The sequence below is a fragment of the Brotocaccenecus cirricatena genome, from assembly GCF_020687045.1.
In the GTDB taxonomy this organism is placed as follows: Bacteria; Bacillota; Clostridia; order Oscillospirales; family Oscillospiraceae; genus Vescimonas; species Vescimonas cirricatena.
This window is the reverse complement of record NZ_JAJEPW010000017.1, coordinates 1-55,528: the sequence shown is the minus strand read 5'-3', so window position 1 is coordinate 55,528 and position 55,528 is coordinate 1. Positions and strand designations below refer to the sequence as shown.

Below are 55,528 nucleotides of genomic sequence, written 5' to 3'. Positions count from 1 at the left end.
CATAAAACCCGGGCGGGCCGCGCAGGGGCACGCCCGGTTTTTGCAGATTCCGGTCAGATTTTGATCAGCTCATACTCCCGGCTGCCCATGCCCAGCTTTTCGGCGTGCTCCAGGCAGCTCATCCAGTCCGTCTCCGGATGGAGATGGTGGAAGTGGTCATGGCCGCAGTCCCCGGCGGCAGCGGCCCCCGGCAGGGGCGGCTGGGCGTTTACCGCGTCGGCGCAGGCCATGTCCAGGGCCACCGGGTCAAAGCTGGCGAACATGCCCACGTTGGGGATGATGGCCGCGTCGTTCTCCGGATGGCAGTCGCAGTTGGGGGACACGTCGATGACCAGGCTGATGTGGAAGCAGGGCCGCCCGTCCACCACCGCCTGGGCATATTCGGCGATCTTGCGGTTCAGATTGGTGACCGTCTCGTCCCAGTTCACCCGGATGGCGTCCCGGGGACAGACGGCGATGCACCGGCCGCAGCCCACGCACCTGCTGTGGTCGATGGTGGCCTTGCGGTCCGTAACGGTGACGCCGCTGTGGGCGCAGATCCGGGTGCAGGCGCCGCAGCCCACGCAGTGGTCCTGGGCCACATGGGGCTTCCCGGCGTTGTGCTGCTCCATCTTACCGGCCCGGCTGCCGCAGCCCATGCCGATGTTCTTCAGCGCGCCGCCGAAGCTCGCCTCCTCGTGGCCCTTGAAATGGGTCAGGGAGATGAACACGTCCGCGTCCATCACCGCCCGGCCGATCTTGGCCTTCTGCACATACTCGCCGCCGCGCACCGGCACCTCCACCTCGTCGTTGCCCTTGAGGCCGTCGGCGATGATGATCTGGCAGCCGGTGGACAGGGGGGAGAACCCGTTGAGCATGGCGGCGTCCATGTGGTCCAGGGCGTTTTTCCGCCCGCCTACATACAGGGTGTTGCAGTCGGTCAGGAAGGGCTTGCCGCCCCGCTCCTTCACGAAGTCCGCCACGGCCTTGGCCCAGTTGGGCCGCAGAAAGGCCAGGTTGCCGGGCTCGCCGAAGTGCAGCTTGATGGCCGCGAACTTGTCCTCAAAGTCGATCTGGCCCATACCGGCGGTTTTCATCAGCCGGGTCAGCTTCTGGGGCAGATTTTCCCGATAGTCGGCCCGCAGGTCGGCCCAATAAACTTTCGATGCCACTTGGAGATCCTCCTTGAATCTGAGATGGTCATAGTGTATCATATTCCCACGGAATTTGTCACGCTTTTTTGAAGGGAGGCGGTATGTATGCGCCTGCTGACTCATATCGTATCCCCGGAGCAGGAGGGCTGGCCCCTGCGGCGGCTTCTGCGGCAGGAGCTGCGCATTTCCGGCAGCTTCCTGTCCCGGCTGAAATGGCGGCCCGGGGCCATCCTGGTCAACGGACGGCCTGCCACCGTGGCGGCGGTGCTCCACACCGGGGACGCCGTCACCGCCGACGTGTCGGACCTGCCCGGGGACAATCCCCATATCCGGCCGGTGGCCTGGCCCCTGGACATCCTGTGGGAGGATGAGGACCTGCTGGTGCTGAACAAGCCTGCGGGCATTGCCATCCACCCGGCGGCCCTGACGGAGGAGACCGTCACCGTGGCCGGCGCCGTGTGCCACTATCTGGGCCAGGGGAGCTTCCACTGCGTCAACCGCCTGGACCGGGGCACCACCGGGGTCATGGTGGTGGCCAAAACCGGATATGTCCACCGGCTGTGCATGGAGCAGCTCCACTCCGGCGACTTCCGCCGGACCTATCTGGCGGTGTGCAGCGGCGTGCCCAGCCCGGCGGCGGGGTCCATCGACCTGCCCATCGGCCGGGAGCCGGACTCCCTGCTGCGGCGGCGGGTGGACCCGGCGGGTCTGGCGGCCCACACGGACTATGAGACCCTGTGGCAGGGGCCGGACCGGGCCCTGCTGCGGCTGACCCCCGGCACCGGCCGCACCCACCAGCTGCGGCTGCACCTGTCCGCCATTGGCCACCCCCTGCTGGGGGACTGGCTCTACGGCCAGGAGGACCGGGACCTGATCCCCCGCCCGGCTCTGCACTCCCACCGGCTGGAGCTGACCCACCCCGTCACCCGCCGCCGCCTGACGGTAACAGCCCCGCTGCCGGAGGATATGGCCCGGCTCCTGCCGGAAGATATGAACAAATCTTGAAAAATGCAAAAAAAGGGTGGAAATTTTGACAGTGTATAGTATAATAGTCTATACACTGTCAAAACGCCGCGCCCCGGCGCGGAATCTGTTTTCGGAAGCGGGAGGAACGTATGCGGAACATCTGGCGCATCATCAAGGCGGACGCCCGTTCGCTGTTTACGCATTTCTTTGCCCTGGCGGTGGCCCTGGCCATCGCGGTGCTGCCCAGCCTGTACGCCTGGCTGAACATCTATTCCAACTGGGACCCCTACGGCAACACCGGCAACATCAGCATCGCCGTGGCGTCCCTGGATAAGGGCTGGACCGAGGAGGACGGCACCCAGGTCAACAAGGGCCGGGAGGTGGTGGAGGACCTGCGCAGCAGCACCAGCATCAACTGGGTCATTGTGGACACCAAGGAGGAGGCCCAGCAGGGCGTCTATGCCGGGGATTACTACGCCGCCGTGGTCATTGACGAGGACTTCTCCTATAACATGTACCACATGCTGACGGAGTGGACCGGCAAGCCCACCATTACTTATTACGAAAACTATAAAAAGAACGCCGTGGCCACCAAGATCACCGACACGGCGGTGTCGTCCCTGAAAACCACCATCAGCAAGAGCTATCTGGACGTGGTGGTGGACGCCATCTTCCGGGGGGCCAACGACCTGTCCCAGCAGCTGAGCCAGGAGGACCCGGTGGGCTCCGTCCAGGGCCTGCTGGGCCAGACCCGCAGCCTGCTGCGCTCCTGTGCCAAGACCATCGACGCCTTCCAGGCCGCAGGCCAGGACAACAGCAGCTATCGCCAGGACCTGTCGGACCTGGTGGCGAATATCAACCAGAACCGGCCCGACGGCCAGGAGATTCTGGACACTGTGGCCCAGCTGAACCGGAAGGTCCACGCCGCCCTGGACAAGGCTCAGACCGCCCTGGACAAGGCCTTTGACGCGGCGGAGAAGTTCCTCAACGGCATCGACGTGGACGCCCAGCTGCCGGAGATTCAGGAGAACCTCCGGGATGCCGCCCAGACCATGGACGACATGGGCGACAGGCTCATGGCCTGGGCCAAGTCCGTGGCGGTGGAGGCCGGGCCCGTGGGGGCCGAGGCGGCGGCTGCCGCCCAGCGCCTGGCGGACAGCTGCTATCAGCTGCGGGACCGGCTGAACACCCTGGCCGACGGGCTGAAGGAGAATTCCGCCCTGCTGCAGGATACCATTGCCCTGGCGGCCCAGCTGGAGAAGCTGGCGGACACCCTGCTGACCCCGGTGTTTGACGACGTGGTCAACGACGTGAAGAACGTGCTGGATCAGTCCGAGGACCTGCTTCAGGGCTTCCACGGCACCGCGGCGGACACCCGGGACCTGCTGGCGGCGGCCTCCGCGGCGGCAGGGACCTTAGACGGGCTCATGTCCCAGGGGCGCACCGCCATGGGCCAGGCCATCGACAAGCTGGGGAGTCTGTTAGGCGGCCTGGAGGACAGCGACAGCCCCGATTATCTGGATACCCTGCTGGACATTCTGGGGGGCAATCCGGAGGATTACGGCGCCTATTTCTCCCAGATGGTGCAGACCTCCGTGGAGCCGGTGTATCCCATTGATAACTACGGCAGCGCCATGGCCCCCTTCTATTCCGTGCTGGCCATCTGGGTGGGCGGCGTCATGCTGGTGGCCATTCTCAAGCCCCACGCCCGGCGGGAGGGCCTGGTGGCTCCCAAGCCCTATCAGCTGTTTTTCGGCCGGTATTTCCTGTTCTTTGTCCTCAGCCAGATCCAGGCCGCCGTCATCGTGGCCGGTGACCTGCTGGTGCTGAAAATTCAGTGCGTGGAGCCTGCCCTGCTGTTTGCCACCGGAGCCATCACCTCCCTGGTGTTCAGCCTGCTGATCTATTCCCTGACGGTTTCCTTCGGCGACGTGGGCAAGGCCATCGTGGTGGTGGTCATGGTGCTCCAGATCGCCGGGTCCAGCGGCACCTTCCCCATCGAGCTGCTGCCGGACGTGTATCAGAAGATCTATCACATCTTCCCCTTCCCCTATGCCATCGACGCCATGCGGGAGTGCATCTGCGGCCTGTATGGGCTGACCTGGCTGAAGAACATCGGCTGCCTGCTGATTTTCGGCGCGGCGGCCCTGCTCATCGGCCTGTGGGTGCGCAAGCCCTTCATGGGCCTGAACCACTTCATGGAGGAGAAGCTGGAAGAAACCGAAATGCTGTAAGAAAGGAGGACTTCCCATGGACGAAAAGAAATACAGCCAATTGTATCAGGCCCTTTTGCAGGAGGTCCTTCAGTTCCACAACGGCAACCAGCGCCGCATCCGCAAGGGCATGCTGAGCCTGCTGCTGGTGCCGCTGGTGTTCCTGGTGCTGCTGTTCCTGTCGGAGGGCTCCCGGGTGATTTTCCTGCTGCTGTGGATCGTGTCCATGTTCGGCATCGCGGCGTATCTCATCGCCGTGGAATACATCGACTATGAAATGCAGAACAAGGTCAAGAAGATCACCAAAAAAGAGGTGGAGCTGGACCAGCTGACGCCGCTGCCCAGCGCCATGCCCCAGCTGCTGCCCCTGCTGCGGGGCCGGGGCCAGGAGCCGGAGAACGCCTCCGACCCGCCCCAGGAGGAGCAGGAGAGCTTTGCCCAGTCCGCCGCCCAGGCGGAGGAGGATCTGGACCAGCTGCTCCAGGGTCTGCGGGGCGCCGAGGCCGCGCCTGCCGCACCGGAGCCGCAGCCCCGCCCCGGCGAAGCTGCGCAGCAGGAGGACGGCGGCGCCTTCGCCCGCCTGTTCGACGACCAGGCCTGGGACCGGTATTACGGTTCCCCCGAGGCGGAGACGCCTGCGGCGGAGCCGGAATCCGTGACGGAATCCGCGGCGGAGCCCGCCCCCGTTTCCGAGCCTGTTTTTGTCCCGGAGAATCCCACCCCTGTCCCGCCGGTGTCTCAGTCCGCCCCGCAGCCTGCCGCCCCTGACCTGAATCAGACGCTGGCCGGGCTTCAGACGGACGTGCAGCAGCTGGCCCGGGGGCTGGAGTCGCTGTCCCACGAGCTGGGACGCATCTTCCAATATATGGAGCAGCAGGGGAACGGCTCAAAGGAGGAACGGAAATGAAAAATATCTGGAGAATCTTCCGGTCCGACTGGCAGCGCCTTACCGCCAGTGTGGTGGCCGTGGTGGTGGTCATGGGCCTGTGCCTGATTCCGTGCCTGTACGCCTGGTTCAACATTTTCTCCAACTGGGACCCCTATGGCCCGGACTCCACCTCCAACATCCGGGTGGCCGTTACCAGCGAGGACGAGGGCTATGAGCTGCTGGGTCTGAAGCTGAACATCGGCTCCATGGTGCTGGACGGTCTGAAAAGCAACCACCAGATGGGCTGGGACTTTGTGGATTCCCGGGAGGAGGCCCTGGAGGGCGTCCGCTCCGGCAAATACTACGCCGCCCTGATCGTTCCCTCGGACTTCACCGGGGACTTTGTCAGCATTCTGGACACGGACCTGCGGCATCCCCAGATCCAGTATTATGAGAATCAGAAGAAGAACGCCATTGCCCCCAAAATCACCAACAAGGCCAAAACCGCCGTGCAGGACGAGATCAACGCCACGGTGGTGGAAACCGTGACCGACGCCGTTACCACCGTCAGCTCCGTGTGCAAGGCCCTGGGCCTGGACGCCGACGACGTGTCCCAGGGCATCATCGAGAAGCTGGGCAGCGCCCAGCAGAGTCTCCTGGCCCTGGAGAACACCCTGACGGCCATGCAGACCCTGGTGGACCAGACGGACAGCATCCTGGCCTGTGCCGGGGTGGTGTCTGACGACCTGAACAACATCGTCAAAAGCGGCGACCTGTCCGGCGTGCAGGACGCCCTGAACCGGGGCGTGGGCCGCCTGAACGAGGCCGAGGCCGAGATCGCCCGGCAGCTGGAGGACATCGACAACCAGCTGGACGTCATCGCCGCCGACCTGGCCGCCGCCATGGGAACGGCGGAGGACGTGGCGGACTTTCTGGCAGGCCCCGCCCAGCGGCTGGATGAGCGGCTGGCGGAGCAGCAGCAGCGGCTGGAGAAGCTGCGGGACTATGCCGACAACTATCCCGCCATCCAGGAGCGGCTGGGCAACGCCATTTACCACATTGGCGAGCTTCGGGACCTGCTGAAAAAGTTGGAGGACCCCAGCCAGCTGGAGTCCTGGAACCAGGAGGTTCAGGCCAAGCTGGATCAGGTCCGCCAGGACCTGCGGGAGGCGGCTCTGCGCATCAGCGAAAGCGTCAACCAGCGGGTGGAGGAGCTGAACCGGGACGTGCAGGAGAAGCTCCAAGCCGTGCAGAACGTGTTCGACAACGTGTCCGGCGGGCTGACGGCCCTGGGGGATAAGCTGGGCCGGTATCAGGACGCCATCCAGTCCACGGGCACCACCCTGGGCGGGGCCATCCAGCTGTCGGCCACCCTGCGGGGGGACCTGGGGAAGCTGTCGGACGATGTGGAGCGCATTGTCACCAGCGACGGCTTCCGCCGCTTTCTGGACGTGCTGGAAAACAACCCCGAGGAGCTGGCCGGATACCTGTCCGACCCCATCGCCATGGAGACGGTGCCCGTGTATGAAATCACCACCTACGGCAGCGCCATGGCCCCGTATTACATCATGCTGGCCCTGTTTGTGGGCTCCCTGCTGACGGCCACCATGATCCATGTGAACGCCCCCATTCCGCCGCTGCCTCTGCTGCGGCCCTGGCAGCGGTTCTTCGGACGGTATCAGCTGTTCTTCCTGGTGGGCATGGTCCAGGCGCTGGTAACGGGGCTTGGCTGCGTGTACTATATCGGGATGCAGTGCCTGCACCCGGGATTATTCCTGCTGGCCTGCTGCGTGTGCAGCCTGAACTTCACCATGATGAACTTCGCCTTGGTGTACGCCCTGGACAACATCGGCATGGCCCTGTCCGTGATCATCATGGTCATCCAGGTGGCGGGTTCCGGCGGCTCCTATCCCATCGACGTGCTGCCGGAGGTGTTCCAGAAGCTGTATGTTCTGATGCCGTTCCATTACGGCATGGATATGCTCCGGGAGACCATCGCCGGACGGTATGAAAACGTATATTGGACGAATCTGGCTGTGATGGCGGGCATGTGCGTGCTGTTTGCGGCGCTGGGTATGCTGCTGTACTACCCGGCCAGGCCCCTGAACCGCTTGATCGCCCGCAGCAAGGAAAAATCCGGCATCATGTAAAGGAGGACTGCTGCCGATGAACGCAAAGCACGACCTGGCAGAGGCCCTGTGCCAGCTGCTGGAAACCAAAACGTTGGAAAAAATCACCGTCAAGGACATTGTGGCCCGGTGCGGTGTGAACCGCCAGACGTTTTACTATCACTTCCACGACGTATACGACCTGATGCGCTGGATCTTTGAACGGGAGGCCGCCAACCTGGCCCAGACCGTCCGGGAGGCCGGAGGCGACTGGCGGCAGGAGCTGCACACCATCACCGATGTTCTGCGCAGCAAGCGCCACCTGGTGATGAACGCCTACCGCTCCGTGAACCGCCGGGACCTGGAGCGCTATCTGATGCAGGGCTATGGCCCGGTGATCCGCCGGATCGTGGATCAGGCGGCGGTGGGCCTGGACGTGGGGCAGGAGGACCTGGAGTTCGTGTCCCGGTTCTATGCCCGGGGCCTGCTGAGCGGCGTGTTCGACTGGATCGAGTCCGGCATGCCGGAGAACATCGGCGACGATCTGCGCCGGTGCATCCTGCTGCTGGACGGCAGCCTGCCCACCGCTCTGTTGAGCGTCAGCGGAAAGTGAAAAAATATCGTCAAAAGGTCCCCGGCGCACTGCGCCGGGGACCTTTTTGGGACAGTTCCTATTCCTTACTGCCGGACCTCCTCGGGGGGCGGCTCCACCGGGAGCTCTACCCGTCCGCCGTCGCCGGGGTCGGTGATGATGTCGCCGATGCCCGGGGCGGGGTTGATTTTGATGGGGTCCGTGGGGTTGTCAACGGTGCCGGTACCGCTGCTGCCGGACACCCAAGTGACGGAGGTGGCCTCCAGAATGGAGGCGTCCTCCTGGGGCCGGTAGGTGATGGTCACCCGGTCGCCGGTGTTCAGGGTTACCACCTGGGGCGCGTCGGCGGCGGAGAGCACATAGTACACACTCTCGCCCTGGAGCCGCAGATAGTACCGGCTGTTGCCGTCGATGACGGCGGTGCGGATATCCGTCAGCACGCCGGTGGCCTCCTGGGTATCGGCGGGGATGTTGGCGTCGGAGTTGTCAATGAGGTTGTTGCGGGCCAGCATCTGGCGATAGTTGCCCTCGCACTCGGCCACGTCGCTGCCGGTGGCCACGATCTGATACTGGCTGACGTTGACCATGGCGTACATCTTCACCAGCCCCGCCGCGTCCTTCAGGGCCATAAAATAGGTGGGCTGGTCGGCGATGTTCAGCAGCAGCGGGAAGGTGGCGGTGTAGTTCATCTGCTGCACCTGGCCCCGGGCGGAATCCATGGCGGAGAACTCCTCCGCCCCGGCCACGGTATAGAACCGGGTCTCCTTGGTGCGCTGGTTGGACAGGATAAAGCCGATGTTGGACTCGTCGGACACCACGGAGGTGATGCCGGTGTACATATACACGTCGTCGCCGATGGCCAGGTAGTTATACCCGTCGGTGGTGACGGTGACGTCCCGCTGGCCGAACAGGGAGTTGATGAAGCCGTTGATATAGGCGCCGTGGTAGTTATACTGCTGCTCGATGAGCTCCGCCGGGTACACATGGTCCACCCAGGCGGGCACGTCCGCCGCTTCGTAATAGGTGCACTCGCCGGTGACGGCGTTCACCAGCACCGCACCGGCAATGTCCGTGCCGCCGAACAGGCCGATGGTCTTTTTGATCCGGGGGCAGACCCAGAAGGGATTGCCCTCCTCGTCGATCTCGAAGGCCGGGGTGTCAAACAGATAGGTGGGATAGTGGAAGCGCAGATAGCGGCCCAGGTTCCGGCTGAAGTGCTCGGCGGTGGTATAGCGGATGCCCTGGTCCAGGCGCACCACGTCCACGTTCTGGGTGACCATGTCGATGATGAGATAGGCGGGCAGACCGTCGGCGCGGTTGTTCAGCCACTTGATCCAGTCGCCGTAGCGCAGGGGCGTCACCCGCACCGGGCGGCCCTTGTAGTTGATCTGGGTATAGTCCCCGGCCACCTCGAACTGGGACACCATGTCCGCCAGCTCGCCCAGCTTGCGGTTGCCCAGCTTCTCGGCGGAGTCCCGGTCCAGCATGGGGATCTGGTCATAGCTGATCTCCTTGATGTCGGCGGCGAAGTCGCCGGTCTCCACCGTCAGCAGGTCCCGGTAGGACCCGGCCCGGAACACCTCCCAGCCGATGGCCGCGCCGATCAGCGCCGTGACCACCAGCACCAAGCCCAGCACAAAGGGGACGGTGCACTGCTTTTTCACAAAGCCGAAGTAGCCCTTGGCCCCGCTGCCCTGAAACCCGGAGGTCAGCACCGCGCAGCCGCAGTACACCGCGCACAGCAGCAGCACGAACACATAGAAGTCGCCGGAGTGCAGGTTCAGCGGCGGCAGCGTCACATAGAAATAGATGGCTCCGAACACCAGCGTCACCGCCAGGTTCAGCAGCGTCCGCCCCACAGGGGTGCCGATGGGCCGGCGCTGTTTTTTCGGCCGGTGGGGCACCGGCCCGCCCCCCTGGAAGGGGTCGTGGTTCCAGCTGTGATTCATGAAAAACTCTCCTTTCTCGCGGAAGGGGGTGGATACCTCTTTTCATCTTCCAGTATAGCTTTCCCGGCCCGCCCCGTCAACCGATGGGGAAAAAATTTACATTTGGGGCTTGACAACGGGCCGCATTTGTATTATTGTATTACTCGCATAAGACATTAACACAAGGAGGCGGGGCCATGGAGTGGCATTTTCGCAACGACCAACCCATCTATACCCAGCTGACCCAGCAGATCACCCTGGCCATTCTGTCGGGCTCCATTCCCAGCGGGGGGAGGCTTCCCACCGTGCGGGAGCTGGCGGCGGACGCGGGGGTGAACCCCAACACCGTGCAGCGGGCCCTGGCGGAGCTGGAGGGCACCGGCCTGCTGCACACCCAGCGCACGGCAGGGCGCTTTGTCACGGAGGATACCGCCGTGATCCAGAGCGCCAAGGAGGACCTGGCCCGCAGCCGGACCCGGGAATATCTGGAGTCCATGGCGCAGCTGGGCTATGACCGGCAGCAGGTGAAGGCGCTGCTGGAGGAATGGAAGGAGGAGTAACATGGCGATTCTGGAATGCAGGGAGCTGACCAAATATTTCGACAGCTCCCTGGCCCTGGACCACGTCAGTCTGACGGTGGAGCCCGGGCGCATCGTGGGGCTTCTGGGCCCCAACGGCAGCGGCAAGTCCACCCTGATCAAGCTGGCCAACGGCCTGCTGGTCCCCAGCAGCGGCGTTGTCACCATCGACGGCCATGCCCCGGGGCCGGAGACCAAGGAGCTGGTGTCCTATCTGCCGGAGCGGACGTATCTGTCCGGGTGGATGAACGTGGTGCAGCTGCTGGACTTTTTCTGCGATTTCTATCCGGATTTCGACCGGGACGCCGCCGAGCATATGCTGACGGCCCTGGAGATCAGCCCTAAACTGCGGATCCGGCAGATGAGCAAGGGCACCCGGGAAAAGGTGCAGCTGATCCTGGTCATGAGCCGCCGGGCCCGGCTGTATCTGCTGGATGAGCCCATCGGCGGCGTGGACCCCGCCACCCGAGACTATATCATCCACACCATTCTCAGCAATTATAATGAGAATGCCTCCCTGGTGATCTCCACCCACCTGATCGCCGACGTGGAGAACGTGCTGGACGACGTGATTTTCATCAACAAGGGCCGCATTCTGCTGCAGCAGTCGGTGGATCAGATCCGCCAGGAGAAGGGCTGCAGCGTGGACGAGCTGTTCCGGGAGGTGTTCCGCTATGCTGAGTAAGCTGCTTCGTCACGAATTCCGGGCCACCGGGCGGATCATGCTGCCGGTGTATGCCCTGCTGCTGGTGTCCTGCGGGGGCTGCACCCTGTTCGGCCGCCTGCTGGGCCGGTATCCCGAGAGCACGGTGCTGTCCGTCGTCCAGACGGTGTTTGCCACCCTGTTCGGCGTGACCACCTTCGGTATGCTGCTGCTGACCCTGGTGCTGATGGTGTACCGGTTCTATAAGAACCTGATGACCGACGAGGGATATCTGATGTTCACCCTGCCGGTGAGCCGCAGCCAGCTGATCTGGTCCAAGCTGCTGGTGGCCCTGGTGTGGAGCGTCCTGTCCACAGTGCTGGCGGCGCTGGCGTGGATGGCGGAAATTTCCGTGGTGGGCCGGGAGAACGTGTTCTCCCTGATCGTCCAGGGGCTGCGGAGCCTGCGGCAGCATCTGTCCGGCAACCTCACCGGCTGCGCCGCGGCCCTGGTGGTGCTGTGCCTGGTGTCCTGCCTGGTGTCGTTCCTGAAGTTCTACGCCGCCATCTCCCTGGGCCACAGCTTCTCCAACCACAAGGTCCTGCTGTCGGTGGTGTTTTACATCGCCTTCGGCATCGTCACCCAGACCATCGGGACCATTTTCGCCTCGGTGGGCATTCAGATCGACACCAGCCCCGACTTCTGGAGCAATCTGCCGGTGGTGCAGGTGTTCAGCTCCCTGGCGTGGGCGGCGGCGGGGGTGTCCGCCCTGCTGGGGGCGGCGTACTACGTGCTGACCCTGCTGATGCTGAAAAAGCGGCTGAATCTGCAATAATTCCTGGCGGCACTGCCTCCGGTTCTGTCAAAACGACAGGGCCGGAGGCGGTTTTTTTGTGGGGTCCCACAAGGTTTGGTCCCCGCCGGAAATCACCGTTGACAAACCGGCCCGACACTGCCATAATGGAACTGTTCATTAAGTTATTCGGTGAAATATTCATATAGAGAGGAGCCTGCCCATGAAGGTATTAGTCATCAACCCCGGCGCCACCAGCACCAAGGTGGCCGTTTTCGACGAGGAGACGCAGGTTTATAAGACCACCGTGGACCACTCCCCCCAGGAGCTGGACCGCTTCGACCGGGTCATTGACCAGGCGGATTACCGCCAGCAGGCCATTCTGGACGCCGTGGCGCAGAGCGGATTCCGCCTGTCGGACTTCGACGCGGTGTGCGGCCGGGGCGGCCTGTACCGGCCCATCCCCTCCGGCACCTACGCCGTCAACGACCGGGTCATGCACGACGTGGAGACCGCCCCCTATGGCGAGCATCCCTCCAACCTGGGGGCGTATCTGGCCCGGCGCATCGGCGACATGGTGGGCGTTCCCGCCTTTTTCGTGGACCCGGTGTGCGTGGATGAGCTGACGGAGGTGGCCCACTACACGGGCTTTGCCCCCTTCCGCCGCCTGAGCCAGTTCCACGCCCTGAACCAGAAGTCCATCGGTCGGAAGGCTGCGGCGGCCCTGGGCAAGCCCTATGAGGAGGCGGACCTGATCGTCTGCCACCTGGGCGGCGGCGTGTCCGTGGCGGCCCACCACAACGGCCGCATCGTGGATCTGTTCAACGTCAAGGACGAGGGCTCCATGGGCATGGACCGGGCCGGAGGCCTGCCGGTGAACCAGCTCATCAACTTCTGCTTCTCCGGCAGGAGCCAGGACGAGGTGAAGAAAATCCTGGGCCGCCAGGCCGGAATGTTCTCCTATCTGGGCACCACGGACTTCCGGGTCATCTGCGCCAGGGTGAAGGAGGGGGACCCTAAATTCACGGAGGTCTATCAGGCCCTGGTATACCAGCTGGCCAAGGACGTGGGCGCCATGGCGGCGGTACTGCATTTCCATGTGGACGCCATCGCCTATACCGGCGGCATGGCCTATGAGCAGTCCTTCTGCGACGATATCACCGCCTATGTGGGGGGTCTTGCCCCGGTGCTGCGCTTCCCCGGCGAGGAGGAGATGCGCTCCCTGGCAGAGGGCGCCCTGCGGGTGCTCCACGGCCAGGCCCAGCCCCGGGAATATTGATACAAGTGCAAAAACAGCGTATAGAAAGGAAGGAGATCACCATGAAGCATCTGATGTCCGGCAACGAGGCCACCGCACGGGGCGTCTATGAGGCCGGGATCAAAATCTGTTCCGCCTACCCCGGCACCCCCAGCACGGAAATTCTGGAAAATCTGCCCCAGTATAAGGACGACGTATACTGCGAGTGGGCCCCCAACGAGAAGGTGGCCACCGAGGTGGCCTACGGCGCGTCCATCGCCGGTTCCCGGTCCTTCTGCACCATGAAGATGGTGGGCCTGAACGTGGCCGCCGACCCCCTGTTCACCGCCGGTTACATGGGCGTGGGCGGGGCGTTCATCGTGGTCACCGCCGACGATCCCAGCTGCCATTCCTCCCAGAACGAGCAGGACAACCGCCACTATGCCCGGGCCGCCAAGATCGCCATGGTGGAGCCCAGCGACGCCCAGGAGTGCAAGGACTTCGTGGCCCTGGCCTGCGAGGTGTCCGAGCTGTTCGACACGCCGGTGCTGTACCGCACCACCACCCGGGTCTGTCACTCCAAGGGCCTGGTGGAGTTCGGTGAGCGCCGGGAGCACACCCACGCCCCCTATGCCCGCAACGTCCGCAAGTTCGTGTGCACCCCGGCCCACGCCTATGCCAACCATCCCCTGGTGGAGGAGCGGCTGAAGAAGCTGGAGGAATACGGCTGCACCCGTGCCCTGGAAAACGGCCTGAATAAGCTGGAAATGGGCGACGGCAAGGTGGGCGTGGTCACCTCCTCCATCGCCTATGAATACGCCAGGGAGGTGTTCCCGGAGGGGACCTCCTTCCTGAAGCTGGGCCTGACCTTCCCCCTGCCCATGGACCTGATCCGGGACTTTGCCTCCAGGGTGGAGAAGCTCTACGTCATCGAGGAGCTGGAGCCGTTTATGGAGGACCAGATCAAGGCCGCCGGCATCCCCTGCGTGGGCAAGGAGCTTACCGGCCCCCTGTACGAGCTGAACACCCAGCTTCTGCGGGAGCGGGTCCTGGGCCGGAAGGCGGACTTCCGCACCGTGGACGTGACCCCGGCCAAGCGGCCCCCGGCCCTGTGTCCCGGCTGTCCCCACCGCGGCTTCTTCTATACCCTGTCCCGGAACAAGAACTATGTGGTCACCGGCGACATCGGCTGCTATACCCTGGGCTGCGCCGAGCCCCTGAACTGCATGGACTCCGTGGTGTGCATGGGCGCGGGCTTCTCCGCCGGTATGGGCATCGCCAAGAGCTTTGAAAAAGAGGGCGTCACCGGCAAGGTGGTGTTCGGCGTGGTGGGCGACTCCACCTTCTTCCACAGCGGCATGACCGGCGCGGCGGAGATCGTCTATAACAAGGGACGGATGATCCCCTGCGTGCTGGACAACCGCATCACCGGCATGACCGGCCACCAGGATAACCCCGGCACGGGCTATACCCTGCAGGGGGACCCCACCGCCCTGCTCAGCGTGGAGAAGATTCTCACCGCCCTGGGCTTTGCCCCGGTGCTGACGGTGGACCCCCAGGACCTGAAGGCCATGAAGGCCGCCGTGGACCAGGCGGTGTCCGCCCTGGACGCCGGACAGCAGCCCGCCATCGTCACCCGCCGTCCGTGCCTGCTGATCAAGCGGGATAAGTTCCGCAAGGGCATGTGCCATGTAAACGCCGACAAGTGCCGCAGCTGCCGCAGCTGTCTGCGGGTGGGCTGCCCCGCCATCTCCATGGAAAACGGCAAGGCCGTCATCGACCGCACCCAGTGCGTGGGCTGCACCGTCTGCGCCCAGGTCTGCCCCTTCGACGCCATCGAAAAGGAGGAAAACTGATATGTCCAACGTGAAAAGCGCCCTGTTGGTGGGCGTGGGCGGTCAGGGCGCCATCCTGATCTCCCGGATCATGTCCAACGGCTTCATGCAGGCCGGATACGACGTCAAGCAGAGCGAGGTACACGGCATGGCCCAGCGTGGCGGCTCCGTGTCCACCCAGGTCCGCTGGGGAGACAAGGTATACGGCCCCGTGTTCGGCAAGGGCGAGGCGGACATCATGGTGGCCCTGGAAAAAATGGAGGCCGTCCGCTATGCCGAGTTTCTCAAGCCCGACGGCGTGGCCGTGATCAACGACTATGCCATCAAGTCCACCACCATCGCCTCCGGGGCCGAGACCTATCCCCAGGGCTGCATCGAGGCCATGGAAAAGGTGTTCCGTACCATCGCCGTGCCCGCCAGCGAGATTGCCCTGGACCTGGGCAACGCCAAGTGCATGAACGTGGTGCTTTTCGGCGCCATGTGCGACAGCCTGGGCTGTCCCCAGATCGACTGGGAGCAGGTGGTGGCCGACACCGTCCCCGAAAAGGTGAAGGAGCTGAACATCCGGGCCTTCCGGGCCGGACGAGAGGCCGCACAGAAGTGCCGGTAAATAAGTGATAAAAAAAGCAGGCAGGGCCAAGGGCGACTCCTCATAAGGACATCTTGAAAACACCAGATTAAACCGATTGAGAGAATCTCTTGGTGTCGACCAAACGGGAATAGCCATCAACCATTTTATCGTGGTTGGTGGCTATTCCTGTTTAAAGGTATATTCATGTTGAAATCCGAACCGGAATCTTTGTAAAATTCCCTACCGCTCTTTAACCAGAAACAATGGGTAACCGCATGCCTAACCGGGAGAGCAGTTCGTTGGTAATCGTCCCACAGCATGCAGCCAGTTCCTCTGCCCGAATCACCTGACCGCCATCCCGGCCGATAATAGTCACTGTATCGCCAGGAGCGACCTCCGAAAGATCGCTGACGTCCACCAGCAACTGGTCCATGCACATCCACCCCACCATAGGACAACGCCGGCCCTGAATCAGCACCTGGCCGCCCCGCTGAGGCAGATCCCGGGGCAGACCGTCCGCGTAGCCGATGGTGACCACCGCCAGTTTGGTTTCTTGCTCTGCCTGAAAGACCCGCCCGTACCCGGCGCTCTCTCCGGCTTGCACAGTGCGGATACTGGCCACTCTGGCCCGGAGAGACAGAACCGGCCGCAGGTCAAGGCTTCGCTGAACAGGCGCATCATCGCTTCGAACTCCATAGAGTGCGATTCCAGCCCGGACATAGTCACAGGGCTGAGCTGGGAGGTTCCAAAGTCCATAGCTGGACTGGATATGAACTTTGCCGGGATCATATCCGGCAGTTCGGAGCCAGGCCACCGTATCATAGAACAAGGTCAGCTGCTCCTGGGTGTAGGCAACATCTTCGGCTTCCAGGCTGTCCGAGACGTATAGATGAGAAAAGACACCGTCCACTACCAGGTTTGGAAGCCGGAATGCCTCCAGGATCTCCTTCCGGTTTTCCGCCAGGATGCCCAGCCGGTGCATCCCCGTGTCCAGGGCCAGATGGACATGGACACGCCGCCCTCTGGCTGCCAAGGCCCGCCCGTGGTCAATATCCGTCACCGTCTGGGTCAGATGCCATCGTGTCAAGAGCGGAGCTTCCTCCGGGGAGGTATAACCTAAGATCAAGATCGTCCCCCGGATGCCCGCCTTTCGCAGAGCAATCCCCTCGGCCAGGCAGGCCACGGCAAAGGCCCGGACGCCCGCTCGCTGTAAGGTGCGGGCGGTCACTGCCCCGCCGTGACCGTAGGCCTCCGCCTTTACCACCGCCATCAGCTCTGTCCCCGGGGCCAATGTGTTCCGCAGCACCTGGGCGTTGTGCCCAAGGGCCGCCAGATCCACCTCCCGCCAGGCCCGAGCGGTGGGGCTGGGCTTCTTTTGAAGCCTCAGCAGGCAAGGGGCGGAGAGCAGCGCACTGAGCGCCAGCACCACAATAAAATGGAGAACACTGTTTTCAATGAGCATTTCTCCCAGTCCCAGTAGCTTTGCCGCTCCCCGGACCAGTACGATGCAGAGGGGATGGAGCACATACATGGCTGTGGAAAATTCCCGGACTTTCCTGGACTCGCCCTTGTTTCCGCCCAGCAGCAGAGAAAAAAGGCATACTATGCACAGGGGGAGGGCGAGGTACATGCTGTTGTGGCGCTGGACATCCATGCGATGGAGCCACAGCCCCTCGGCGCTCATGGCTGCCAGAGAGAGGAAGAAGCCCGCCAGAGACAGCTTTTGGTTCCACCGCCTTCCGGCGGCCCCAAGCAGAAGGAACAGTGGCGCGAAGAACAGGCCATTGCGGGTATAGCCGCACAGTGTAAAAATGCCGTCGTAAAGGGTCCGAAGCAGCGGGATCCGGGAAACCAGTCCATAGTAACTGTCCCCGCCCAGACCGATGAGATAGAGTAGCGCCGCCACAGGCAGAGCCACCCGCAGGCCCAGCCGGCTGAGCCACCGGGCGATGACGATGCCCAGAATGGTCGCCGGGAAATACCACAGGTGGTAGAAGGTGCCGTCCACCAGCAGTTTCCGCAAAACATCCGCCGGACCGGTGAAGCTGCCGGCATAGAGATTCACTGGCAGATACAAAAGGATGCAGACGCCGTAGAGCAGGCAGAGCTTTTTCAGCTGCCGCCCCACACCAGCCCAGTGATTCCGGCTCAGAAAGTACCCAGTGGTCATCAGAAAGAATGGGACTGCCACCCGGGCCAGTACCCGGGTAAGCCAGAAATCAGCCATGGCAGACACATCCGCCAGGGGCGAGGTGTGGTTCATCACCACCAGCAGGACTGCCGCCAGACGAAAGAGGTCCAAAGTCGGGACGGTTTTCTTAGCCGTTCTCATGGGTATCCCCCCACCATGTCAGGATAAATCCCTCCACATTGTCGCCGGATATCTGGCAGCAGCCCTCCGGCACTTCCACCTCTGTGACGGCTCCGGCGGCGGGCACATAGAACACCTGGGCCATACGGCCGTTTTCCAGAGCAACGCTCCGGGGACCCTGCCGCAAAAAGTCCCGGTACTCCTCCAGACACAGCCCGTTGGTTTCCATCAGCTGGGCGTGGGGCGCCCCCACATAGCGGAAGTGCCACGGCTCAGCCGAGATCCCGGTGACTTCCTCCTTGCCCCGCTGGTAGCGTTCGATAAAGCCGTACCGGGCCGCCAGACGCCTAAATCTTCCGCAGACGCCGTCATAGGGAAAGGCAGGCCGGATGAAGTCGATGTATCCGGCAGCCTTTCCCAGGTCGATGGCGAGGCCGGTCTGATGCTCACTGCATCCTGGAAGGGCCACATACTGGCGGGTAAATGTCTCCCCATGCTCCGCCATGGAGTCGTCCCAGATCCGCTGCTGTTCCTGCTGGCTCCGCCAGCCGGACACCGGCACGATCTCCCGCTGTCCCCCCGCCTTTTGGATACAGGCAGACAGTAGCTGCCGTGCCCGGCTTTCAAGAAGAATGTCGGGGTGGTGCGGGTCCACCGAGGTCAGCGCAGATCGCTCTTTTTCATGCAGGGGATGCGCCCGGTTGACCAGGACCAGCGGCCCCTGAAAAATCTGCTCCCGGGGAATCGACACGGTTCTCATCCCGCCACCCCCAACTCGATCAGGCGGGTCACCAGCTCCCCAAAGGAAATGCCGATGCCCTGCATCATGCTGGGGTAGCGGCTGTGGGCGGTGAAGCCGGGGATGGTGTTGACCTCATTGAAGACGATCTCCCCATCCGGGGTGAGGAACAGATCCACCCGGGCGAATACCCGGCAGTCCAGGGCACGGTAAATGGTTTTTGCCGCTGTCTGGATCTCTGCCGCCTTCTCCGGCGGGATGCGGGCGGGACAGTGGATGGCGGAGGTCTTTAAGGTGTACTTCTCCTCATAGTTGAAAAAGCCCTCCGACAGCGCAATCTCGTCCACCAGACCCACGGTCAGTTCCTCGTTGCCCATGACCGCGCAGCCCACCTCAAAGCCGGGGATCGTCTCCTCCAGGATCACGGCGCTGTCGTGGCGGAAGGCCTCCTCCATGGCGGCGGGCAGCTCTTCCGGCCCGGAGACTTTGGTGATACCGAAGGAGGAACCGGCCCGGACCGGCTTGACAAACACCGGGTATCCCAGTTCCTCCGCTGCCTGGGCGGTCCGGCTGAAATCATCGCTGGAATGAAAGACGTGGCTCCGGGGGACCCGGATGCCGGCCAGGGCCGCCAGCTGGTGGGCCCGGTCCTTGTCCATGCACAAGGCGCTGGACAATGTCCCGCAGCCGATGACCGGGACCCCGGCCAGTTCAAAGAGTCCCTGTACCGTACCGTCCTCGCCGTTCTTGCCGTGGAGGACTGGGAATACCGCGTCAAAGAGGAGACGGCGGCCGGAGCCGTCCAGCAGTAGTAAAGCGCGGGCCTCCCGTTCCACCAGTGGGGTGCAGGGGATACAGTCTGCCGCCTGCTGCCAAGTACCGTCCTCCAGCCGGGAGAGGTCGCCGGTATAGCAGAGCCACTGCCCCTCCCGTGTGATGCCCACAGCCAAAGGAGTATAGCGGGCGGGGTCCATGTGGGACAGCACCGCATAGGCGGAATGGAGAGAAACTTCGTACTCCGTGGAGCATCCGCCGAAGAGAACGAGAATGGTTTTCATGGGATAAGACCTCCTAATCAAAATAAAGCGCCTGGTTCTGATACTGAAATGGTACCAGAACCAGGCGTTTCATACTTGTCTATCTACCAACGGATGCCTTGCAAGTTTTCTGCGAAATTCTTGTGATTTTCTTACGGCGCTTCTGAATGGTCTGACGGAAGACAGATGGTGAAGGTGATCCGATCCTCGGTGCTGTCCGCCCGAATGGTCCCGCCGTGGAGCTCCACGATCTCCTTGGCGATGGCTAAGCCAAGGCCCGCACCACCTGTCCGGGTGGCGCGGGAGCTGTCCAGACGGAAGAACTGTTCAAAGATCCGGTCCAATTTCTCCTGGGGGATGTTCTTTCCCGCATTGGAGAAGGTGAGTACGATTTTCCCGGCCTCTATCCGTCCGGCAATTTCCACCGTGCTGTCCGGCAGGCTATAATAAGACGCGTTGCGCAGGAGATTATCAAAGACCCTTGCCAGCTTATCCGGGTCACAGGAATAGTGCAGCTTGGGCGGCAGATCCAGGCTGCATGACAGCCCCGATTCTGCGAAAATGGGGCGGAATTCGCTGGCGACCTGCTCCAGCATCCGCGTCAGGTCCACGCTCTGTCGCTCCAGCTCCAGGCGAGAGAGGTTGAAGCGGGTGATGTCGAAGAACTCGTTGATGAGGTCCTCCAGCCGCTCCGCCTTCTCCAGGGCGATGCCGGTGTACCTGGCCCGGATCTCCGAAGAGATCTGAGGCTCATCCCGCAGGAGGGTCAGGTAGCCGATGACGCTGGTCAGGGGCGTTTTCAGGTCGTGGGCCAGATAGACGATTAGGTCGTTTTTCCGCTGTTCTGCCTCCCGGGCTGCCCGGGCGTCCCGGAGAGCCTGCTCCCGGGCCAGATTCAGCTGGATGGAGATGTCCTCCAGGGAATCCGGCAGCTGGATGGGCTCCTCACTGGGGCGGGATAATTGCTCTGCCGCATTGGCCACCACGTCCAGCTGCTTGATGGGCTTGGAGATAAAATAGAAGCTGATGACCACCCAGCCCGCCAGCACTGTGACGATGCAGACCAGAACGATGTAGTCTCGAACCCAATTCAGGAAGTCGTAGAGCGGCGAGGGCTGCCAGGTGATGCTGGCGCAGATGATGAAGCCCAGGAATGCCAAGGCCATCACTGCGACCACCCAAGCCATGAGGACCAGCAGGTAGCCGCCCCAGATGCGCAAAGATCTCCGGCGGCTGCGGGTATTTCCTTTCTTACTCAATGGTGTACCCCACCCCCCAAACGGTCTTGATGAATTTGGGCTTTCGGCTGGGCTCATGCATCTTTTCCCGTAGCCGGGCGATGTGACTCATGACGGTGTTGTTGCTGTCCATAAACGCCTCGCCCCAAACATGTTCAAACAGTTCCTCGCTAGACACCACATTCCCCCGGTGCTCACATAGATACCAGAGAATGGAGAATTCCAAGGGCGTCAGGGCCAGTTCCTCGCCGAACAGGACGCACTTGTGAGTGGCCTTGGAGATCTGAAGGCCCCGAAAGTCGTATTCGGTGACCTCCTGGACTGTCCCCTCCCTGGGGTTGTACCGGGTGTAGCGGCGCAGCTGAGTCTTGACCCGGGCCACCAGTTCCAGAGGATTGAAGGGCTTGGTGATGTAGTCGTCCGCTCCCAAGGTCAGCCCCATGATCTTGTCCATATCCTCCACCTTTGCGGTGAGCATGATGATGGGGAACAGGTGGTCCTCCCGGATGCGCTGGCAGAGGGTAAAGCCGTCCATGTCTGGCAGCATCACATCCAGCACCGCCAGATTCAAGCGTGTCGTCCGCACACAAGCCAGGGCGTCGGAGGCATTATAGAATTTGTGGATGGTGAAGCCTTCGTTTTTCAGATAGACCTCCACCAGATCTGCGATCGCAGTCTCGTCATCGACGACTAAAATATGTGTAGCCATAGTTGCCGGCCTTTCGTGTTTTTCTGCATTATAGCACGGAACGTATAAAAAAGCGAGTATGACTCTTGATTTTTCCTAAACATGTCCTAAAGGGGACTGTTGCGGTCTCCTGTCTGCGCAAAATTCTCACCAGACTGTATCGAAACTACGATCTTCCAGACTCCTGATTTCGTAGGGTCGAAGTCGTGAAGCTGCGCCGCAGTGCTCTGTCATCCTTCGCTGGCAGGATCGGTCTGCGTATGATGCTCCCCTCCATTTCCGCTGGCCCCCTCCTCTGCAATAATTTGTCCTACTTGATTTTTAATCTGTCCATGCTTTTTATCAGGATACCATCTTTTCCACCACAATACAAGCAGAGGGGCAAGGGGATGCCAAGAACTTCATCGCCAAGGCCAGAAAGTTCACCGACATGACGGAACTGACCCCGGAACTGCTCCGCACCTTTGTGGCGAAAATCATCGTGTATGAGAAAGAGGTCAAATACTCCAAGCACGCACCGCAGAAGATCCACATCTGTTTTCGGGACTTCAACCTCAACGAGACAGACGATATGCTTCTATGCGGAGAGACAACAGAAAAGGCAGACAGTACAATTGCACTGCCTGCCTAATCCGAGGACACGCTTCAAGGTACCCCTATCAGGAGTAGCGGAAGGCCCTGCCTGCTTTTTATCGTGCCCGGAGCGCTGGGGCGTCCAGGTTCCGATAGGTTTTCACGATGATCACGGCGGAGATGACGATCTGGAAGAATTTCATGACGATGTCCACCACCGCCATGGGGATCTGGGCATACTGCTCCTGGCCGAACACCGGGTCCAGGGCCATGCTGACAAAGGCGCAGCAGCCGCCCCACATGCTCCGTTCCCAGAAATTCGTTGGAGCGTTCCATAAAATATCACTTTCCTTCCTGCAAAATACCCGGCTCCGGGCATTTTTGCCGCAAAAAAAGCGCGGCGCTTCTGCAACCGGATTTACGCAGAAACGCCACACGCTGTGGAATCAGTATATCAGATTTTGGGAAAACCTGCAAATGGTGGTTGTGTGCAAAAATCGGCTCCCGTCCGGCGGCCCGGAATGGACGATTTTCACAATGACCCCCGGCAGTAGGTCTTATTTTGCATACAGCAGCCCGATGAGCCAGTTCAGCGTCCGTCCCGGCAGGATCCGGGTCAGGAACACGAAGAACTGATAGTCCATCCGTATGGTATAGATGGGCTTGGGCCGCCGCTTCATGGCCACCCGGGCGATGAACGCCCCGGCCTTGGCGGGGTCCATGCCGTTCTGCTCGTCGTGCTCCATCCGCTGGACGGACCGGCCGATGCGGCCGCCGTACACATTGTCGCCCTCCATGGTTTTCACCCGGGCGGCGGTGAAGCCCGTGTGGATGTCCCCGGGCTGCACGGCGCACACCGTGATGCCGAAGGGCCGCAGCTCGTTGGCCAGGGCCATGGTATAGGCGTTCACCGCCGCCTTTCCGGCGGAGTAATACGCCTGGAAGGGAATGGGGCAGGGCGCCGCCACGGAGCTGAGGTTCACGATGCGGCCCCGGCCCGCCTGGCGCATATGGGGGATCACGGCCTTGTTCATCCGCACCATGCCGAAGAAGTTCACGTTCAGCAGGCGCTGGGCCTCCGCCGTGTCGGTGAACTCCACCGCCCCGGAGATACCGAAGCCCGCGTTATTCACCAGCACGTCAATGCGCCCGGCCCGGTCCATGATCTCCGCCACGGCGGCGCGGACCTGGTCCTCGTCGGTGATGTCGCAGCGGATGTGGTGCAGGCCCTCCACCCCCTGTTCCCGGCGGCTCAGCTCATACACGGTATAGCCCGCTTCCCGCAGATACAGGGCCGTGGCCCTGCCGATGCCGGAGGTCCCTCCGGTGATGACGGCGATCTCACTCATGATCCTTCACCAGCACGTCCGCCATGATGTCCATGGCCTCGTCCAGCAGGGCCTCGGTATGGGTGGCCATATAGCTGGTCCGCAGCAGGGCCTCCCCCTCCGGCGTAGCCGGGGGCAGGGTGGGATTCACATACACGCCCCGGTCATAGATCTCCCGGGCCACCTCCAGGGTGTGATAGGTCTCATAGGTATAGATGGGGATGATGGGCGTGGGGGCCGTCAGGGCGGACTCCCGGATCTTCAGTCCCCGGTCCGTCATGCCCTTGCGGGCATAGAGGCTCAGCTCCCGCAGCCGCTCCGGCAGCTCGGGATGCTGCTCCAGGTGCCGCAGGGCCGCCAGGGCCGTGGCGCAGTTGGCCGGGGGAATGGACGCCGAGAAGATGAAGGGCCGGGACGCGTGGCGCACAAAGTCCGCCACCTCCTCCGAGGCCGCCATGTATCCGCCCAGGGACGCCAGGGACTTGGAAAACGTGCCCATATAGATGTCCACCTGGTCCTCCAGGCCGAAGTAGCTGGCCGTACCCCGGCCGCCCTGGCCCAGAACGCCCAGGCCGTGGGCGTCGTCCACCATGACCCGTGCCCCGTACTTTTTGGCCAGGGCGCAGATCTCCGGCAGTCTGGCGATGTCGCCGCCCATGGAGAACACGCCGTCGGTGACGATCAGGGCGCCGTTCTTCTCCGGCACCCGCTGCAGGCACTTCTCCAGTTCCTCCATGTCGCTGTGGCGATAGCGCAGCATCTTGCCGTAGCTCATCTGGCACCCGGCATAGATGGAGGCGTGATTCTCCCGGTCGCAGATGACGTAGTCATGCCGGTCCACCAGGGCGCTGATGATGCCCACGTTGGACTGATACCCCGTGCCGAAGGTGACGATGCCGGGCTTGCGCAGGAACTTTCCCAGCTCCGCCTCCAGCTCCAGGTGCATCTCCAGGGTGCCGTTGAGGAACCGGGAGCCGCTGCACCCGGTGCCGTAGCGCTCCAGGGCGTGAATGCCCGCCTCCACCACGTCCGGGGCGATGGTCAGGCCCAGATAGTTGTTGGAGCCCAGCATGATCCGGCGCTTGCCCTCCATCTGCACCTCCACGTCCTGCCGGGATTGCAGCGCGTGAAAATAGGGATACACCCCCGCCTCCTTCAGCTCCTTGGCCAGGGACGGGGCATAGCATTTCTCGAAAATGTCCATGTAAGACCTCCTTGCTGATATGAAATATTAGATTTCATAGAGAAAAGCATCGAATTAACAGGGAATGATGATTCAACTTATTATATACTGCCCCCCGCTTCCCTGTCAACCGGTGATTTGCGGGGTCACACGGACCGGGTGGCCACCACGTCCACGCCGGTGCCCAGCACGTTGGGGATCACCACGTCCCCGGCGGCTACCGGGGCCGTGAGATGCACCCGGCACAGCGCCCGGGCCACGTCCAGCACCCTCTCCTTGGGCACCTCTCCGGCGGTGCGGACGGACACCACCGGCAGCGCGCCGCCGGACACCCGGACGGTGCCGGTGACGGTGCGGGCCGGGTGGGTGCACTCCTTCCGGGCATAGGCGTCCCCCCGGGGGCAGGTGTTGCCGGTGACCCGGGTCGCCTGGCCGTTCTCCAGAACGGCGGTCAGCTGGCAGCCCATGGGGCAGCCGATACACGTCAGCTCGCGGATGCTCATTGTGCTCCCTCCTCCACCTGAATGGTGATCTGCTTCAAACCCCGGGGCAGGTCCGCCCGCCGCAGGGTCAGCTGCTCCATCTCGCCGGGGCTGAGAATGCGCTTATGCACCCGGCGCAGCAGCCGTCCGTCCAGATAAACCGCCAGATCGGCGTCCCGATAGGGTTTGCCCACCCGGAACCGGACGGTGACGGTTTCCTCCATGGCCGCCGGGTCCAGATACTGGGGCACGGTGTACCGCACGCCGTTCTGCCCCGTCAGGCGGACGGTCTTGCCCTCCCGCCGGTGCTCCAGCAGGTACCGGGCGGCGTTTTCCCCGGCCCGGGCCGCCTCCTGGGACACGAAGTCCACCAGATCGTGGACGTGCAGCACGTTGCCGCAGGCGAACACGCCGGGAACGGAGGTGGACAGATCGTCCCCTACCTCCGGCCCGCCGGTAACGGCGTCCAGCCGGACTCCGGCCTGCTGGCTCAGCTCGTTTTCCGGCAGCAGACCCACCGACAGCAGCAGCGTGTCGCAGGGGATGTCCCGCTCCGTCCCGGGGATGGGGCGGCGGTTCCCGTCCACCTGGGCCAGGGTCACGCCCTCCAGCCGCTCCCGGCCGTGAATGTCCACCACGGTGGTGGACAGATACAGGGGAATGCCGAAATCCTCCAGGCACTGGACGATGTTCCGCTTCAGGCCGCCGGAATAGGGCATCACCTCCGCCACCGCGTGGACCTTTGCCCCCTCCAACGTCATCCGCCGGGCCATGATCAGGCCGATGTCGCCGCTGCCCAGGATCACCACGTCCCGGCCAGGCATCAGTCCCTCCATATTCACCAGCCGCTGGGCGGTACCGGCGGAATAGATGCCCGCCGGGCGGCAGCCGGGGATGTTCAGAGCCCCCCGGGGCCGCTCCCGGCAGCCCATGGCCAGAATCACCGCATCGGCGCTGAGCTGCACCAGGCCCGTCTCCCGGCCCGTCAGCGTCAGCACCCGGTCCGGCGACAGGTCCAGCACCATGGTGTTCAGCAGGTACGGGATGTTCAGCTCCCGGACCTGGTCGGCAAACCGCCGGGCGTACTCCGGCCCGGTAAGCTCCCGGGAAAAGGTGTGCAGGCCGAAGCCCGCGTGGATGCACTGGTTCAGAATGCCGCCCAGCTCCCGGTCCCGCTCGATGATCAGCAGGTCCTCCACGCCGGCCTTCCGGGCGGCCGCGGCGGCGGCCAGGCCCGCAGGCCCGCCGCCGATGATGGCAAGCTGTACGTGTTTCATCATGCTTCCTCCTTGGTCCGCCCGGCCAGCATCCGGGATGCTCCGCCGTTTTTCGTCAGCTCGGTCTGGGGTATCCCCAGCTCCCGGGACAGGATCTCCATGACCCGGGGGGTGCAGAAGCCCCCCTGGCACCGGCCCATACCGGCCCGCACCCGGCGCTTCACCCCGTCCAGGGACCGGGCCCCGGGGGTGCGGTGGATGGCGTCCACGATCTCGCCCTCGCTGATGCCCTCGCACCGGCACACGATATTGCCGTAGGCGGGGTTTTCCGCCGCCAGACGCTGCCGCTCCTCAAAGGGCAGCTCCCGCAGGTGGACGATGTCCCGGCGCAGGGGGTCGAAATCCGGCTTTTCCGCCGCCCCCAGATACGCCGCCGCCTGCTCCGCCAGATAGGCCCCGATGGCCGGGGCCGAGGACAGCCCCGGGGACTCGATGCCCAGAGCCTCGAAATACCCGGGGACGGGCTGGCCGATGCGGAAATCGTCCTCCCCCTCCGCCAGATGGGCCCGCAGCCCCGCGAAGCTGGTGATCACGTCCCGCAGGGGCAGGCCCGGCACGCTTTTGCGGGCCATATCCTGGGCAAAGGCCAGACCCTCCGCCGTGGTGGCGGTGCGGTCCCGCTGGGGCTGGTCCGCGGCCGTGGGGCCCACCAGCAGGTTGCCGTGGACCGTAGGCGTCACCAGAACGCCCTTGCCCATGGGGCCGGGCAGCTGGAAAACGGTCCGCTGCACCAGGCCGCCGTCCTTCTTGTCCAGCAGGCAGTATTCTCCCCGCCGGGGCACGATGCGGGCGGTGTCGCCGCAGACCTGGTTATGGAGCACGTCGCCCCACACACCGGCGGCGCTGATAACGGCCCGGGTCTCCAGCGGCCCTTGGGACGTCTCCAGCACATAGCCCTCCCCTGCCCGGCGGATGGTCTCCACCCGGGTGTCGAAGCGGAAGGTCACGCCGTTATGGGCGGCGTTTTCCGCCAGGGCGATGGTCATGCCGAAGGGGCAGATGATGGCGCTGGTGGGGGCGTACAGAGCGGCCACGGCCTTCTCCGACAGGGCGGGCTCCAGCTCATGGAGCCTGCCGCCCCGGAGGATCTCCAGGCCCTCCACGCCGTTGGCCCGGCCCCGCTGCAAAAGCTCCTCCAGCCGGGGCAGGCCCGCCTCCTCAAAGCACACCACCAGGGCCCCGTTGCGGCGATAGGGGAAGTCCAGCTCCCGGGACAGCGCCTCCATCCGGCGGCTGCCCTCCACGTTGAACCGGGCCTTCATAGAGCCGGCGGGGGCGTCGAACCCGGCATGAACAATGGCGGAATTGGCCTTGCTGGTGCCCACGCATACGTCCTCTCCCTGCTCCGCCAGGCAGATTTTCAGCTTCCAGCGGCTCAGCTCCCGGGCCACGGCGCAGCCCACCGCGCCGCCGCCGATGATGACGGCATCGTACATAGCGATCTCTCCTTTCCGTGAAAAAAGAGCCATGCCAAAGCCCGCCCGGTCTCCCGGACGTTCCCTGTGCATGACTCAGACTCTCAATGCATTCCCATATTGGATTATGGCCCCATTATACGCCCTGCGCCCCCGCTTGTCAACGGCAAGCGGGGGCGCAGACGGCGCGTTACTGCGCCTCGATCTCCTTGATATTCACTTCGTTCCCCTGCACCAGCCAGGTATCCTCGCTGCCGCAATAGGGGCAGGTCCGGCCCTGGGGTACGGTGTCGTAATCCCGGCCGCAGCCGCCGCAGTGGGTGACGGCGGGGACCGTTTCGATGCGCAGCGCCGCCCGGGGCATCAGCTCCGTCCGGGCCGCCGCCCATTTCCAGCAGCTCTCCAGCTCGTGGGGCACCACGCCGGACACCTGGCCCAGCTCCAGGGTCACCGACGCCACGTCGGTGAGGCCCTGCTCCCGGCCGATGTTCTCCACGGCCCGGATCACATGAAATACGATTCCCAGCTCGTGCATTACTTCTTCCCGGCCTTGCGGATCTTGATCTCCCGCTTGACCATGTAGGGCAGGATGGCCTTCATCTTGTCCTCGGCGGGGATCATGTGGGTGCACTCCGGACGCTCCCGGTGCAGGTGGATGGCGTCAAAGGCGCACTTGGTGGTGCACACGCCGCAGCCGATGCACTTGTTGGGGTCCACCACGGAGGCGCCGCAGCTGAGGCAGCGGGCCGTCTCCTTCTGCACCTGCTGGGCGGTGAAGGCGATGCGCTCGTCCCGGAAGGTCCGGCGCAGGGCCTCGTTGTACCCGATCTGCTGGCGGGGGGTGTTGTCAAAGCCCACGGGGATCAGGGCGTTCTCCTTGTCCAGCTCCACGAACTGGCGGCGGTTGCGGCCAATGGTCAGGGTGGCCTTCTGGACGAACCGGTGCAGGGAGATGGCGCCCTCCTTACCGGCGGCAATGGCGTCAATGGCGAACTTCTGGCCGGTGACGGCGTCGCCGCCGGCGAAGATGCCGGGCTCCGCCGTCTGATAGGTCACGGGGTCCACCTGGGCGGTGCCGTTGGGGTTGAAGGTCACGGCGGTGCCGGTCAGCAGCTGCCGCCAATCCACCTTCTGGCCGATGCAGTACAGCACCGCGGCGCACTGGGCCTGGCAGGTGTCGTTGTCGTCAAACTCCGGGGCGAAGCGGCCCTGGTCGTTCTTCACCCGCAGACACTTGCGGAAGCGGATCCCGGCGGCATGGCCGTTTTCGGTGACGATCTCCGTCTGGCCCCATCCGGCGTGGATGGTGATGCCGTCCCGCTCACACTCGCCCCGGTCCTCCGGGCCCATGGGCATATCGTCATAGCTCTCCAGGCAGTACAGGTCCACGGACTCCGCGCCGCAGCGCACCGCCGTCCGGGCCACGTCGGCGGCGATGTTGCCGCCGCCGATGACCACCACCCGGCCTTCCAGCTTCGTCTCCTGGCCGCCGTTGACCCGGCGCATGAAGTCGATGCCCGCCGTGACGCCCTGGGCGTCGTCGCCGGGGATGTTCAGCCTGCCGCCGGACTGCAGGCCCACGGCCACATAGAAGCCCTGATAGCCCTGCTCCCGCAGCTGGGCAATGGTCACGTCCTTGCCCACCTCCACGCCGCAGCGGAACTGGACGCCCATTTCCCGCAGCACGTCGATCTCCGCCTGGACCACGTCCTTCTCCAGCCGGAAGCTGGGCAGGCCGTTCTCCAGCATGCCGCCCAGACGCTGCTCCTTTTCAAACACGGTGGGGCGATAGCCCTTCTCCGCCAGGTAATAGGCGCAGGACAGGCCCGCCGGGCCGCCGCCGATGATGGCGATCTGCTGGTCGAACTCGCCGTCTACCTTGGGGATCACCTTCTCCGGCACGAACCGGGTGGCGGCGTCCAGGTCCTGCTGGGCGATGAAGCGCTTCACCTCGTCAATGGCCACCGCCTGGTCCACGGTGCCCCGGGTGCAGGCGTCCTCACAGCGGCGGTTGCAGATGCGGCCGCACACGGCGGGGAAGGGATTCTCCCGCTTGATCAGCTGCAGGGCCTCCCGGTACTTGCCCTGGGCCGCCAGCTTCAGATAGCCCTGCACCGCGATGTGGGCGGGGCAGGCGGTCTTGCAGGGGGCGGTGCCGGTGTCGTAGCAGTTGACGCGGTTCTTGTCCCGGTAGTCGATGGCCCACTTGTCGGGGCCCCACTTCACCGCATCCGGCAGCTCCTGCCGGGGATATTCCACGGGGCCGTCCTTGGTGCACAGCTTCTGGCCCAGCTTCACCGCACCGGCGGGACAGTATTCCACGCACCGGCCGCAGGCCACGCACTGGTCCGTCTCCACCCGGGCCACATAGGCGCTGCGGGACATGTTGGGGGTGTTGAACAGCTGGCTGGTCCGCAGGGCGTTGCAGACGTTGACGTTGCAGTTGCAGATGCCGAAAATCTTCTGTTCGCCGTCGATGTTGGTGATCTGATGGACGAAGCCGTTGTCCTCGGCCTTCTTGAAGATGGCCATGGCCTCGTCATAGGTGATGTACTCGCCCCGGCCGGTTTCCACGATATAGGTGGCCATGTCGCCCACGGCGATGCACCAGCTCTCCGGGTCGTCGCCGCAGCCCTCGTTCAGATACTGGCGGCTGGCCCGGCAGGAGCACATGCTCTTGGCGTACTTGCCCTCGTACTTGTGCAGCCAATAGGAGATCTTCTCCAGGCCCACGGCCTCGTTCTCCGTTTCGATGGCCTTTTCCACGGGGATCACGTGCATGCCGATGCCGGCGCCTCCGGGAGGCACCATGGGGGTGATCTTTTCCAGGGGCAGGAAGGTCATCCGCTCGAAGAAGGCCGCCACCTGGGGATGCTCGTCCATCTGGCTGCGGCGCATATTGAAAAACTCCGCGCTGCCGGGGACGAACTGGGGCAGAACATAGCGCTTTTCGTGGTCGGGGTTCTTCCCGTCCAGATTCTCCCAGTTATACTCGATCAGGCCCACCCAGGCCATGTCGTCCAGCAGCTTCTGCAGGGGCTCCCGCTCCAGCTTGGTCAGCTTCATCAGCTGCCCGATGGTCTTGGGCTTGCGGACCCCCATCTTCAGGGCCACGTCCGCCATTTCGTCGCTGATCAGGTCCGCCAGGCCCCAGTATTCCGGGTCGTTGCCCTTGACGCCCTTGAGCTTGGCGGGCACCCGGTCGGTGATCATGGCCACCAGCTTGGCGATCTTGGGCCGGGGCTCCTCCACCACGGGGATGGTAAAGGGCAGCTTCTCCTGCTCCAGGGGGAACGCGGTGGGCCGGTCGCCGTTGATGTTCTTTCCCATGTGAAATCTCCTTTATCTCCGCCTCAAGGGCGATTTTTCTGCATGAACTCACCTTAATGATACCAATTTCCGGGGCAAAAAGCTATTGACTGTTCTTATAAAGTTATGGTATCCTATTTTATGGTCCTGGTCGGACCAGAAGGAGGGCGACCTATGGATTTCCGTCCCATTGTGGCCCCGTCCATCCGGGAGCTGTTTATCCAGCAGGTGGAGGGGGCGATCCTGTCCGGGCAGCTGAAGCCCGGGGACCGGCTGCCCACGGAGCGAGAGCTGGCCGACACCATGCACATCAGCAAAACCGTGGTCCATGAGGGCCTGCGGGAGCTGCACCGCCTGGGCTTTCTGGACATCGCCTCCCGCCGGGGCGTCACCGTGGCGGACTATGCCCAGACCGGCAGCCTGGAAACGCTGATGGCCATCATGGATTATCACGGGGGCCTTCCCGACGAGAAAACCGCCCGCAGCATCCTGCGCCTGCGGTATTATCTGGAGGCCCCGGCTCTGCGGGACCTGGCCGCGTCCCACACCGCCGCCGATCTGGACACCCTCCGCGCCCTCCAGCGCCAGGCGGAGGAGGCCCCGGACACCGCCGCCCTGGCCCAGGCCCTGTTCCGCTATCACCGGGGGGTGACGTTTTTAAGCGGCAACACCATCACGCCCCTGCTGTTCAACGCCTTCATGCAGGTGAACCTGGAGTTCTGGTCCGGCTATATCCGGTCTGTGGGCCGGGAGGAGAGCCTGCGTACCCTGGCCCGGTTCACGGACCTCATCGCCGCCGGACAGGGGGACCGGGCCGCCCAGCTGCTGGACGACGGCCTGCGGCGGTTTGTGACCACGCTGTAAATTCACATTTTGTTCAAAATATCCGTTTATTCTTGTGGAAAAGCCATAGATTCCGTTCGGAAAATTCTGCAATTTGCCAATTGTACTCCCTCCCGGGTATGGTATAATGATGGTATCTTATATAAAGGAGGCTTTTCCATGAGACGCACAAAAGCTCTGCTTTCCTGTCTGCTGGCGCTGGCCCTGGTGATGCTGACCGCCTGCGGCGCCAGACAGCAGACCGTCCACCGGCTGTCCGCGGACCGGGTGACCCAGGCGGCAACGGTGTCCCAATTGCAGGAGGTCAGCGACCTGATCGTGGTGTTTACCCCGGAGACTCAGGAAAACGTCCTCTCCCGCTACAGCGACGGCAATGTCTCCACCGGCTACACCAGAACCACCGGCCAGGTGACCCAGGTGCTGAAGGGCCAGGCCCCGGCGCAGCTGGTGATCACCGAGGAGTGCTACACCGCAGACGACGCCCTGTGGACCCAGGGGGGCTATCTGCCTATGGAAACCGGCAAGCCCTATCTGCTGTTCCTCACCGCCTATGACGACGGCTCCGACTATGCGGGGATGTACTATCCCACGGAGCTGGAGCGGGGCAAGTACCCCCTGGGGCAGGCCCTGACCACCGCCGACTCCGCCGCCCAATGGCAGGTATACTCCCTGGACGGCGACACCCTGTCCGATTATCAAAGCTGGTACCGGCAGGTGTCGGCCCTGTATCCCGATCTGTTCTGACCCGCCTGGCAAATGTCCGCATCCCCTCCGGCCCCGCCGGAGGGGATTTTTCCGCCCGGGGCCGTCCACCGGCGGGATTCGCCTTTCTTCGACTTGAAAAGCCGGGGGAAACGTGCTATACTTGACTATAATTTCGCGTATCGTGCTTTGGGAGAGGGGGAAGCGCCGCCATGGTGGATATTCACTGCCACATTCTGCCGGGGGTGGACGATGGGTCCCCCTCTATGGAAGACTCGCTGGAGATGGCCCGCATGGCGGCGGACTCCGGCGTCACGGACATCATCGCCACGCCCCACTGCAATCTCCCCGGGGACGGCCCGAAGAATTACCGCTCCGCCGCCCTGCGCACGGGCTTTTCCCGGCTGCGGCAGGCCCTGGAGCAGGAGGGGATCCCTCTGGGCATCCACCCGGGGGCCGAGGTGTTCTGCACCCCGGAGCTGCCCGAGCTGCTGGACCGCCGCCAGCTTCAGACCCTGGGCGGGGGCCGGTATCTGCTGGTGGAGTTCTATTTTGACGAGTCGGCGGAGTTCATGGAGCAGTGCTTCCACCAGATCCGCACCCGGGGCCTGACCCCGGTGGCCGCCCATCCGGAGCGGTACGATGCCGTGCAGCGGGACCCGTATATCATCCGCCGCTGGTTTGAGGGCGGCGTGGTCATCCAGCTGAACAAGGGCAGCATTCTGGGGCGTCTGGGCCGCCGGGCCCAGGACACGGCCCTGTGGCTGCTGGAGCGGGGGCTGGCCCACGCCGCCGCCAGCGACGCCCACAGTCCCACCGTCCGCACCACCCATATGGAGCTGCTGCGCCGCACCCTGGCCGAGGATTTTTCCCCCGCCTGCCCCCGGCTGCTGCTGGAGGAGAACCCCCGCCGTATTTTAGAGGACCGCCCCCTGGTGGGGACGGACGAGCCTATTTTTTCCCCAAGGGAGGACGAGCTATGAGAGCCATCCGCAAAATGCAGCGCGTGATCCTCGCGCTGTTTATCCTGACCCTGCTGGCCTTCTGCGGCCTGCGGATCTATCGCCGCCTCACTGTGGACGTGACGCCCCCGGTGATCACCTGTTCCACCGATTCCATTGACGTCAGCGTCACCGCCGGGGAGGAGGCCCTGCTGCAGGGGGTCATGGCCTCCGACGACCGGGACGGGGACCTGACGGACCAGATCCTCATCAAGGGCGTGTCCCCCTCCCTGACCGACAGCAGCGCCCAGGTCACCTACATCGTGTTTGACTCCGCCAACAATATGGCCTCCGTCACCCGCACCGTCCGCTACACGGATTACGAGGCCCCCCGCTTCGCCCTGTCCCGGCCCCTGGTATACTCCATGAATCAGACCGTGACCCTGCTGGACCGGCTCACCGCCACCGACGTGCTGGACGGCGACATCAGCAGCAGCATCCGCATCACCTCCCAGAACATCATCAGCACCCAGCCCGGGGTATACAGCGTCACCGCTCAGGTGGACAGCCGCCTAGGCAACTCGGTGGTGCTGCCGCTGAAGGTGGTCATCACCGCCGGCGGGCCGCAGCTGATCACCCTGTCGGACTATCTGGTGTACCTGCCCCGGGGATCGGCCTTTGATGCCGCCGGGTATATCCAAAGCGTCACCGCCCCCGACGGAACGGCCCTGTCCGCCGGACAGGTCAGCATCGAGTCCCCGGTGGACACGTCCGTCCCCGGAACGTATCATGTGGGTTACAGCGTCACCGCCCAGGGCCAGAGCTATACCGTCTATCTGGCGGTGGTGGTGGAATAAAGGAGGGATCGTCATGGATGAAAACAATCAGGGCCTGCAATGGTCCCATATCGAGCCCCTCTGCATCCTGCGGGCGCTGGCGCGGCAGCTGTGGATGCTGCTGCTGGCGGCCCTCACCTGCGCCATGGCGGCATGGATCGTGCTGACGTGCTTCGTGACCCAGCAGTATACCAGCTCCACCACCTTCTCCGTCACCACCCGCACCAGCAACCTGTACTATACGAATATCACCGCCGCCGCCGATGTGGCCGCCTCCTATTCCCAGCTGCTGCAGAGCCGGGTCCTGCGCCAGACCATGGAGCAGAATCTGGGCATGCCCCTGAACGGCGCCGTCACCGCCCAGCAGCTGGGGGAAACCAACCTCATCCGGGTCACCGTCACCGCCGACACCCCCCGTCAGGCCCTGGTGCTGCTCAAGGCCGTGTCCGATAACTACGGGTCCCTGTCGGCCCATGTGTCCTCCACGGCGGTGCTGTCCCAGCTTAACTCTCCCAGCCTGTCCGTGGCCCCCTCCCGCAGCTATAACGTGCCCAAGATCTGCCTGATGGCCGCCATCGCCGGTGCGGCGCTTACCGCCCTGGGCGTTGCCTGGGCCAGCGTCAGCAGCGGCACGGTGCAGACCCAGGAGGGCGCCCGCAGCGACCTGGACGCCAAGATCATCTCCACCGTGCCCCACGAGGGCCGCCGAACCCGGAAGCTCCTGGGCTGGTTCGACGACCGCCGCCGGGAGCGCCGGGCCCGCCGGGGCGGCAAGCGCCTGCGCCGGAACCTGAACATCTCCTCCCCGGCCATCAGCTTCGCCTTTACCGAATCCATCCACCGCATCGCCGAAAAGTTCCAGCATGAGCATGCCAAGGGCCGCCGGGTATTCCTGTTTTCCAGCGTGTCCGCGGCGGAGGGCAAGTCCACCCTGGCCGCCAACACCGCCATTTCCCTGGCCTCCCGGGGGGTGAACGTGCTGTTCATCGACCTGGACCTGCGCCGCCCGGTGCAAAGCGAGATGCTGGGCCTGTCCGTGAAGCAGAAAAACGAGCTGGGCACCCTGCTGACAGAGTCCGCCGCCCCGGAGAAGATCCTCTCCGCCGCCGTCACGGACCCCGCCACGGGGCTGCACTCTCTGCTGAGCACCAAGTCCTATACCGACGTCATCGAGCTGCTGGCCTCGGACCAGCTGGCCAAGGTGGTGGCTCTGGCCCGGGAGCGGTATGACTACGTCATCATCGACTCCCCTCCCCTGGGCTTCTTCTCCGACAGCGAGCTGCTGTCGGACCTGTCCGATGCGTCGGTGCTGGTGGTACGGCAGGACACCGTCCCCGCGCCGGAGATCAACGACGCCATTGACGCCCTGCGGGCCGGTAAGGCGGAGTTTCTGGGCTGCATCCTCAACGATATGGCCCATCTGGCCGCCTGGTCCTCCGGCTATGGATACGGCTATGGCAAGAAATACGACAAATACGGCTACGGGCAGCACTCCGCCCGTAAGACGCAGTGAGGCGCACTATGGAACAACATACGACCCATACCAATACCGAGGTCCAGCCCATCGACCTGTCCGTCCTGCTGCGGCGGATGGGCCGGGCGCTGACGCGCCTGTGGCCGGTGTGCCTGGCGCTGATCGTGCTGTGCGCCGCCCTGATGGGCTGGCGCGGCCACCGCAGCTTCCGGCCCATGTACCGCTCCGAGGCGGTGTTCTCCGTGAATCTCAGCTTTGTGGGCGGCACCGACCTCTCCGGCTATAGCCAATATTACAACAAATCCGCCGCCCAGCAGGTGGCGGACACCTTCCCCTATCTGCTGACCTCCGACCGCATGCAGGAGCTGCTGCTCCAGCGACTGGGCGTCACCTATCTCAACGGCGTCATCTCCTCCTCCGCCATCAAGGACACCAGCTTCTTCGTCCTGACGGTGGAAAGCCCCAGCCCCCAGGACGCCTATGACATCCTCTGCGCCGTCATCGACGTGTATCCCCAGGTGAACCGCCTGGTCCTGGGTGAAACGCAGCTGGTGGTGAACCAGGAGCCCTCCCTGCCCGACACGCCGTATAACGCCGATCCCTGGGTGCGCAGCGCCGTCAAGGGCGCGGCCCTGGGCGTGGTGCTGGCGCTGGCGGTGCTCATCGTGGCCGCCGCCCTGCGGCGGACGGTGTCCTCCACCGGCGACGTCAAGCGCCTGGTAAGCCTGACGGCCCTGGCCTCCATCCCCCGCACGGCCCCCAAGCGCCGGAAAAACGGCCCCCAGCAGGGGCTGCTGATCACCCGCATGCAGACCGACAGCGCCTTCTGCGAGGCGTATCGCCTGCTGCGGCTGAAGCTGCTGCGGCAGCTGAAGGACGAGGACAAGGTCATCATGGTCACAAGCTCCATCCCCTCCGAGGGGAAAAGCTCCGTGTCCGTGAACCTGGCCCTGTCCCTGGCCCGGGAGGGAAAAAAGGTCCTGCTGATCGACGGCGACCTCCGGGGCCCCAGCGACAAGGCCCTGCTGGGCATCACCAAGCCCTCCGAGGGTCTGGGCCAGTGCCTGTCCGGCAGCCTGGACCAGGTGCACTTCCTGCGCTATGAGGACACGTCCCTGTACGTCTTTGCCGGCAGCGAGCCCATCCACGCCCCCATGAACCTGCTGCAATACGACAAGCTGGAGGCGCTGATAAACACCCTGCGCCCCATGTTTGACTACATCGTGCTGGACACGCCGCCCTGCGCCATGATGGCCGACGCCCTGGCCATGTGCCGCCATGTGGACCGGGTGATCTACGTCATCCGGGAGGACTTCGCCGCCACCACCCAGATCTTCGAGGGCATCCAGGCCCTGGCCGGGGCCGATGCCCGGATGGCCGGCTTTGTGTTCAACTGCGCCGCCAACGTCCGGGGCTCCTCCTCCGGCTATGGCTACGGCTACGGTTATGGGTATGGCTACGGCTACGGCTATGGCTACGGCAAGACCAAGCGCAAAAGCGCCGAATAAGGATTTTTCCAAGCCTCCGGCCCCGGCCGGGGGCTTCAGCTTGTCAAAAAAGACTTTTTTCCAAGCCTCCGCCCCCGAAAATCTATACAAACCCGGATTTTTGTGGTATACTGTCCTATCCGGTATGTCTGAATTTACAGAAAGTTCAGGAAAGCCCCGGCCGGGGCGGTATAATAAAGAAAAACACCAACGATACTCACAAGTGGGAGGCAAAGCGCATGGCACGCAACATTCTGGTGGTCGAGGACGACCGCAATATCTCCGACCTGATCCGCATGTACCTGGAAAAAGAGGGGTTCGACGTCCGCATCGCCTACGACGGCGGCAAGGCCGTGGAGGAATTTGACCGGGAGGCCCCGGACATGGTGCTGCTGGACATCATGCTGCCGGTGATGGACGGCTGGGCCGTGTGCGCCCACATCCGGGAAAAGGCCAAGACCCCCATCATCATGCTCACCGCCAAAAGCGAGGTCAACGACCGGATTACCGGCCTGGAAATGGGGGCCGACGACTATCTGGTCAAGCCCTTCGAGATGAAGGAGCTGATGGCCCGCATCAACGCGGTGCTCCGCCGCAGCGAAATTCCCGACGACACCAAAAAGCGCCTGACCTTCGACAAGCTGGTCATCGACCTGGACAGCTATGAGCTGCTGGTGGACGGCAAGAAGATCGACACGCCCCCCAAGGAGCTGGAGCTTCTGTATCACCTGGCCTCCACCCCCAACCGGGTGTATACCCGCAACCAGCTGCTGGACGAGGTGTGGGGCTTCGACTATTTCGGCGACTCCCGCACCGTGGACGTGCACATCAAGCGCCTGCGGGAAAAGGTGGAGGGTGTGTCCGACCAGTGGGAGCTGAAAACCGTGTGGGGCGTGGGCTATAAGTTTGAAGTGAAATGAGCCAGGAAAAGATCACCCGGTTCCGCCGCCGGTTCGACAGTCTCTATTGGCAGCAGTTCCTGCTGACGGCGGGCATGGTGCTGCTGACGCTTTTGCTGCTGGGCGTGTCGTTTTACGCCCTGAGCTATAACGACACCGTGTCCGAGCGGCGCAGCGAAATGCGCCAGCACGCGGAGCTCATTGCCAACATGTCCGGGGACTATCTGGCCTCCGGCGGGCAGACCGCCAGCCCCAGCCTGCAGAATCTCATCGCCCTGGCCGCCGGGCTTACCAAGGCGGACTTTCTCCTGTGCAACGACCAGGGCTACGCCCTGCTGACCTCCGACCAGCGGCTGGGAGGCCAGGTGGTGTCCGTCCCCCAGGAGATTCAGGACGCCGTTTTCGGGGACAAGGGCTTTTACCAGGGCCGCAGCAGCATCGGCGGCGCATACGACATCCGGCAGTTCGTGGTGGCGGTGCCCGTCACCCAGGAGGACGGCGGCACCGTGGGCATGGTCCTGGCGGTGATGGACGCCCGGTCCCTGATGAGCATGTGGCGCTCCTTCATCGGCCTGTTCTTCATGACCTCGGCCATCATCCTGCTGATCTCCTTTGTGGCCAGCTCCCTGACCTCCATGCGCCAGATTCAGCCCATCCGGGAGATGGTCCAGGCCACCCGGTCCTATGCCGCCGGAAACTTCGACGTGCGCATGCAGGACACCGGCCGCAGCGACGAGATCGGCGAGCTGGCGGCGTCCTTCAACAACATGGCCGACTCCCTGGCGGAAACCGAGCGCCAGCGAAGCGAGTTCATTGCCAACATCTCCCACGAGCTGAAAACCCCCATGACCACCATCGCCGGATATACCGACGGCATCCTGGACGGCACCATTCCCCCGGAGAAGGAACGGAAATATCTCCAGATCATCTCCGACGAGAGCCGCCGCCTCAGCCGCCTGGTCCGCCGGATGCTGGATATCTCCCAGATTCAGTCCCAGCAGGACATGAAGAAGGAGGACTTCGACCTGTGCGAGAGTATGCGCCTGGCCCTGCTGTCCATGGAGCAGAAGATCACCGACCGGGGCCTGGACGTGGAGGCGGACATCCCGGAGGATTCCGTCATGGTCCAGGGGGTCAACGACCTGATCACCCAGGTGATCTATAACCTGCTGGAAAACGCCGCCAAGTTCGCCGCCCCCGGGTCCACCCTGTACCTGGGGCTGACGGAGACCGGCGGCGACAAGGCGGTGGTCACCGTGCGCAACACCGGCCACACCATTCCGGCGGAGGAGATTCCCCTGCTGTTCGAGCGCTTCCACAAATCCGACAAATCCCGCAGCGAGGACAAGGACGGCTACGGGCTGGGCCTGTACGTGGTGAAAACCATCCTGTCCCAGCATAAGGAGAAGATCACCGTCACCAGCGAAAACGGCGTCACCTCCTTCAGCTTCACCGTGCAGCTGGCCCACCCCATGCGCAATACATGAGAGGAACTTTTGCTATGACAGACGAAAACAAGGATATCTGCCCGGAAACTCCGGAAAATCCGGACCTGCCGGAGACCCCGGAAGCGGCCCCGGAGGAACCGAAGGAGGTAGTCTCCTGGTACATTCCCCAGGAGCCCCAGGGCCGGGAGGTGGTCAGCTACTATGTCCAGCGGGACCCCATGCCCCAGAACGTCTGGCAGCAGGCCGCCAAAAAGGAGAAGCGCCGCAGCCGTCTGTGGCTGTGGATCTCCCTGGCCGTGCTGGCGGTGACGGTGGCGGCTGTGGTGCTGGCGGCCATACTGGGCGGCAATAGCGGCAGCGGTCAGCATCGGCCCCTGCCCGACGGCGACGGCGACAACCCCAGCAGCATTGTGGACATTTTCGGCAGCAAGGCCACCACCATCCCCAAAATCCAGGGAGACCCCGGCGTCCGCCTGGCCTGCCGGGACCCCCAGGGCCAGCCCCTGACGGCCCAGGAGGTATATGCCAAGGTGAACCCCTCCGTGGTCACCGTGGTGTCCGAGCAGTCGGAGGGGGCCTCCATCGGCACCGGCGTCATCATGACCTCCGACGGGTATATCATCACCAACGCCCATGTGATCTCCGGCGGCAAGAGCTGCTGGGTGGCCCTGGACACCGGCGTCACCTATGAGGTGAACCTGGTGGGCTTTGACGAGGAGGAGGACCTGGCCGTGCTGAAGGCCGATCCCCAGAATCCCCTGCCCGCCGCCGAGTTCGGCAACTCCGACCTGGTGCAGGTGGGCGACACCGCCTATGCCATCGGCAACCCCCTGGGGGTGGAGCTGCGGGGCACCATGACCAACGGCATCATTTCCGCCGTCAACCGCGCCGTGGAGGTGGACGGCAAGACCATGACCCTGCTGCAGACCAGCGCCGCCCTGAACAACGGCAACTCCGGCGGCCCCCTGATCAACGAATACGGCCAGGTCATCGGCATCAACACCCTGAAAATGAGCACCACCGACAGCACCGAGGCCACGGTGGAGGGCCTGGGCTTCGCCCTGCCCATCAGCTCCGTCAGCTTCGTGGTCAACGACCTCATCGCCAACGGCCACTACCGGGGCGCCCCCTCCCTGGGCATCACCGTCACCACCGTGGAAAGGGACGGCGGCGGCACCCAGGTCCAGGTCATGGAGGTCAGCACCGGCTCCGGCGCGGCCGACGCGGGCATCCAGGCCGGGGACGTGATCCTGGCGGCAGACGGCCAGGCCGTGTCCGTTACCTCCGACCTGCTGACGGCCCGGCGCAGCCACATCATCGGCGACACCGTGACCCTGACCATCCTCCGGGACGGCCAGCAGTTCGACGTGGAGGTGACCCTCCGCTCCAACCGCAGCTTCGGCTGAGCATCCGGCCCCTTCACCCCGGCGGGAAAATCCCGCCGGGGTTTTGTTCTGCCGGTGGTGGCCTGTGCATATGCTGGAGAAAAAGCCACAGGAGGGATGGACATGCGTTACTGGGCGGCGGGGCTTTTGCTGACGGTGCTGCTGTTCGGCGGGGGATGGCTGAGCAGCGGAGCTGCGCCGGACGTGTCCCGCTCCGTCCCGGGGGCTGACCCGGGACGGAGCGGCGAAAATGCGGGACAACCCGCCGCCGATGCGGACACTTTGCTGCGGGTATGGGACGGGGAGCAGGTGGTGGAGATGACCATGGCGGAGTATCTGCCCGGGGTGGTCCGGGGGGAGATGCCCGCCGCCTTCCACCAGCAGGCCCTGGACGCCCAGGCCGTGGCGGAGCGGACCTTCATCTATTACCACATGGCCTCCGGCCGGAAGGCCGCCCACCCGGACGCCGACGTGTGCATGGATTACCGCTGCTGCAATGCCTACACCTCCGCCCAGGCGGCGGCGGAAAAGTGGGGGGACCACGCCGCCGAATACGAGGCCAAGGTCCAGCAGGCCGTACGGGACACCGACGGTCAGGTGATCCTCTACAACGGCCAGCCCATTTTAGCGGCCTTCCACTCCTCCTCCGCCGGGGTCACCGCCAACTCCGGGGACGTGTGGGTGTCCACCCTGCCGTATCTGCACAGCGTGGAAAGCCCCGAGGGGGAGGACACCGTGCCCAATTACTACAGCGTCAAGGAAATCCCGGCGGCGGAGTTTCAGCAGACCTTCCTGGCGGCCTATCCGGAGGCGTCCTTTGCCGGAGGGCCGGAAACCTGGATCACCGGCCGGGTGGAAAACGCCTCCGGCCGGGTGGAGAGCATCTGCATCGGCGGCGTCACGGTGGAGGGCACCCAGGTCCGGAGCCTGTTGGGCCTGCGGTCGGCGTGCTTCACGGCGGAGGCCGCGGCGGACAGGGTCACATTCCACGTCACCGGCTTCGGCCACGGGGTGGGCATGAGCCAGTACGGCGCCAACCGCCTGGCCCAGGACGGCAGGTCCTGGCAGGAAATCCTCCACTGGTACTACACCGGCGTCACCATCGCCCCCTACGGCGGATAGGACTTGACGAAAGGCGGAATTTATACTACAATTTTCTTCAGAAACATCACGGAAGGAGACTTGCTTCGTGACAAGAGACGAGCTTTGCCGGGCCGCCGCGGCCATGCTGGACCGGGCCTATATCCCCTATTCCCACTTTCCGGTGGGGGCGGCGCTGGAGTGCGCCGACGGCACGGTTTTCACCGGCTGCAACATTGAAAACGCCGCCTACGGCTGCACCATCTGCGCCGAGCGCACCGCCATCTTCAAGGCCGTCAGCGAGGGGCACCGGGACTTTGTGCGCATCGTCATCGCCGGGAAAAGTGAGGACTACTGCGTGCCCTGCGGCTCCTGCCGCCAGGTGATGATGGAATTCGCCCCGGAGATGGAGGTCATCTGCCTCAACGGTCAGGGGCAGGCCAGGAGCTTCCGCCTGCGGGAGCTGCTGCCCTACGGCTTCGACCAGAGCTGGCTGTGAGACATGTGCCGCCGGTCTGCATTTTTCGCGGACCGGCGGCGCTTTCTGCCCGCTCCTGTGGCCTTCCGGCATTTTTGGCGGTTTTCCTTGTTGACATAATGCTGTGGAAAACCCGGTGGAAAATGTGGAAAACCCTTGCGGCGCATGCTATCCCGCCGGTTGCCGGTTTGTTATGGCGGCCCCGCCGCCTGCAACTTTTTGCCCCGGAAAAACATTTTTTCCCCATCCCCGTCCGGCTCTTGCCAGACGGAAATTTTTGCGTTAAAATAGGATTTGTATATTGGAGAATTGGCGGCTTCGGCCGCCGGAGGAAGGATATGGCCAAGAAAAAAGCATACGACAACGACAGCATTTCCAGCCTGAAGGGAGCGGACCGGGTCCGGAAACGGCCCGGCGTCATTTTCGGCTCCGACGGGCTGGAGGGCTGCGAGCACGCGGTGTTCGAGATTCTCTCCAACGCCATTGACGAGGCCCGGGCGGGCTTCGGACGGGTGATCACCGTCACCCGGTTCCAGGACCGGTCCATCCAGGTGGAGGACCAGGGCCGGGGCTGTCCCGTGGACTGGAACGAAAAGGAGGGGCGGTACAACTGGGAGCTGGTGTTCTGCGAGATGTACGCCGGAGGCAAGTACGACCCCACCGGGGAAAACTATGAGTTCTCCCTGGGCCTGAACGGTCTGGGCTCCTGCGCCACCCAGTACGCCAGCCGCTATATGGACGTTACCGTCTGCCGGGACGGCAATGAGTATAAGCTCCACTTCCAGCGGGGCGAGATCGTGGGCCAGATGGAGGTCACTCCCCTGGCCCGGAAGAAAACCGGCACCACCATCCGCTGGCTGCCGGATCTGGAGGTGTTCACCGACATCGACATCCCCCTGGACTATTACCAGGACGTGATGAAGCGGCAGGCGGTGGTCAACGCCGGGGTGACCTTCCGGCTGCGGGATGAGGTGTCCCCCGGGAGGTTCGAGACCCAGGACTTCCTGTATGAAAACGGCATCCGGGACTATCTGGCCGAGCTGGCCGGGGACGACCCCATCACCCGGCCCGTGTGCTGGGAGGCGGAGCGCCAGGGCCGGGACCGGGCGGACAAGCCCGAGTACAAGGTGAAGCTGAACATCGCCTGGTGCTTTTCCAACCGGGTGCACCTGATGGAGCACTATCACAACTCCAGCTTCCTGGAGCACGGCGGCAGCCCCGACAAGGCCACCCGCCTGGCCTTTGTGGCGGCGCTGGACAAATATCTGCGGGAGAACAACAAATACACCAAGGGCGAAAGCAAGATCACCTTCCCCGACGTGCAGGAGTGCCTGCTGCTGGTGAGCAGCAACTTCTCCACCCAGACCAGCTATGAAAACCAGACCAAAAAGGCCATCACCAACAAGTTCATCCAGGACGCCATGTCCGAGTTCCTGCGCCAGCAGCTGCAGGTATTTTTCATCGAGAACCACGACGACGCCGAGCGCATGGCCGCCCAGGTGCTTATCAACAAGCGCAGCCGGGAGACGGCGGAGCGCACCCGCCTGGGCGCCAAGAAGAAGCTGTCGGAGAAGATCGACATCGCCAACCGGGTGCAGAAGTTTGTGGACTGCCGCACCAAGGAGGTGGACCGGCGGGAGATCTATATCGTGGAGGGCGACTCGGCTCTGGGCGCCTGCAAGCAGTCCCGGGACGCGGAGTTCCAGGGGCTGATGCCCGTCCGGGGCAAGATCCTCAACTGCCTGAAGGCCGACTATCCCCGGATCTTCAAAAGCGACGTGATCACGGACCTGATGAAGGTGCTGGGCTGCGGCGTGGAGGTTCAGGGCAAGGCCGCCAAGGAGCTGAGCCAGTTTGACCTGAACAACCTCCGGTGGAGCAAGGTGGTCATCTGCACCGATGGCGACGTGGACGGGTTCCAGATCCGGACCCTGATCCTGACCATGCTGTACCGGCTGTGCCCCACCCTGATCCGGGAGGGGTACGTCTACATTGCGGAGACGCCGCTGTTTGAGATCACCTATAAGGAAAAGAGCGCCGACAAGACCTGGTTTGCCTACTCCGAAAAGGAGAAGGCCGACATCGTCCGCCAGCTGGAGGGGAAGAAGTTCACCGTCCAGCGGTCCAAGGGACTGGGCGAAAACGACCCGGAGATGATGTGGCTGACCACCATGAATCCGGAGACCCGGCGGCTGGTGCGTGTGCTGCCCGATGAGGCGGAGGAGACCGCCCGGGTGTTCGACCTGCTGCTGGGGGACAACCTGGCCGGGCGGAAGGACTATATCGCCGAAAACGGCCACCTGTACCTGGATATGATCGACGTGAGCTGAATTTGCCAAATGACCGCTTGAACGAAAGGAATTTGCCCCATGGCAAAAAAGAAAACAGAACCGAAAACCGTCCACCGGCCGGCGGACCCCAATGTGATGGGCCTGCGGGGCACGGTGGTGGAGCAGCCCATCACCCGGACGCTGGACGAAAACTATATGCCCTACGCCATGAGCGTCATCGTCTCCCGGGCCATTCCGGAGATCGACGGCTTCAAGCCCTCCCACCGCAAGCTGCTGTATACCATGTATAAAATGGGCCTGCTTACAGGCAACCGCACCAAATCCGCCAACATCGTGGGCCAGACCATGCGCCTGAACCCCCACGGCGACCAGGCCATCTATGAGACCATGGTGCGCCTGGCCAAGGGCAACGAGTCCCTGCTGCACCCCTTTGTGGACAGCAAGGGCAACTTCGGCAAGGTGTACTCCCGGGATATGGCCTATGCCGCCAGCCGGTACACCGAGGCAAAGCTGGCCCCCATCTGCGCGGAGCTGTTCCGGGACCTGGACTGCGATGCCGTGGACTTTGTGGATAACTACGACAACTCCATGAAGGAGCCGTCCCTGCTGCCCACCACCTTCCCCAACGTGCTGGTGTCCGCCAACCAGGGCATCGCCGTGGGCATGGCGTCCCAGATCTGCGGCTTCAACCTGGGGGAGGTGTGCGACACCACCGTGGCCCTGCTGAAAAACCCGGACCACGACGTGGCCTCCACACTGCTGGCTCCGGATTTCCCCACCGGGGGGCAGATCATCTGCGACCCGGCGGAGCTGCGGGAGCTGTACCGCACCGGACGGGGCGGCGTGAAGGTCCGCTCCCGCTGGCGGTATGACAAGCAGGCAAACCTCATCGAAATTTACGAAATCCCCTATTCCACCTCCATCGAGGCCATTCTGGACAAGGTGGCGGAGCTCATTAAGGCCGGGAAGATCACCGAGATCAGCGACATGCGGGACGAGACGGACCTGTCCGGCCTGAAGCTGGCCATCGACTTGAAGCGCAGCGTGGACCCGGAGAAGCTGATGACCAAGCTCTTCCGGCTGACCCCTTTGCAGGACACCGTCAGCTGCAACTTCAACATCCTCATCGCCGGGATGCCCCGGGTCATGGGTGTGGGAGAGATTCTGAACGAGTGGACGGCCTGGCGCACGGAGTGCGTGCGGCGGCGGGTGTATTTCGTGCTCAGCCGCAAAAAGGACAAGCTGCACCTGCTGCTGGGCCTGAAGCGCATCCTGCTGGATATCGACAAGGCCATCGCCATCATCCGGGAAACCGAGGAGGAGGCCGAGGTGATCCCCAACCTGATGATCGGCTTCGGCATCGACCAGGTCCAGGCGGAATATGTGGCGGAGATCAAGCTGCGGAATATCAACAAGGAGTACATCCTCAAGCGGGTCCGGGAGACCGAGGACCTGCAAAAGGAGATCGCCGACCTGGAGGACACGTTGGCCAAGCCCGCCCGGATCCGGAAGATCATCGTGGACGAGCTGGAGCAGGTCCGGAAGAAATACGCCGTGCCCCGGCGCACGGAGATCGTATACGGCCACGAGGTGGAGGAATATGTGGAGGACAGCCAGCCCGAGGACTACCCGGTGACGGTGTTCCTGTCCCGGGAGGGGTACTTCAAGAAGATCACCCCCAAGTCCCTGCGCATGAGCGGGGAGCAGAAGTTCAAGGAGGGCGACAGCCTCCTCCAGCAGATGGAAACCTCCAACAACGCCGAGGTCATGTTCTTCACCGACAGGTGCCAGGTGTACAAGACCCGGGTGTCGGAGTTCGGCGACGGCAAGGCCAGCGCCCTGGGCGACTATCTGCCGGGCCGTCTGGCCATGGACGAGGGCGAGCGGGTCATCTTCATGGTGCTGCCCGGGGACTACAGCGGCTGTCTGCTGTTCTTCTATGAAAACGGCAAGGCCGCCCGGGTGGAGCTGTCCGCCTATGCCACGGTGTCCAACCGCCGGAAGCTCACCGGCGCCTATTCCGACAAGAGCCCCCTGGTGTGCATCCTGCCTCTGCCGGAGGACCGGGAGCTGGCCCTGGTATCCACGGAGCCCCGGGCCCTGCTGGTGCACACCTCCCTGCTGGCCCCCAAGACCACCCGGAACGTTCAGGGGGTGGCGGTGATGACCCTGAAGCCCAAGTATCATCTGGACCGGGTGGTCCCGGCGGAGGACAGCGGCATCGTGAATCTGCCCCGCTACCGCACCCGCACCATCCCCGCCGCCGGAGCCATCCTCAAGCCCGAGGACCGGGGCGAGGAACAATTGACCTTGTTATAAAGACCCGCTTTCCCCCACACATACGAAAAAGAGAGGTGCCTATTATGCCCGCTGCCAAGACTCTGAAGCGCTACGGACTGATCACCGTGGCCTGTGCCCTGTATGCCCTGGGCTTCAACTGGTTCTTCGTGCCCAATCACTTCACCGTGGGCGGCTTCACCGGCGTTGCCCAGATCATCAATCATTTCCTGCCCATGCTGCCGGTGGGTACCATCGCCCTGGTGCTGAACATCCCCCTGTTCATCCTGGGCTGGCAGAAGATCGGCCGGGATCTGCTGATCTCGTCCCTGTACGCCACCGCCGTCAGCTCCCTGATGATCGACGTGCTGTCCTCGATCCACACCTTCTCGCCCATGGACCCCATTCTGGCCTGTATCTACGGCGGCATCGTGACGGGCATCGGCTGCGGCCTGCTGCTGCACGAAAGCGCCACCACCGGCGGCACGGAGATGGCCGCCCGGCTGCTGAAGCTGAAGTTCCAGGGGCTGTCCATCGGCAGCCTCTGTCTGGGCCTGGACGTGGCCGTGACCATCGGGTACGCCCTGTGCTTCCGGGATATGACCCGGGCCATGTACGGCGTGGTGGCCCTGTATATCCTGTCCCTGCTGATCGACCGGGTGGTGTACGGTCCCAACGCCTCCAAGGTGGCCTATATCATCAGCGAGCAGTATGAGGCCATCACCCAGAAGCTGCTGCAGCTGGACCGGGGTGTCACCCTGCTGGCCGGTAAGGGGGCCTGGAGCGGCCAGGAAAAGCGGATCATCCTGTGCGCCTTCGGCCGGCGGCACTTCATCCCCATCAAGAAGCTGGTGCAGAGCATCGACCCGGACGCCTTCGTCATCGTGTGCGACGCCCATGAGGTGCTGGGCGAGGGCTTCGGCCAATATGACCCCACGGGCCTGTAACGGAGGCGCGGCCATGAAAAAAACCTTGCTGGCCGCCCTTCTGGCGGCGCTGATGCTGGTATGCACCGGGTGTGCCTCGTTTCTGGAGCGGGATTACAGCGTGGTCCAGCCCCACAGCTCCACCTATTACGAAAGCGAGGACCGGTCCGTCCTCCGGGCGGAGAGCTATCAGGACCTGGTGAACGACCTGATGCTGCTGCTGACCGGCGGCGCCCGGGAGGGCACCATCTGGCTCTATGCCGGGACGGAGCCTCTGGACGCCTCCGCCGCGGCGGAGCGGGCCTGCAAGGAGGTGCAGCAGGAGACACCCCTGGGAGCCTACGCCGTGAAGTACCTCACCTACACCATCGACGACAGCGCCCGGAACTACACCGCCATTCATCTGACCATCGGCTATCGCCGCACCCAGGAGCAGATCGCCTCCATGGTGTATACCACCAGCGTCTCCGCCCTGGGGGAGCTGCTGACCGCCGCCGCCCGCAGAGGAAGCGGTGAGCTGGTGGTGCAGGTGGGCTACTTTGACCACCAGGAGGAGGAGGTCCGCTCCATCGTGGACCAGGTCCAGGCCATGGAGGCCCCGGAGCAGAAGGAGCCCTGGACCGTAAATTTCTATCCCGAAGGCGGCGACGTGGGCATCATCGAAATTCTTTTGAAAAAAAGTTGAAAAAAGTGGAACGCAGGGGTTGACAAATCCGGGATTCGCGGGTATAATCAATCTTGCGTTTGCGGGCGTAGCTCATCTGGTAGAGCGCGACCTTGCCAAGGTCGAGGTAGCGAGTTCGAGCCTCGTCGCCCGCTCCAGAAAGCACCATCTGAGAAGATGGTGCTTTTTCTTTTTGCCATTCTTTCATGAACTCGCTGCCTCGACCCGCGCGAAGCGCGTTCCAATCACGAGGTGAGGCAGGGTTCCTGCGAATGGCCTCGCCATTCGCGGGATGCCGGGTAGCGAGTTCGAGCCTCGGTTTCTCGGCGCTCACCGTCGTGCCGGCCTACAAGCCCTCTCTGTCACCTTCGGTGACAGCTCTCCCAGAGGGAGAGCCAAGTGCGTCCGGCCCGCTGCCCTCAGCGGGCCGCAAAAAAGGCGGACAGAGTCGTCCGCCCTACGGTAGGACAACGGGGAATTGCCGATAAACGGCGGCGGGGCACACAGGCCCCGCCGCCGTTTTTATGCGCTTGTCACATCACCGCCGCCAGGGCGTTGGCCAGGGCCGCATAGTCCGCCAGGCTCAGCCGCTCCCCCCGGACGTTTTCCGGCAGGCCGCAGCCGGTGACGATGGCCGCCAGCTGGTCCTTGGGCAGGGGGAGCCCGGTTTGCAGACTGTTCACCAGGGTCTTGCGCCGCAGGGCGAACCCCGCCCGCACCGTCCGCCACAGCATGGCCTCGCTGCACACCTGCACCGGCGGCTCCCGCCGCGCCGGGCAGTGGATCACGGCGGAGGTCACCTTGGGGGCCGGCAGGAAGCAGGTGTTGGGCACCTCGAACACCAGCTCCGGCGCGGTGTAATACTGCATCAGCAGGGAGAAGGCCCCATAGTCCGCCGTCCCCGGGGCGGCGCAGATCCGCTGGGCCACCTCCTTCTGGATCAGCACCGTCACGGAGTCGAAGCACCGGCTCTCCACTACCCGGGTCAGCAGCGGCGTGGTGATGTTATAGGGCAGGTTGGCGCACAGGATAGGCCGCAGGCCCCCGAAGTGCTCCCCCACCAGGGCCGCCAGGTCCTGCTGCATCACGTCCCCCTGCACCAGGGTGAAATTTTCGCACCCGGCCATGGTCTCCTCCAGCACCGGCCACAGCCGCCGGTCCAGCTCCACGGACACCACCTTCCCGGCCCGCCGGGCCAGCTCCCGGGTCAGGGGGCCGATGCCCGGGCCGATCTCCAGCACCCCGGTGTGCTCGTCCGCGCCGCTGGCGGCGGCAATGTCCCGGGGCACCCATCCCTCAATGAGGAAGTTCTGACCCATGGCCTTGGAAAAATGAAAGCCGTGGCGCTGCAAAAGCGCCTGAATGTCATTGCGATTGCAAAGGTCCATATTGCTCTCCTATCTGACAACAAATCGTAATATTTGCCCGGATTATTCCGGATCGTTATCGTCCTCCGGGCCGGGCCGGTACTCCAGCAGGTCCCCGGGCTGGCAGTCCAGGGCCCGGCAGAGCTTGTTCAGGGTGTCCACCCGCACCGCCCGGGCCTTGCCGGTTTTCAGGATGGACAGGTTGGCCATGGTGATGCCCACCCGGTGGGACAGCTCGGTGAGGCTCATTTTCCGCCGGGCCAGCATCACGTCGATGTTGAATACGATCATGTCCCCACCTCCTTAAATGGTCAGGTCGTTGTCCTCCCGCAGGGCGGCGGCATCCGCCACCAGCCGGGACAGGACATACAGCACGATCCCCGCCGCCAGGCAGCAGAAGGTCACCAGCGGCGTGATCAGGAGGGTCAGAGGTGCACTGCCCGCGCCCAGATAGGCCACAATGAGCATTCCCGCCGGGAATATCACCGCGTCGGCAAAGGCCAGGCGGCTGATGGTGCGCAGGTCCCGGGCATTTTTCCCAGTGAAGGCCATACCCTTTACAGCAATGCTGCCGCAGACTCTCCACGCCGGGACCAGGGCCCAGAAGATCGGCACGGCAAACGCCCACGCCCAGACAAGACACGGCCAATAGGCCCAGGCAAACTCCGGCGCGGCCCGAACCGTGTCCGTCCCGTAAAACGGAAGAAACAGGAAGAAGAACACCGCCAGCAGCGCCCCCGCCGCCAGCAGGACGGCCCGCAGCAGGGCCGACATGGTTTTGGTTTTCATATGCGTCTCTCCTTTCGCTTGCTGAGGTCAGGATACCATAGTTTATCTCGTGTGTCAAGTATTATTTATTGAAACTCGAATAATAATTTCTGTTTGTATGAGTTTTGCAATTTCCTGTTGCATTTTGGCGGCGGCGGGTATATACTATCCACAGGAAACAACCGAATAGCTGTCTTCGGGGCGGGGCGAAATTCCCCACCGGCAGTGATAGTCTGCGAGCGGCCGCGGCCGCAGGAACCGGCGCAATTCCGGTACCGACAGTATAGTCTGGATGAGAGAAGGCGTGTACGGCATTGTCACAATGCTCTTTTTTGATGCGTGCACCTTGGAAGGCAAGTCTTTCCGGGTGTTTTACTTTTATCAAAAGGAGCGTTTTTTCTTATGACGCAAGCAAGCAAACGAACCCATCGCCTGGCGGTAGCCGCCATGCTCAGCGCCGTGGCCGCGGTGCTGCAATTCGTGGAGTTTTCCATTCCCCTGATCCCCAGCTTTGTGAAGCTGGACATCTCCGACCTGCCCGCCCTGCTGGGGACCTTCTCCCTGGGCCCGGTATACGGCGTGGTGATCCAGCTGGTGAAGAACCTGCTGCACCTGCCCTTCGGCTCCAGCGCCGGAGTGGGCGAACTCAGCAACTTCATTCTGGGGGCCGTGTTCGTGCTGTGCGCCGGCCTGGTGTACCGCAAGCACAAGAGCCGTAAGGGCGCCCTGATCGGGGCGATGCTGGGTGCGGTTCTGATGGCTGTGGTCAGCGTCCCCTCCAACTACTTCTTCGTGTATCCGGCATATGTCAAGGTGTACGGGATGCCCCTGGAGGCCATCATCGGGGCCTACCAGGCCATTCTGGGTACCATTGCGGAGGTCCCCTCCTCCAACGCTCTGCTCAACTGCCTGCTGGTGTTCAACGTGCCCTTCACCTTCTGCAAGGGCCTGCTGGACGTGGGCCTGTGCTTCCTGATCTACAAGCCCCTATCCCCCCTGCTGCATAAATAAACGAAAAACGATGGCTGTGCCCTCTCGGGCACAGCCATCGTTTTTTATCGTATCAGCAGTTCGATGACGTACAGCACCATAAAGTGGATGGGATAGATCAAGTAATACCCCCACTGGTACCACTTGCTCTTGCAGCCCCGCTGGCCGTTATACAGCAGCAGCAGCTCCAGGTACTTTCTGCGGCTGTGGGTGTGATAATACCCCTCGGCGATGAAAAAGCACATAATGGGCGCGGTGATCATGCCGAAGCAGAACAGAGGATCGTACCAGGGATTGGTGGTGGGAATGAAGAAAATCGTCACATGCTGGCAGATCAGGGCCACCACAGCCAGCAGCTTCAATGTGTTGGAGTTCAGTCCGGCCTTCCGGGTCACGGGGATACCATCTTTCCTCTTGGATATTTATGCGGGTATCTTAACACATGAACCTGGGTTTAAGTCAAGAGGAGAATGACAAAAAAATACAATCCGGTTACAATTTTGTAAAAATGCAAAAAAACCAGAGGGAGACAGCCGGTTTGGCTGTCTCCCCCTGCGAAAATGATCACAATACGCTGTCTTCCTAAGGGAAACTATTTCTCCTTGATGGCTTCCAGCAACTGGATGAAGAGACCCACCACGATCAACACAAAGGCAGTCACTATCCATCCGGCAGTACCCACCGACTGGAATATACCCCCCGCCACGATCATACCAAGGCCAAGTGCGCTTTTATTATTCACAGCAAACCCATCCCTTCATTGAGATCAGAAAAAACACCGACAAAAACTTCTTCACGCCGTCTCCCTCCCTGTTAATTTCTGTGCTTGTATTATACCTATTTTTGTGTAATTTGTCAAACAAGAAGTGCGTCTCATTATTAGAGACGCACTTCTTGCTGTATTATCGCTTTATTTCGTTTGCCTTCTGCGCGAAGCGGTTATCCACCAGCCGGTCGAAGTCCACCCACTGGTCCGGAGTCAGCTCCCCGGCCTGGGTCATGACCGTCTCCAGCCGCTCCAGAGCCTGCTGCTCCATCACCGGGGTGCGGTTCCAGGCGTCGATCTCCCGGTGCCGGGCGCACACCCGCTCCAGAACGTCCAGGTCCGTGTCCGGGAACTGGTCACAGATGGCCTCCGCCACCTGGCGGTCCGTGTGCTCCGCCACCCACTGCTGGGCCAGGGCCATGGCGTTGACGAAGCCCTGGACCGTCTCCGGATTCGCCTCCACATAGCTGCGGTTGGCAAAATACGCGGTATACGGGATCTCGCCGCTTTCCTGGCCGATGGAGCACAGGATATACCCCTTCCCCGCCTGCTCCACCTCGGTGGCGGTGGGCTCAAACAGGGTCACATAGTCCCCGTTGCCGCCGGTGAAGGCCCCGGCCATCATGTTGAACTGCACCGAGGTGTCCACCACCGCGTCCCGCTGGGGCTCGATGCCCCGCTGCCGCAGCACATATTCCAGGGTCATCTCCGGCACGCCGCCGGCCCGGCCCCCGATGATGGTCCGGCCCCGGACGTCCTCCCAGGAGAAGGGCCCCGGCTCCCGGCCCACCAGGAAGGAGCCGTCCCGCTTGGTCAGCTGGGCAAAGATCACGGGATGGTCCTCCTTGCCCTGGTTCATCACATAGATGGCGGCCTCCGGCCCCGCCAGGCCCATGTCCGCCTGGCCGGACACCACGGCGGTCATGACCTTGTCGGCGCCGCCGCCGTTGGTCAGCTCCACCTCCAGCCCCTCCTGGCGGAAGAAGCCCTGGCTCATGGCCACATACTGCGGCGCGTAGAACACCGAGTGGGTGACCTCGCTCAGGCGCACCCGGGTCAGCTGTTTTTCCCCGGCGCAGCCCGGCAGGACCAGCAGCGCCGCCAGACAAAGACACAGTACGATACAGATTTTTTTCATGCTTTGACCCCCCAATAATGCTGCAGCAGCTTCTCGGCCCCCAGCACCAGCCGGTACATCACCACCGCCGCGGCCGCCAGGATCACCACGCTGGCCATGACCAGGTCCATGTTGAACACCTGGGACCCGTAGACGATGAGATAGCCCAGGCCCGCCCGGGACACGAGAAATTCCCCCATGATCACCCCCACCCACGACAGGCCCACGTTGACCTTCAGGGTGTTGAACAGGGTGGGAAAGCTGGCGGGAAACACCAGCATCCACAGAATCTGACCTCTTGTGGCCCCCAGGGACCGCATCAGCCGCAGCTTTTCGCCGTCGGTCCCCAGGAAGCCCTGATACATGCTGAGGATGGTGACGATCAGGGAGATGGCCAGGGTCATCACGATGATGGACCCCATCCCCGCCCCCATCCAGACGATAAAGATCGGCCCCAGGGCCGTTTTCGGCAGGGCGTTCAGCACCACCAGATAGGGGCTGAGCACCCGGGCCACCCCCTCCCGCCACCACATACAGATGGCGATGGCGGTGCCCAGCAGGGTCCCGGCCAGGAAGCCCACCACGGTCTCCAGGCACGACACCCCCACGTGCCGCAGCAGCTCCCCGCCCCGGCACAGGCCCACCAGCGTCCCCCACATGCGGCTGGGGCTGCTGATGAGAAAGCCGTCGCTGAGCCCCACCGCCGTGGTCAGCTGCCACAGGCCCAGCAGGGCCGCCAGCAGTCCCGCCTGCCACAGCCGCACCCGGCGGCGGCTTCTCTGCCGCTGCCGCAGCCACTCCTGCCGCCGGGGGGATGGTTTATCCGTCATGCAGCTCCAGCTCCTTCCAGATGGCATTGAAAAACGTGTGAAATTCCGGGGTGTCCCGCCGCTCCATAGGCGGCAGGCCCCGCAGCGGTCCCATGTCGTGAACGGCCTTTATCCCGGCGGGCCGCCGGGTCAGCACCGCCACCCGGTCCGACATGCTGATGGCCTCGCTGATGTCGTGGGTCACCAGCAGGGCGGTTTTCCCCTCCTGCCGGATGATGCGGTAAATATCCGCCGAAACCGACAGCCGGGTCTGATAGTCCAGGGCGGAGAACGGCTCATCCAGCAGCAGGATCCGGGGATCCGCCGCCAGGGTGCGGATCAGGGCGCAGCGCTGGCGCATACCGCCGGACAGCTGCCCCGGCCGCTTATCCCGGAAGGCCCACAGGCCGTAGCGCTCCAGCAGGCTCCGGACCCGGGCCTGGTTTTCCGGCGTATTCTCCCCCCGGACGGCCAGAGCTAGGGTCACATTGTCCCAGATGCTCCGCCAGGGGAACAGCTGGTCCTGCTGGGGCATGAAGCCCACCTTGGGCGAGGGGCCCCGCAGGGTCTCGCCGTCCACGGTGACCTCCCCGCCGGTCAGGGTCTCCAGCCCCGCCAGGACGGACAGCAGCGTGGATTTGCCGCAGCCGGAGGGGCCCACGATGCTGCAGAACTCCCCCTCCTCCACGTCCAGGGACACGTCCCGCAGGGCCTCCACCTCCCCGTCCGGTGCCTGGTACACAAAGGCGGCGTGCAGGAGATGTATCATCATTTCCGTGTGTTCCTCCTCTGATACTGATTCCTGATTCAAAAATGGAATCAGGAGTCCCGTGCGCTGGGCGCACACTGTGACGTCTCATACTGATTCTTGATTAAAAAATTTAATCAAGAATCCCGTGCGCTGTGCGCACGCACAGCGTGTGAAAACACGCTGT

The 55,528-nt window shown here is 63.4% G+C and carries 51 protein-coding genes, 1 tRNA gene and 1 riboswitch; of the genes, 29 read left to right on the top strand and 23 right to left on the bottom strand.

Annotated elements, in window-relative coordinates; translation table 11 throughout:
- Positions 1-53: 53 nt before the first annotated feature.
- Entirely contained in the window at positions 54-1,193 is a 1,140-nt protein-coding gene (locus tag LKD37_RS07535; RefSeq protein WP_302928637.1) for a DUF362 domain-containing protein, read from the bottom strand.
- Positions 1,194-1,238: 45 nt separating this feature from the next.
- On the opposite strand from LKD37_RS07535, the gene LKD37_RS07530 reads away from it, so the two are divergent.
- The 5 genes from LKD37_RS07530 (at position 1,239) to LKD37_RS07510 (ending at position 7,901) form a co-directional block, all read left to right on the top strand.
- Positions 1,239-2,138 carry an RluA family pseudouridine synthase gene (locus tag LKD37_RS07530; RefSeq protein ID WP_302928636.1) on the top strand — a complete coding sequence of 300 codons (900 nt, stop codon included), beginning with the start codon at positions 1,239-1,241 and terminating at the stop codon, positions 2,136-2,138.
- A gap of 110 nt (positions 2,139-2,248) precedes the next feature.
- Entirely contained in the window at positions 2,249-4,333 is a 2,085-nt protein-coding gene (locus LKD37_RS07525) for a YhgE/Pip domain-containing protein (protein WP_302928635.1), read from the top strand.
- A 16-nt stretch (positions 4,334-4,349) separates the two neighbouring features.
- The gene (locus tag LKD37_RS07520) at positions 4,350-5,219 is read left to right on the top strand and encodes a hypothetical protein (protein ID WP_302928634.1); all 870 of its coding nucleotides are present in this window, start codon (positions 4,350-4,352) and stop codon (positions 5,217-5,219) included.
- Positions 5,216-7,330 carry a YhgE/Pip domain-containing protein gene (locus tag LKD37_RS07515; protein ID WP_302928633.1) on the top strand — a complete coding sequence of 705 codons (2,115 nt, stop codon included), beginning with the start codon at positions 5,216-5,218 and terminating at the stop codon, positions 7,328-7,330. Before LKD37_RS07520 ends, LKD37_RS07515 begins: the two co-directional genes overlap by 4 nt.
- Positions 7,331-7,346: 16 nt before the next feature.
- The gene (locus tag LKD37_RS07510; protein ID WP_302928632.1) at positions 7,347-7,901 is read left to right on the top strand and encodes a TetR/AcrR family transcriptional regulator C-terminal domain-containing protein; all 555 of its coding nucleotides are present in this window, start codon (positions 7,347-7,349) and stop codon (positions 7,899-7,901) included.
- Positions 7,902-7,966: 65 nt separating this feature from the next.
- On the opposite strand, the gene LKD37_RS07505 is transcribed toward LKD37_RS07510, so the two are convergent.
- Positions 7,967-9,829 (bottom strand): CvpA family protein, encoded by a 1,863-nt coding sequence (locus LKD37_RS07505; protein WP_302928631.1) that lies wholly within the window; start codon positions 9,827-9,829, stop codon positions 7,967-7,969.
- Positions 9,830-10,005: 176 nt separating this feature from the next.
- Between LKD37_RS07505 and LKD37_RS07500 the strand changes: the two genes are divergently transcribed.
- The 6 genes from LKD37_RS07500 to LKD37_RS07475 all read left to right on the top strand — a co-directional run bounded on the left by LKD37_RS07500 (position 10,006) and on the right by LKD37_RS07475 (position 15,504).
- Positions 10,006-10,368 (top strand): GntR family transcriptional regulator, encoded by a 363-nt coding sequence (locus LKD37_RS07500; protein ID WP_302928630.1) that lies wholly within the window; start codon positions 10,006-10,008, stop codon positions 10,366-10,368.
- Between the two features lies 1 nt (position 10,369).
- Positions 10,370-11,071, top strand: coding sequence for an ABC transporter ATP-binding protein (locus tag LKD37_RS07495; RefSeq protein WP_302928629.1), 702 nt, complete (start codon positions 10,370-10,372; stop codon positions 11,069-11,071).
- The gene (locus tag LKD37_RS07490) at positions 11,061-11,864 is read left to right on the top strand and encodes an ABC-2 transporter permease (protein ID WP_302928628.1); all 804 of its coding nucleotides are present in this window, start codon (positions 11,061-11,063) and stop codon (positions 11,862-11,864) included. Before LKD37_RS07495 ends, LKD37_RS07490 begins: the two co-directional genes overlap by 11 nt.
- 181 nt (positions 11,865-12,045) lie before the next feature.
- Complete coding sequence (gene buk, locus LKD37_RS07485) at positions 12,046-13,101, top strand: butyrate kinase (protein WP_302928627.1); 1,056 nt, start codon at positions 12,046-12,048, stop codon at positions 13,099-13,101.
- A 41-nt stretch (positions 13,102-13,142) separates the two neighbouring features.
- On the top strand, positions 13,143-14,915 hold the full coding sequence (gene iorA, locus LKD37_RS07480; RefSeq protein ID WP_302928626.1) for an indolepyruvate ferredoxin oxidoreductase subunit alpha: 1,773 nt from the start codon (positions 13,143-13,145) through the stop codon (positions 14,913-14,915).
- Position 14,916: 1 nt separating this feature from the next.
- Positions 14,917-15,504, top strand: a complete 588-nt coding sequence (locus tag LKD37_RS07475) for an indolepyruvate oxidoreductase subunit beta (RefSeq protein ID WP_302928625.1) — start codon at positions 14,917-14,919, stop codon at positions 15,502-15,504.
- A gap of 211 nt (positions 15,505-15,715) precedes the next feature.
- Here LKD37_RS07475 and vanT read toward each other — a convergent pair whose 3' ends face one another.
- The 5 genes from vanT to vanR form a co-directional block, all read right to left on the bottom strand.
- Positions 15,716-17,797 carry a serine racemase VanT catalytic subunit gene (vanT, locus tag LKD37_RS07470; RefSeq protein ID WP_302928624.1) on the bottom strand — a complete coding sequence of 694 codons (2,082 nt, stop codon included), beginning with the start codon at positions 17,795-17,797 and terminating at the stop codon, positions 15,716-15,718.
- Positions 17,784-18,536: a M15 family metallopeptidase gene (locus tag LKD37_RS07465; RefSeq protein ID WP_021858469.1), complete on the bottom strand. Its 753-nt coding sequence runs from the start codon at positions 18,534-18,536 to the stop codon at positions 17,784-17,786. Before LKD37_RS07465 ends, vanT begins: the two co-directional genes overlap by 14 nt.
- The gene (gene vanG, locus LKD37_RS07460) at positions 18,533-19,573 is read right to left on the bottom strand and encodes a D-alanine--D-serine ligase VanG (protein WP_302928623.1); all 1,041 of its coding nucleotides are present in this window, start codon (positions 19,571-19,573) and stop codon (positions 18,533-18,535) included. Before vanG ends, LKD37_RS07465 begins: the two co-directional genes overlap by 4 nt.
- A 131-nt stretch (positions 19,574-19,704) precedes the next feature.
- On the bottom strand, positions 19,705-20,811 hold the full coding sequence (locus LKD37_RS07455; protein WP_302928622.1) for a sensor histidine kinase: 1,107 nt from the start codon (positions 20,809-20,811) through the stop codon (positions 19,705-19,707).
- Positions 20,804-21,499 (bottom strand): VanR-ABDEGLN family response regulator transcription factor, encoded by a 696-nt coding sequence (vanR, locus tag LKD37_RS07450; RefSeq protein WP_021858466.1) that lies wholly within the window; start codon positions 21,497-21,499, stop codon positions 20,804-20,806. The genes LKD37_RS07455 and vanR overlap by 8 nt, the downstream gene beginning before the upstream one ends.
- Before the next feature lie 331 nt (positions 21,500-21,830).
- Here vanR and LKD37_RS07445 point away from each other — a divergent pair, with 331 nt between their 5' ends.
- Positions 21,831-22,109: a DUF4368 domain-containing protein gene (locus tag LKD37_RS07445; protein ID WP_349048758.1), complete on the top strand. Its 279-nt coding sequence runs from the start codon at positions 21,831-21,833 to the stop codon at positions 22,107-22,109.
- Between the two features lie 58 nt (positions 22,110-22,167).
- Here LKD37_RS07445 and LKD37_RS07440 read toward each other — a convergent pair whose 3' ends face one another.
- The 8 genes from LKD37_RS07440 to LKD37_RS07405 all read right to left on the bottom strand — a co-directional run bounded on the left by LKD37_RS07440 (position 22,168) and on the right by LKD37_RS07405 (position 30,949).
- Positions 22,168-22,353 carry a hypothetical protein gene (locus tag LKD37_RS07440; protein WP_302928642.1) on the bottom strand — a complete coding sequence of 62 codons (186 nt, stop codon included), beginning with the start codon at positions 22,351-22,353 and terminating at the stop codon, positions 22,168-22,170.
- A 255-nt stretch (positions 22,354-22,608) separates the two neighbouring features.
- Positions 22,609-23,400 (bottom strand): SDR family oxidoreductase, encoded by a 792-nt coding sequence (locus LKD37_RS07435; RefSeq protein WP_302928621.1) that lies wholly within the window; start codon positions 23,398-23,400, stop codon positions 22,609-22,611.
- A complete protein-coding gene (locus LKD37_RS07430) occupies positions 23,393-24,583 on the bottom strand; it encodes an aminotransferase class I/II-fold pyridoxal phosphate-dependent enzyme (RefSeq protein WP_302928620.1) in 1,191 nt (396 codons plus the stop codon). Before LKD37_RS07430 ends, LKD37_RS07435 begins: the two co-directional genes overlap by 8 nt.
- A gap of 125 nt (positions 24,584-24,708) precedes the next feature.
- The gene (locus LKD37_RS07425) at positions 24,709-25,065 is read right to left on the bottom strand and encodes a DUF1667 domain-containing protein (protein ID WP_302928619.1); all 357 of its coding nucleotides are present in this window, start codon (positions 25,063-25,065) and stop codon (positions 24,709-24,711) included.
- A complete protein-coding gene (locus LKD37_RS07420) occupies positions 25,062-26,321 on the bottom strand; it encodes an NAD(P)/FAD-dependent oxidoreductase (protein ID WP_302928640.1) in 1,260 nt (419 codons plus the stop codon). The genes LKD37_RS07425 and LKD37_RS07420 overlap by 4 nt, the downstream gene beginning before the upstream one ends.
- Positions 26,321-27,757 (bottom strand): NAD(P)/FAD-dependent oxidoreductase, encoded by a 1,437-nt coding sequence (locus LKD37_RS07415; RefSeq protein ID WP_302928618.1) that lies wholly within the window; start codon positions 27,755-27,757, stop codon positions 26,321-26,323. Before LKD37_RS07415 ends, LKD37_RS07420 begins: the two co-directional genes overlap by 1 nt.
- Positions 27,758-27,926: 169 nt before the next feature.
- Positions 27,927-28,271, bottom strand: a complete 345-nt coding sequence (locus LKD37_RS07410) for a hydrogenase maturation nickel metallochaperone HypA (protein WP_302928617.1) — start codon at positions 28,269-28,271, stop codon at positions 27,927-27,929.
- Entirely contained in the window at positions 28,271-30,949 is a 2,679-nt protein-coding gene (locus tag LKD37_RS07405; RefSeq protein ID WP_302928639.1) for an FAD-dependent oxidoreductase, read from the bottom strand. The genes LKD37_RS07410 and LKD37_RS07405 overlap by 1 nt, the downstream gene beginning before the upstream one ends.
- Before the next feature lie 270 nt (positions 30,950-31,219).
- Between LKD37_RS07405 and LKD37_RS07400 the strand changes: the two genes are divergently transcribed.
- The 16 genes from LKD37_RS07400 (at position 31,220) to LKD37_RS07325 (ending at position 48,934) form a co-directional block, all read left to right on the top strand.
- The gene (locus tag LKD37_RS07400) at positions 31,220-31,909 is read left to right on the top strand and encodes a FadR/GntR family transcriptional regulator (RefSeq protein WP_302928616.1); all 690 of its coding nucleotides are present in this window, start codon (positions 31,220-31,222) and stop codon (positions 31,907-31,909) included.
- 138 nt (positions 31,910-32,047) lie between these two features.
- A complete protein-coding gene (locus LKD37_RS07395; RefSeq protein WP_302928615.1) occupies positions 32,048-32,632 on the top strand; it encodes a hypothetical protein in 585 nt (194 codons plus the stop codon).
- Between the two features lie 170 nt (positions 32,633-32,802).
- Complete coding sequence (locus tag LKD37_RS07390; protein ID WP_302928614.1) at positions 32,803-33,573, top strand: tyrosine-protein phosphatase; 771 nt, start codon at positions 32,803-32,805, stop codon at positions 33,571-33,573.
- Positions 33,570-34,388: an immunoglobulin-like domain-containing protein gene (locus LKD37_RS07385; RefSeq protein ID WP_302928613.1), complete on the top strand. Its 819-nt coding sequence runs from the start codon at positions 33,570-33,572 to the stop codon at positions 34,386-34,388. Before LKD37_RS07390 ends, LKD37_RS07385 begins: the two co-directional genes overlap by 4 nt.
- Before the next feature lie 13 nt (positions 34,389-34,401).
- Positions 34,402-35,880: a CpsD/CapB family tyrosine-protein kinase gene (locus LKD37_RS07380; RefSeq protein ID WP_302928612.1), complete on the top strand. Its 1,479-nt coding sequence runs from the start codon at positions 34,402-34,404 to the stop codon at positions 35,878-35,880.
- Positions 35,881-35,888: 8 nt separating this feature from the next.
- Positions 35,889-37,349 carry a tyrosine-protein kinase domain-containing protein gene (locus LKD37_RS07375; protein WP_302928611.1) on the top strand — a complete coding sequence of 487 codons (1,461 nt, stop codon included), beginning with the start codon at positions 35,889-35,891 and terminating at the stop codon, positions 37,347-37,349.
- A 218-nt stretch (positions 37,350-37,567) separates the two neighbouring features.
- Positions 37,568-38,248: a response regulator transcription factor gene (locus LKD37_RS07370; RefSeq protein ID WP_302928610.1), complete on the top strand. Its 681-nt coding sequence runs from the start codon at positions 37,568-37,570 to the stop codon at positions 38,246-38,248.
- Positions 38,245-39,714: a sensor histidine kinase gene (locus LKD37_RS07365; RefSeq protein ID WP_302928609.1), complete on the top strand. Its 1,470-nt coding sequence runs from the start codon at positions 38,245-38,247 to the stop codon at positions 39,712-39,714. The genes LKD37_RS07370 and LKD37_RS07365 overlap by 4 nt, the downstream gene beginning before the upstream one ends.
- Before the next feature lie 14 nt (positions 39,715-39,728).
- A complete protein-coding gene (locus LKD37_RS07360; RefSeq protein WP_302928608.1) occupies positions 39,729-41,081 on the top strand; it encodes a S1C family serine protease in 1,353 nt (450 codons plus the stop codon).
- A 102-nt stretch (positions 41,082-41,183) separates the two neighbouring features.
- Positions 41,184-42,182: a stage II sporulation protein D gene (gene spoIID, locus LKD37_RS07355; protein ID WP_302928607.1), complete on the top strand. Its 999-nt coding sequence runs from the start codon at positions 41,184-41,186 to the stop codon at positions 42,180-42,182.
- A gap of 22 nt (positions 42,183-42,204) precedes the next feature.
- Positions 42,205-42,639: a cytidine deaminase gene (gene cdd / locus LKD37_RS07350; RefSeq protein WP_302928638.1), complete on the top strand. Its 435-nt coding sequence runs from the start codon at positions 42,205-42,207 to the stop codon at positions 42,637-42,639.
- 317 nt (positions 42,640-42,956) lie between these two features.
- The gene (locus LKD37_RS07345; RefSeq protein ID WP_302928606.1) at positions 42,957-44,948 is read left to right on the top strand and encodes a DNA gyrase/topoisomerase IV subunit B; all 1,992 of its coding nucleotides are present in this window, start codon (positions 42,957-42,959) and stop codon (positions 44,946-44,948) included.
- A gap of 39 nt (positions 44,949-44,987) precedes the next feature.
- The gene (locus tag LKD37_RS07340) at positions 44,988-47,228 is read left to right on the top strand and encodes a DNA gyrase subunit A (protein ID WP_302928605.1); all 2,241 of its coding nucleotides are present in this window, start codon (positions 44,988-44,990) and stop codon (positions 47,226-47,228) included.
- Between the two features lie 44 nt (positions 47,229-47,272).
- Positions 47,273-48,133 (top strand): YitT family protein, encoded by an 861-nt coding sequence (locus tag LKD37_RS07335; RefSeq protein ID WP_302928604.1) that lies wholly within the window; start codon positions 47,273-47,275, stop codon positions 48,131-48,133.
- Positions 48,134-48,146: 13 nt separating this feature from the next.
- Positions 48,147-48,797, top strand: a complete 651-nt coding sequence (locus LKD37_RS07330) for a hypothetical protein (protein ID WP_302928603.1) — start codon at positions 48,147-48,149, stop codon at positions 48,795-48,797.
- A gap of 61 nt (positions 48,798-48,858) precedes the next feature.
- Positions 48,859-48,934: transfer RNA gene (locus LKD37_RS07325), tRNA-Gly, on the top strand.
- Positions 48,935-49,309: 375 nt separating this feature from the next.
- Here LKD37_RS07325 and rsmA read toward each other — a convergent pair.
- Genes rsmA through LKD37_RS07310 form a run of 3 tightly spaced genes read right to left on the bottom strand, consistent with a single transcriptional unit; the run spans position 49,310 to position 50,932 of the window.
- Complete coding sequence (gene rsmA / locus LKD37_RS07320) at positions 49,310-50,164, bottom strand: 16S rRNA (adenine(1518)-N(6)/adenine(1519)-N(6))-dimethyltransferase RsmA (RefSeq protein ID WP_302928602.1); 855 nt, start codon at positions 50,162-50,164, stop codon at positions 49,310-49,312.
- A 42-nt stretch (positions 50,165-50,206) separates the two neighbouring features.
- Positions 50,207-50,434, bottom strand: coding sequence for a helix-turn-helix domain-containing protein (locus tag LKD37_RS07315; RefSeq protein WP_302928601.1), 228 nt, complete (start codon positions 50,432-50,434; stop codon positions 50,207-50,209).
- A 12-nt stretch (positions 50,435-50,446) separates the two neighbouring features.
- The gene (locus LKD37_RS07310; protein ID WP_302928600.1) at positions 50,447-50,932 is read right to left on the bottom strand and encodes a DUF2975 domain-containing protein; all 486 of its coding nucleotides are present in this window, start codon (positions 50,930-50,932) and stop codon (positions 50,447-50,449) included.
- Positions 50,933-51,099: 167 nt separating this feature from the next.
- Positions 51,100-51,219: riboswitch (FMN riboswitch) on the top strand.
- Between the two features lie 94 nt (positions 51,220-51,313).
- On the opposite strand from LKD37_RS07310, the gene LKD37_RS07305 reads away from it, so the two are divergent.
- Positions 51,314-51,922 carry an ECF transporter S component gene (locus LKD37_RS07305; protein ID WP_302928599.1) on the top strand — a complete coding sequence of 203 codons (609 nt, stop codon included), beginning with the start codon at positions 51,314-51,316 and terminating at the stop codon, positions 51,920-51,922.
- A 44-nt stretch (positions 51,923-51,966) separates the two neighbouring features.
- On the opposite strand, the gene LKD37_RS07300 is transcribed toward LKD37_RS07305, so the two are convergent.
- The 5 genes from LKD37_RS07300 to LKD37_RS07280 form a co-directional block, all read right to left on the bottom strand.
- Positions 51,967-52,296: a TraX family protein gene (locus LKD37_RS07300; RefSeq protein ID WP_302928598.1), complete on the bottom strand. Its 330-nt coding sequence runs from the start codon at positions 52,294-52,296 to the stop codon at positions 51,967-51,969.
- A 197-nt stretch (positions 52,297-52,493) separates the two neighbouring features.
- Complete coding sequence (locus LKD37_RS07295) at positions 52,494-52,643, bottom strand: hypothetical protein (protein ID WP_302928597.1); 150 nt, start codon at positions 52,641-52,643, stop codon at positions 52,494-52,496.
- A 160-nt stretch (positions 52,644-52,803) separates the two neighbouring features.
- Positions 52,804-53,805, bottom strand: coding sequence for an ABC transporter substrate-binding protein (locus LKD37_RS07290; protein WP_302928596.1), 1,002 nt, complete (start codon positions 53,803-53,805; stop codon positions 52,804-52,806).
- Positions 53,802-54,614: an ABC transporter permease gene (locus LKD37_RS07285; protein ID WP_302928595.1), complete on the bottom strand. Its 813-nt coding sequence runs from the start codon at positions 54,612-54,614 to the stop codon at positions 53,802-53,804. Before LKD37_RS07285 ends, LKD37_RS07290 begins: the two co-directional genes overlap by 4 nt.
- Positions 54,604-55,365, bottom strand: coding sequence for an ABC transporter ATP-binding protein (locus tag LKD37_RS07280; RefSeq protein WP_302928594.1), 762 nt, complete (start codon positions 55,363-55,365; stop codon positions 54,604-54,606). The genes LKD37_RS07285 and LKD37_RS07280 overlap by 11 nt, the downstream gene beginning before the upstream one ends.
- Between the last annotated feature and the right edge of the window lie 163 nt (positions 55,366-55,528).

Excerpts from the sequence above, each read along its gene's own strand:
- iorA (WP_302928626.1), top strand. The coding sequence starts at position 13,143 with ATGAAGCATCTGATGTCCGGCAACGAGGCCACCGCACGGGGCGTCTAT.
- spoIID (WP_302928607.1), top strand. The coding sequence starts at position 41,184 with ATGCGTTACTGGGCGGCGGGGCTTTTGCTGACGGTGCTGCTGTTCGGC.
- LKD37_RS07515 (WP_302928633.1), top strand. The coding sequence starts at position 5,216 with ATGAAAAATATCTGGAGAATCTTCCGGTCCGACTGGCAGCGCCTTACC.
- buk (WP_302928627.1), top strand. The coding sequence starts at position 12,046 with ATGAAGGTATTAGTCATCAACCCCGGCGCCACCAGCACCAAGGTGGCC.
- LKD37_RS07335 (WP_302928604.1), top strand. The coding sequence starts at position 47,273 with ATGCCCGCTGCCAAGACTCTGAAGCGCTACGGACTGATCACCGTGGCC.
- LKD37_RS07365 (WP_302928609.1), top strand. The coding sequence starts at position 38,245 with ATGAGCCAGGAAAAGATCACCCGGTTCCGCCGCCGGTTCGACAGTCTC.
- LKD37_RS07285 (WP_302928595.1), bottom strand. The coding sequence starts at position 54,614 with ATGACGGATAAACCATCCCCCCGGCGGCAGGAGTGGCTGCGGCAGCGG.
- LKD37_RS07395 (WP_302928615.1), top strand. The coding sequence starts at position 32,048 with ATGAGACGCACAAAAGCTCTGCTTTCCTGTCTGCTGGCGCTGGCCCTG.
- LKD37_RS07510 (WP_302928632.1), top strand. The coding sequence starts at position 7,347 with ATGAACGCAAAGCACGACCTGGCAGAGGCCCTGTGCCAGCTGCTGGAA.
- LKD37_RS07280 (WP_302928594.1), bottom strand. The coding sequence starts at position 55,365 with ATGATGATACATCTCCTGCACGCCGCCTTTGTGTACCAGGCACCGGAC.
- vanR (WP_021858466.1), bottom strand. The coding sequence starts at position 21,499 with ATGGCTACACATATTTTAGTCGTCGATGACGAGACTGCGATCGCAGAT.
- LKD37_RS07405 (WP_302928639.1), bottom strand. The coding sequence starts at position 30,949 with ATGATCACCGACCGGGTGCCCGCCAAGCTCAAGGGCGTCAAGGGCAAC.
- LKD37_RS07505 (WP_302928631.1), bottom strand. The coding sequence starts at position 9,829 with ATGAATCACAGCTGGAACCACGACCCCTTCCAGGGGGGCGGGCCGGTG.
- LKD37_RS07380 (WP_302928612.1), top strand. The coding sequence starts at position 34,402 with ATGGATGAAAACAATCAGGGCCTGCAATGGTCCCATATCGAGCCCCTC.
- LKD37_RS07400 (WP_302928616.1), top strand. The coding sequence starts at position 31,220 with ATGGATTTCCGTCCCATTGTGGCCCCGTCCATCCGGGAGCTGTTTATC.
- LKD37_RS07440 (WP_302928642.1), bottom strand. The coding sequence starts at position 22,353 with ATGTGGGGCGGCTGCTGCGCCTTTGTCAGCATGGCCCTGGACCCGGTG.
- vanT (WP_302928624.1), bottom strand. The coding sequence starts at position 17,797 with ATGAGAACGGCTAAGAAAACCGTCCCGACTTTGGACCTCTTTCGTCTG.
- LKD37_RS07525 (WP_302928635.1), top strand. The coding sequence starts at position 2,249 with ATGCGGAACATCTGGCGCATCATCAAGGCGGACGCCCGTTCGCTGTTT.
- LKD37_RS07465 (WP_021858469.1), bottom strand. The coding sequence starts at position 18,536 with ATGAGAACCGTGTCGATTCCCCGGGAGCAGATTTTTCAGGGGCCGCTG.
- LKD37_RS07490 (WP_302928628.1), top strand. The coding sequence starts at position 11,061 with ATGCTGAGTAAGCTGCTTCGTCACGAATTCCGGGCCACCGGGCGGATC.
- LKD37_RS07520 (WP_302928634.1), top strand. The coding sequence starts at position 4,350 with ATGGACGAAAAGAAATACAGCCAATTGTATCAGGCCCTTTTGCAGGAG.
- LKD37_RS07425 (WP_302928619.1), bottom strand. The coding sequence starts at position 25,065 with ATGAGCATCCGCGAGCTGACGTGTATCGGCTGCCCCATGGGCTGCCAG.
- LKD37_RS07305 (WP_302928599.1), top strand. The coding sequence starts at position 51,314 with ATGACGCAAGCAAGCAAACGAACCCATCGCCTGGCGGTAGCCGCCATG.
- LKD37_RS07290 (WP_302928596.1), bottom strand. The coding sequence starts at position 53,805 with ATGAAAAAAATCTGTATCGTACTGTGTCTTTGTCTGGCGGCGCTGCTG.
- LKD37_RS07535 (WP_302928637.1), bottom strand. The coding sequence starts at position 1,193 with ATGATACACTATGACCATCTCAGATTCAAGGAGGATCTCCAAGTGGCA.
- LKD37_RS07315 (WP_302928601.1), bottom strand. The coding sequence starts at position 50,434 with ATGATCGTATTCAACATCGACGTGATGCTGGCCCGGCGGAAAATGAGC.
- LKD37_RS07475 (WP_302928625.1), top strand. The coding sequence starts at position 14,917 with ATGTCCAACGTGAAAAGCGCCCTGTTGGTGGGCGTGGGCGGTCAGGGC.
- LKD37_RS07345 (WP_302928606.1), top strand. The coding sequence starts at position 42,957 with ATGGCCAAGAAAAAAGCATACGACAACGACAGCATTTCCAGCCTGAAG.
- LKD37_RS07385 (WP_302928613.1), top strand. The coding sequence starts at position 33,570 with ATGAGAGCCATCCGCAAAATGCAGCGCGTGATCCTCGCGCTGTTTATC.
- LKD37_RS07435 (WP_302928621.1), bottom strand. The coding sequence starts at position 23,400 with ATGAGTGAGATCGCCGTCATCACCGGAGGGACCTCCGGCATCGGCAGG.
- LKD37_RS07495 (WP_302928629.1), top strand. The coding sequence starts at position 10,370 with ATGGCGATTCTGGAATGCAGGGAGCTGACCAAATATTTCGACAGCTCC.
- LKD37_RS07410 (WP_302928617.1), bottom strand. The coding sequence starts at position 28,271 with ATGCACGAGCTGGGAATCGTATTTCATGTGATCCGGGCCGTGGAGAAC.
- LKD37_RS07390 (WP_302928614.1), top strand. The coding sequence starts at position 32,803 with ATGGTGGATATTCACTGCCACATTCTGCCGGGGGTGGACGATGGGTCC.
- LKD37_RS07330 (WP_302928603.1), top strand. The coding sequence starts at position 48,147 with ATGAAAAAAACCTTGCTGGCCGCCCTTCTGGCGGCGCTGATGCTGGTA.
- LKD37_RS07340 (WP_302928605.1), top strand. The coding sequence starts at position 44,988 with ATGGCAAAAAAGAAAACAGAACCGAAAACCGTCCACCGGCCGGCGGAC.
- LKD37_RS07360 (WP_302928608.1), top strand. The coding sequence starts at position 39,729 with ATGACAGACGAAAACAAGGATATCTGCCCGGAAACTCCGGAAAATCCG.
- LKD37_RS07370 (WP_302928610.1), top strand. The coding sequence starts at position 37,568 with ATGGCACGCAACATTCTGGTGGTCGAGGACGACCGCAATATCTCCGAC.
- rsmA (WP_302928602.1), bottom strand. The coding sequence starts at position 50,164 with ATGGACCTTTGCAATCGCAATGACATTCAGGCGCTTTTGCAGCGCCAC.
- LKD37_RS07500 (WP_302928630.1), top strand. The coding sequence starts at position 10,006 with ATGGAGTGGCATTTTCGCAACGACCAACCCATCTATACCCAGCTGACC.
- LKD37_RS07530 (WP_302928636.1), top strand. The coding sequence starts at position 1,239 with ATGCGCCTGCTGACTCATATCGTATCCCCGGAGCAGGAGGGCTGGCCC.
- LKD37_RS07415 (WP_302928618.1), bottom strand. The coding sequence starts at position 27,757 with ATGTACGATGCCGTCATCATCGGCGGCGGCGCGGTGGGCTGCGCCGTG.
- LKD37_RS07375 (WP_302928611.1), top strand. The coding sequence starts at position 35,889 with ATGGAACAACATACGACCCATACCAATACCGAGGTCCAGCCCATCGAC.
- LKD37_RS07430 (WP_302928620.1), bottom strand. The coding sequence starts at position 24,583 with ATGGACATTTTCGAGAAATGCTATGCCCCGTCCCTGGCCAAGGAGCTG.
- vanG (WP_302928623.1), bottom strand. The coding sequence starts at position 19,573 with ATGAAAACCATTCTCGTTCTCTTCGGCGGATGCTCCACGGAGTACGAA.
- LKD37_RS07310 (WP_302928600.1), bottom strand. The coding sequence starts at position 50,932 with ATGAAAACCAAAACCATGTCGGCCCTGCTGCGGGCCGTCCTGCTGGCG.
- LKD37_RS07420 (WP_302928640.1), bottom strand. The coding sequence starts at position 26,321 with ATGAAACACGTACAGCTTGCCATCATCGGCGGCGGGCCTGCGGGCCTG.